At 66.7% G+C, this 57,048-nt stretch carries 52 protein-coding genes and 1 other RNA gene (1 of these 53 cut by a window edge); 28 read left to right on the top strand and 25 right to left on the bottom strand.

Going from position 1 to position 57,048, the window contains the following annotated elements; all coding sequences use genetic code 11:
* Positions 1-112: 112 nt before the first annotated feature.
* From NX784_RS21275 to NX784_RS21265, 3 genes are read left to right on the top strand one after another with little or no spacing between them, the layout of a single operon-like run.
* The gene (locus NX784_RS21275) at positions 113-877 is read left to right on the top strand and encodes an isocitrate lyase/PEP mutase family protein (RefSeq protein ID WP_258818697.1); all 765 of its coding nucleotides are present in this window, start codon (positions 113-115) and stop codon (positions 875-877) included.
* Positions 874-2,073 (top strand): DUF4331 family protein, encoded by a 1,200-nt coding sequence (locus tag NX784_RS21270; RefSeq protein WP_258818696.1) that lies wholly within the window; start codon positions 874-876, stop codon positions 2,071-2,073. The genes NX784_RS21275 and NX784_RS21270 overlap by 4 nt, the downstream gene beginning before the upstream one ends.
* Positions 2,070-2,864 (top strand): DUF4198 domain-containing protein, encoded by a 795-nt coding sequence (locus tag NX784_RS21265; protein WP_258818695.1) that lies wholly within the window; start codon positions 2,070-2,072, stop codon positions 2,862-2,864. The genes NX784_RS21270 and NX784_RS21265 overlap by 4 nt, the downstream gene beginning before the upstream one ends.
* A gap of 4 nt (positions 2,865-2,868) precedes the next feature.
* On the opposite strand, the gene NX784_RS21260 is transcribed toward NX784_RS21265, so the two are convergent.
* Complete coding sequence (locus tag NX784_RS21260; protein WP_258818694.1) at positions 2,869-3,834, bottom strand: alpha/beta fold hydrolase; 966 nt, start codon at positions 3,832-3,834, stop codon at positions 2,869-2,871.
* 118 nt (positions 3,835-3,952) lie between these two features.
* Between NX784_RS21260 and NX784_RS21255 the strand changes: the two genes are divergently transcribed.
* A complete protein-coding gene (locus tag NX784_RS21255) occupies positions 3,953-4,768 on the top strand; it encodes a helix-turn-helix domain-containing protein (RefSeq protein ID WP_258818693.1) in 816 nt (271 codons plus the stop codon).
* Positions 4,769-4,774: 6 nt separating this feature from the next.
* On the opposite strand, the gene NX784_RS21250 is transcribed toward NX784_RS21255, so the two are convergent.
* The 7 genes from NX784_RS21250 to NX784_RS21220 form a co-directional block, all read right to left on the bottom strand.
* The gene (locus NX784_RS21250) at positions 4,775-5,611 is read right to left on the bottom strand and encodes an HDOD domain-containing protein (protein ID WP_258818692.1); all 837 of its coding nucleotides are present in this window, start codon (positions 5,609-5,611) and stop codon (positions 4,775-4,777) included.
* 265 nt (positions 5,612-5,876) lie between these two features.
* On the bottom strand, positions 5,877-6,986 hold the full coding sequence (locus NX784_RS21245) for a BON domain-containing protein (RefSeq protein ID WP_258818691.1): 1,110 nt from the start codon (positions 6,984-6,986) through the stop codon (positions 5,877-5,879).
* Between the two features lie 135 nt (positions 6,987-7,121).
* Entirely contained in the window at positions 7,122-7,820 is a 699-nt protein-coding gene (locus NX784_RS21240) for an NUDIX hydrolase (RefSeq protein WP_258818690.1), read from the bottom strand.
* Between the two features lie 164 nt (positions 7,821-7,984).
* Positions 7,985-9,721, bottom strand: coding sequence for a DUF8614 domain-containing protein (locus tag NX784_RS21235; protein WP_258818689.1), 1,737 nt, complete (start codon positions 9,719-9,721; stop codon positions 7,985-7,987).
* Positions 9,722-9,811: 90 nt separating this feature from the next.
* Positions 9,812-11,293, bottom strand: a complete 1,482-nt coding sequence (locus NX784_RS21230; protein ID WP_258818688.1) for an efflux transporter outer membrane subunit — start codon at positions 11,291-11,293, stop codon at positions 9,812-9,814.
* A gap of 23 nt (positions 11,294-11,316) precedes the next feature.
* A complete protein-coding gene (locus NX784_RS21225) occupies positions 11,317-12,930 on the bottom strand; it encodes a DHA2 family efflux MFS transporter permease subunit (protein WP_370662958.1) in 1,614 nt (537 codons plus the stop codon).
* 13 nt (positions 12,931-12,943) lie between these two features.
* Positions 12,944-14,125 carry an HlyD family secretion protein gene (locus NX784_RS21220; protein ID WP_258818687.1) on the bottom strand — a complete coding sequence of 394 codons (1,182 nt, stop codon included), beginning with the start codon at positions 14,123-14,125 and terminating at the stop codon, positions 12,944-12,946.
* Between the two features lie 112 nt (positions 14,126-14,237).
* Between NX784_RS21220 and NX784_RS21215 the strand changes: the two genes are divergently transcribed.
* The 10 genes from NX784_RS21215 to aqpZ all read left to right on the top strand — a co-directional run bounded on the left by NX784_RS21215 (position 14,238) and on the right by aqpZ (position 23,998).
* Positions 14,238-14,903, top strand: a complete 666-nt coding sequence (locus tag NX784_RS21215) for a TetR/AcrR family transcriptional regulator (RefSeq protein ID WP_258818686.1) — start codon at positions 14,238-14,240, stop codon at positions 14,901-14,903.
* Positions 14,904-15,029: 126 nt separating this feature from the next.
* Complete coding sequence (locus NX784_RS21210) at positions 15,030-15,215, top strand: hypothetical protein (RefSeq protein WP_258818685.1); 186 nt, start codon at positions 15,030-15,032, stop codon at positions 15,213-15,215.
* A gap of 115 nt (positions 15,216-15,330) precedes the next feature.
* Complete coding sequence (locus NX784_RS21205; protein WP_258818684.1) at positions 15,331-16,083, top strand: ArsR/SmtB family transcription factor; 753 nt, start codon at positions 15,331-15,333, stop codon at positions 16,081-16,083.
* Positions 16,084-16,087: 4 nt separating this feature from the next.
* A complete protein-coding gene (locus NX784_RS21200; protein WP_258818683.1) occupies positions 16,088-16,585 on the top strand; it encodes a GFA family protein in 498 nt (165 codons plus the stop codon).
* Between the two features lie 151 nt (positions 16,586-16,736).
* Positions 16,737-17,147: a DUF2141 domain-containing protein gene (locus tag NX784_RS21195; protein ID WP_258818682.1), complete on the top strand. Its 411-nt coding sequence runs from the start codon at positions 16,737-16,739 to the stop codon at positions 17,145-17,147.
* 8 nt (positions 17,148-17,155) lie between these two features.
* Positions 17,156-18,655, top strand: coding sequence for a carotenoid oxygenase family protein (locus NX784_RS21190; protein WP_258818681.1), 1,500 nt, complete (start codon positions 17,156-17,158; stop codon positions 18,653-18,655).
* 7 nt (positions 18,656-18,662) lie between these two features.
* Positions 18,663-19,775 carry a sensor histidine kinase gene (locus NX784_RS21185; RefSeq protein ID WP_258818680.1) on the top strand — a complete coding sequence of 371 codons (1,113 nt, stop codon included), beginning with the start codon at positions 18,663-18,665 and terminating at the stop codon, positions 19,773-19,775.
* Between the two features lie 29 nt (positions 19,776-19,804).
* The gene (locus NX784_RS21180) at positions 19,805-20,596 is read left to right on the top strand and encodes a LytR/AlgR family response regulator transcription factor (RefSeq protein WP_258818715.1); all 792 of its coding nucleotides are present in this window, start codon (positions 19,805-19,807) and stop codon (positions 20,594-20,596) included.
* Between the two features lie 264 nt (positions 20,597-20,860).
* Positions 20,861-23,095, top strand: a complete 2,235-nt coding sequence (locus NX784_RS21175; RefSeq protein WP_258818679.1) for an NADP-dependent isocitrate dehydrogenase — start codon at positions 20,861-20,863, stop codon at positions 23,093-23,095.
* 174 nt (positions 23,096-23,269) lie between these two features.
* Positions 23,270-23,998: an aquaporin Z gene (aqpZ, locus tag NX784_RS21170; protein ID WP_258818678.1), complete on the top strand. Its 729-nt coding sequence runs from the start codon at positions 23,270-23,272 to the stop codon at positions 23,996-23,998.
* 15 nt (positions 23,999-24,013) lie between these two features.
* Here the strand turns inward: aqpZ and NX784_RS21165 are convergent, their stop codons facing one another.
* From NX784_RS21165 to NX784_RS21145, 5 genes are all read right to left on the bottom strand, one after another.
* Positions 24,014-25,918 (bottom strand): ABC transporter permease subunit, encoded by a 1,905-nt coding sequence (locus NX784_RS21165; protein ID WP_258818677.1) that lies wholly within the window; start codon positions 25,916-25,918, stop codon positions 24,014-24,016.
* A complete protein-coding gene (locus NX784_RS21160) occupies positions 25,915-27,735 on the bottom strand; it encodes an ABC transporter permease (RefSeq protein ID WP_258818676.1) in 1,821 nt (606 codons plus the stop codon). The genes NX784_RS21165 and NX784_RS21160 overlap by 4 nt, the downstream gene beginning before the upstream one ends.
* A complete protein-coding gene (locus NX784_RS21155; protein ID WP_258818675.1) occupies positions 27,732-28,586 on the bottom strand; it encodes an ABC transporter ATP-binding protein in 855 nt (284 codons plus the stop codon). Before NX784_RS21155 ends, NX784_RS21160 begins: the two co-directional genes overlap by 4 nt.
* Positions 28,587-28,775: 189 nt before the next feature.
* Entirely contained in the window at positions 28,776-29,426 is a 651-nt protein-coding gene (locus NX784_RS21150; protein ID WP_258818674.1) for a CCXG family PEP-CTERM protein, read from the bottom strand.
* Between the two features lie 134 nt (positions 29,427-29,560).
* Positions 29,561-30,439, bottom strand: a complete 879-nt coding sequence (locus NX784_RS21145; protein WP_258818673.1) for an NAD(P)-dependent oxidoreductase — start codon at positions 30,437-30,439, stop codon at positions 29,561-29,563.
* Between the two features lie 163 nt (positions 30,440-30,602).
* Here NX784_RS21145 and NX784_RS21140 point away from each other — a divergent pair, with 163 nt between their 5' ends.
* Positions 30,603-30,881: a hypothetical protein gene (locus NX784_RS21140; protein ID WP_258818672.1), complete on the top strand. Its 279-nt coding sequence runs from the start codon at positions 30,603-30,605 to the stop codon at positions 30,879-30,881.
* A 24-nt stretch (positions 30,882-30,905) separates the two neighbouring features.
* Here NX784_RS21140 and NX784_RS21135 read toward each other — a convergent pair whose 3' ends face one another.
* The gene (locus NX784_RS21135) at positions 30,906-31,460 is read right to left on the bottom strand and encodes a hypothetical protein (protein WP_258818671.1); all 555 of its coding nucleotides are present in this window, start codon (positions 31,458-31,460) and stop codon (positions 30,906-30,908) included.
* A 536-nt stretch (positions 31,461-31,996) separates the two neighbouring features.
* Here NX784_RS21135 and NX784_RS21130 point away from each other — a divergent pair.
* Positions 31,997-34,426 (top strand): discoidin domain-containing protein, encoded by a 2,430-nt coding sequence (locus tag NX784_RS21130; RefSeq protein ID WP_258818670.1) that lies wholly within the window; start codon positions 31,997-31,999, stop codon positions 34,424-34,426.
* A gap of 69 nt (positions 34,427-34,495) precedes the next feature.
* Here NX784_RS21130 and NX784_RS21125 read toward each other — a convergent pair whose 3' ends face one another.
* The gene (locus NX784_RS21125) at positions 34,496-35,299 is read right to left on the bottom strand and encodes a class I SAM-dependent methyltransferase (RefSeq protein ID WP_258818669.1); all 804 of its coding nucleotides are present in this window, start codon (positions 35,297-35,299) and stop codon (positions 34,496-34,498) included.
* A 231-nt stretch (positions 35,300-35,530) separates the two neighbouring features.
* Here NX784_RS21125 and NX784_RS21120 point away from each other — a divergent pair, with 231 nt between their 5' ends.
* Positions 35,531-36,565 (top strand): S41 family peptidase, encoded by a 1,035-nt coding sequence (locus tag NX784_RS21120; protein ID WP_258818668.1) that lies wholly within the window; start codon positions 35,531-35,533, stop codon positions 36,563-36,565.
* 1 nt (position 36,566) lies between these two features.
* Here NX784_RS21120 and NX784_RS21115 read toward each other — a convergent pair whose 3' ends face one another.
* The 4 genes from NX784_RS21115 to aceE form a co-directional block, all read right to left on the bottom strand.
* Positions 36,567-36,911: a DUF1840 family protein gene (locus NX784_RS21115; protein WP_258818667.1), complete on the bottom strand. Its 345-nt coding sequence runs from the start codon at positions 36,909-36,911 to the stop codon at positions 36,567-36,569.
* 133 nt (positions 36,912-37,044) lie between these two features.
* A complete protein-coding gene (lpdA, locus tag NX784_RS21110; RefSeq protein WP_258818666.1) occupies positions 37,045-38,859 on the bottom strand; it encodes a dihydrolipoyl dehydrogenase in 1,815 nt (604 codons plus the stop codon).
* A gap of 9 nt (positions 38,860-38,868) precedes the next feature.
* Entirely contained in the window at positions 38,869-40,197 is a 1,329-nt protein-coding gene (gene aceF, locus NX784_RS21105) for a dihydrolipoyllysine-residue acetyltransferase (RefSeq protein WP_258818665.1), read from the bottom strand.
* 87 nt (positions 40,198-40,284) lie between these two features.
* A complete protein-coding gene (gene aceE, locus NX784_RS21100) occupies positions 40,285-42,981 on the bottom strand; it encodes a pyruvate dehydrogenase (acetyl-transferring), homodimeric type (protein WP_258818664.1) in 2,697 nt (898 codons plus the stop codon).
* 307 nt (positions 42,982-43,288) lie between these two features.
* Here aceE and folD point away from each other — a divergent pair, with 307 nt between their 5' ends.
* From folD to NX784_RS21070, 6 genes are all read left to right on the top strand, one after another.
* Complete coding sequence (folD, locus tag NX784_RS21095) at positions 43,289-44,146, top strand: bifunctional methylenetetrahydrofolate dehydrogenase/methenyltetrahydrofolate cyclohydrolase FolD (protein ID WP_258818663.1); 858 nt, start codon at positions 43,289-43,291, stop codon at positions 44,144-44,146.
* A gap of 62 nt (positions 44,147-44,208) precedes the next feature.
* Positions 44,209-46,311, top strand: a complete 2,103-nt coding sequence (locus NX784_RS21090; protein ID WP_258818662.1) for a M3 family metallopeptidase — start codon at positions 44,209-44,211, stop codon at positions 46,309-46,311.
* Positions 46,312-46,321: 10 nt separating this feature from the next.
* Positions 46,322-47,005: a glutaredoxin family protein gene (locus NX784_RS21085; protein ID WP_258818661.1), complete on the top strand. Its 684-nt coding sequence runs from the start codon at positions 46,322-46,324 to the stop codon at positions 47,003-47,005.
* Between the two features lie 13 nt (positions 47,006-47,018).
* Positions 47,019-47,444: a DNA polymerase III subunit chi gene (locus NX784_RS21080; protein ID WP_258818660.1), complete on the top strand. Its 426-nt coding sequence runs from the start codon at positions 47,019-47,021 to the stop codon at positions 47,442-47,444.
* Positions 47,441-47,812: a DUF2486 family protein gene (locus tag NX784_RS21075; protein ID WP_258818659.1), complete on the top strand. Its 372-nt coding sequence runs from the start codon at positions 47,441-47,443 to the stop codon at positions 47,810-47,812. Before NX784_RS21080 ends, NX784_RS21075 begins: the two co-directional genes overlap by 4 nt.
* A gap of 177 nt (positions 47,813-47,989) precedes the next feature.
* Positions 47,990-49,126 carry a branched-chain amino acid ABC transporter substrate-binding protein gene (locus NX784_RS21070; RefSeq protein WP_258818658.1) on the top strand — a complete coding sequence of 379 codons (1,137 nt, stop codon included), beginning with the start codon at positions 47,990-47,992 and terminating at the stop codon, positions 49,124-49,126.
* 162 nt (positions 49,127-49,288) lie between these two features.
* Here NX784_RS21070 and NX784_RS21065 read toward each other — a convergent pair whose 3' ends face one another.
* Positions 49,289-49,603, bottom strand: a complete 315-nt coding sequence (locus NX784_RS21065) for a c-type cytochrome (RefSeq protein WP_166858739.1) — start codon at positions 49,601-49,603, stop codon at positions 49,289-49,291.
* Between the two features lie 184 nt (positions 49,604-49,787).
* On the opposite strand from NX784_RS21065, the gene NX784_RS21060 reads away from it, so the two are divergent.
* Positions 49,788-50,012, top strand: a complete 225-nt coding sequence (locus tag NX784_RS21060) for a TIGR04438 family Trp-rich protein (RefSeq protein ID WP_258818657.1) — start codon at positions 49,788-49,790, stop codon at positions 50,010-50,012.
* An 85-nt stretch (positions 50,013-50,097) separates the two neighbouring features.
* On the opposite strand, the gene ilvD is transcribed toward NX784_RS21060, so the two are convergent.
* On the bottom strand, positions 50,098-51,783 hold the full coding sequence (gene ilvD, locus NX784_RS21055) for a dihydroxy-acid dehydratase (RefSeq protein ID WP_258818656.1): 1,686 nt from the start codon (positions 51,781-51,783) through the stop codon (positions 50,098-50,100).
* 128 nt (positions 51,784-51,911) lie between these two features.
* Here ilvD and NX784_RS21050 point away from each other — a divergent pair, with 128 nt between their 5' ends.
* Entirely contained in the window at positions 51,912-52,868 is a 957-nt protein-coding gene (locus NX784_RS21050) for a LysR family transcriptional regulator (RefSeq protein ID WP_258818655.1), read from the top strand.
* A 1-nt stretch (position 52,869) separates the two neighbouring features.
* A complete protein-coding gene (lgt, locus tag NX784_RS21045) occupies positions 52,870-53,685 on the top strand; it encodes a prolipoprotein diacylglyceryl transferase (RefSeq protein ID WP_258818654.1) in 816 nt (271 codons plus the stop codon).
* A gap of 117 nt (positions 53,686-53,802) precedes the next feature.
* On the opposite strand, the gene NX784_RS21040 is transcribed toward lgt, so the two are convergent.
* From NX784_RS21040 to NX784_RS21025, 4 genes are all read right to left on the bottom strand, one after another.
* A complete protein-coding gene (locus tag NX784_RS21040) occupies positions 53,803-54,264 on the bottom strand; it encodes an EVE domain-containing protein (RefSeq protein ID WP_258818653.1) in 462 nt (153 codons plus the stop codon).
* A gap of 63 nt (positions 54,265-54,327) precedes the next feature.
* Positions 54,328-54,508, bottom strand: a non-coding RNA gene (ssrS, locus tag NX784_RS21035) — 6S RNA.
* A gap of 50 nt (positions 54,509-54,558) precedes the next feature.
* Complete coding sequence (locus NX784_RS21030) at positions 54,559-54,864, bottom strand: cell division protein ZapA (protein WP_166858751.1); 306 nt, start codon at positions 54,862-54,864, stop codon at positions 54,559-54,561.
* Complete coding sequence (locus tag NX784_RS21025) at positions 54,861-55,088, bottom strand: DUF4403 family protein (protein ID WP_258818652.1); 228 nt, start codon at positions 55,086-55,088, stop codon at positions 54,861-54,863. The genes NX784_RS21030 and NX784_RS21025 overlap by 4 nt, the downstream gene beginning before the upstream one ends.
* Positions 55,089-55,471: 383 nt before the next feature.
* On the opposite strand from NX784_RS21025, the gene groES reads away from it, so the two are divergent.
* A complete protein-coding gene (gene groES, locus NX784_RS21020; protein WP_258818651.1) occupies positions 55,472-55,762 on the top strand; it encodes a co-chaperone GroES in 291 nt (96 codons plus the stop codon).
* Positions 55,763-55,798: 36 nt separating this feature from the next.
* Positions 55,799-57,048, top strand: the 5' portion of a protein-coding gene (groL, locus tag NX784_RS21015) for a chaperonin GroEL (protein ID WP_258818650.1). Its footprint extends 397 nt past the window's final position; 1,250 of the gene's 1,647 nt are visible here — the first part of the coding sequence; the start codon lies at positions 55,799-55,801; its stop codon lies off the right edge, out of view.

Raw genomic sequence — 57,048 nt, 5'->3', positions numbered from 1 at the left:
CCGGGGCATGAAATCCATGACCTCCCGGATCAATTCTTCATGACCTCGGGCGTGATTGAGCGGCGCCGGACTAACCGCGACACTGTGGGCTTCACCAACACGGGAGTCCACCATGTCCGAACATATCCGCAAGGCCCACGCCTTCCGCGCGCTGCATGCGCCGGGCGCGCCGCTCGTACTCTTCAACTGCTGGGATGCCGGCAGCGCGCAGGCCGTCGCGGCCGGCGGCGCGCCAGCCCTCGCCACGGCCAGCTGGGCCGTCGCTGCCGCCAACGGTTATGCCGACGGCGAACAGCTGCCCCGTGACCTCCTCATCGCCAACATCGGACGCATCGCGCGCGCCGTCGCGCTGCCCGTCACGGCCGACCTGGAACGCGGCTACGGCGTGACCGCGGACGACGTGGCCGACACCGTCACGCAAGCCGTCCGTGCCGGCGCCGTCGGCTGCAACCTGGAAGACGGCATCGATGGCGGCGGCCTGCGTCCCGCCGCCGAGCAAGCACTGCGCCTGCAGGCCGCGCGCGCGGCCGCCGACCGGCTCGACGTCCCGCTGTTCATCAACGCCCGCACGGATGCGTTCCTGCTCGCTGCGCCCGGCGAACACACGCCGGAACTGCTCGAGGCGACGCTCGCGCGCGCCCACGGGTATGCCGCGCATGGCGCCGACGGCCTGTTCGTCCCCGGCCTCGTCGATGCCGCGCTGATCGAACGGCTCGTGCGCGCATCCCCGCTGCCCGTCAACCTGATGGCCGCCGCCGGCACGCCGCCGCTGGCCACGTTGCGCGACCTCGGCGTCGCGCGCCTGAGCCACGGGCCCGGACCGTATCTGCTGGCGATGCGCGCGCTGGAAGCTGCCGCCCGCGGAGCCGCCGCGTGAAGGCCGTCCGACGCGCGCTCGCGGCGGCGCTGCTCACGGCCGCGGCCACGACGAACGCGTCCGACCACCTGGATTCGCCGAAGGTCATCGCCGACCCGCGCGTGGACATCGGCGACATCTATGCGTGGACGTCGGCCGACGGCCGGCGCCTGAACCTCGTGATGACGATCGTGGGCCACGTCTTCGACAAGGACGCCGAGTACGCATTCCACGTCGACAGCGGTTCCCGCTTTCCCGATACGACGGCGCGCACGGACATCGTCTGCCGCTTCGCCTCGATGACGCAGGCCGATTGCCTGATCGGGCGCGACGAGACCATCCAGGGCGACCCGCGCGCAACGGACGGATTGCAAAGCGCCAGCGGCAGGAGTCGCCTGTTCGCGGGCGTGCGCGACGACCCGTTCTTCAACAACGTCAGGGGGTCGCGTGCCGCCTTCGACCTCGCGGCGGCCGAACTGAAACAAGGGGTGCCGCGCGACGCGGCCGGCTGCCCCGCGTACACGCCGGCGCAGACGGCCGCCATCCTCGACCAGTGGCGCCACACGGATGGCGGCCCGGCCCGCAACTTCCTCGCCGGATGGACGCCGGCCGCGATCGTGCTGTCCGTCGACCTCGGCCTCGTGAACCGCGGCGGCCCCGTGCTCGCCGTGTGGGCCGACACGACGGTCGGCGACGAACGCATCGACCGCATGGGCCGGCCGCTGACGGGCAACGGCCTGCTCGCGCATCTGGGCAGCGACGAGGAAGCCGACGCGTACAAGCTCGCCTACAACGCGGCCACACCCGACACGGCGGACGTGTTCGTGCCCGTCATCGCCAGGTCGCTCGCGCTGTACGACGGCTACGACGGCCATTGCGGCAACCAGCTCATGGCCGACCAGGCCGCGCCGCCCGCGCAACGCTACCTGCCGCTCGCGAAGCTGCTGGCCGACGACCGGCTGTGGGTCGACAGCACGGCGCGCACGTGCACGCAGCTGTTCGCCGTGGAGCTGGCCGCGCTGCCGGGCGGCGCGCGGTTCCGCCACGACTGCGGCGGCCGCACCCTGCACTACGACGCCGTGAACGTCTACCGCTCGCTGCTCGCCAGCGGCACGAACGATTCGGTGACGGATGGCGTGCGCGCAGACGACCGGCAGCATTCCGACGCGGTGTTCCCGTTCCTCGCCGCGCCCGCCGGCGCGAAGGCCGACCGATGAGGGCGCGCTTGCTGCCGGTACTGGCGCTGTGCGTGGCCCTGTCGGCGGGCGCGCACGATTTCTGGGTCAATCCCGACCGCTTCATCGTGTCCGTCGGCGCCAGCACGCAACTCAGCATGCAGGTCGGCCATGGCGACGCGCGCCGCAGCTCGCCGATCCCGTCGCGCCGCATCGTGCGCTTCGCCGCATGGACGCCGGCCGGGGACGTGCTCGACCTGAAGAGCGACGGCAAGCTGGCGGCGACGGAAGCGGGCCTGCACCTGCTCGTGCTGGAGACGGACGCGAACGCGCAAAGCCATCTGCCGGCCGACCGCTTCAACGCGTACGTGCGCGACGAGGGATTGTGGCCGGCGGCCGCCGCGCGCGAGCAACAGGGCACGACGGATCGCGACGCCATCGAACGCTACCGGCGCGTGGCGAAGGCGCTCGTGCAGGCCGGCGCGCCGGGCGAAGGCAGCCAGGAGCTGGCGACGAGACGCCTCGGCCTGCCGCTGGAAATCGTGCTGGCGCGGCCGCCTGCCGATCCGGACGACGGCGACACGCTGGCCGCGCAGGTCCTGTTCCAGGGCCGTCCGCTGGCGCGTGCGCTCGTCAAGCTCACGGATCTCGACCACGACGCGGAGCCCGTCGCCGCGCGGGCGACGGACGGCGACGGCATCGTGCGCTTCCACCGGCCACCGCCAGGCAACTGGCTGTTGAACGTCGTGTGGACCACCCCGCTGTCCGGCGCCGACGGCATCGACTTCGACACGATCTTCTCGAGCCTGTGCTTCGCCGTGCCGGCGCCGTGACCGTTCACACGGCGGACGCGCCCCACAATGTCAACGCTTCCTCGACGACGACGTCGGGCCGCTCTTCCGGCCAGAACAGCTTGTAGCCGTCCAGCCGGCGCACGCCGCGGCCGTTGCCGAACGCCTGTTCCAGGTAGGCGGGCGTGCCGGTCGAGAAGATGCCGTCGGCCGTGCCCCAGACGACGCGCACGGGCTGGGGCGCCCGCCTCAGCGCCGGGCCGATCCCCTGCAGGATGTTGCGTTCCAGCGCGAGCGCGTACGCGTGCACGAAGGCCTTGCGTGCCGGCGACGCCGTCAGCGGCGCCAGGTAGGCGTCGATCGCATCGTCCGTGGGCGAGCCGGGATCGGCATAGCACTGGCCGCCCAGGCCGTCCTTCGTGCGCGCCTGGCGATGGTCCAGCACCGACGGCAGCAGCCACTCGTCGACGAAGCGGCCCTTGCGCGACAGCTCGATCACGGGCTTCAGCGCGGGCGGCGGGCAATCGGGCTCGGTGTCGCAGTTGGTCAGCAGCAGGGACCGCACGCGCTCGGGATGGCGCACCATCAGCAGTTGGGCGACGGCGCCGCCGCTGTCGTTGGCGATGACGTCGACCTGGCGCACGTGCAGGGTGTCGAGCAGGTGCGCGAGCATGGCCACCTGCGCGTCCGCGTCGACGGCCTGGCCCGGCGCGGGCTCCGTGAAGCCGAGGGCCATGAAGTCGGGTGCGATGCAGCGGCGGTGCGCGGACAGCGCGACGACGGCGTCGCGCCACTGGAAGCTGCTGAGCGGGAAACCGTGCAGGAACAGCGCCGCCGCGGGCCCGCTGCCCTGCTCGACGACGGCGATGCGGCCGAACGGCGTGGCGACGAAGCGCCGCATCTTCTGCCACCGTTCCAGCGACATCGCGCCCGCGGGCGCGCCGGCCAGCGCGGGCAGCGCGGCCACGCCCGCGGCCGCACCGGCAAACTGCATGAATGTTCTCCGCTTCATGTTCGCATCCTCCGTCGTCAGGCCACATGGCCGCAGGCATTGTCGCGAGCATGGCGCGGCATCTCAATGACCTCCGACGTCATGGATTTCAGGATCGCGGCCGCGTTATCATCGCAGCATGACACCTCTCGACCTCGCCCCTGTCCCCGTCGGCCTCCTCCTGCGCGAATGGCGGGCCGCGCGCCGCCTCAGCCAGCTCGACCTGGCGCTGGACGCGAACATCTCCGCGCGCCACCTGAGCTGCATCGAGACGGGCAAGTCGCAGCCCAGCAGGACCTTGCTGATGCGCCTCGCCGACGTGCTGGACATGCCGCTGCGCGAGCGCAACGCGCTGCTGCGGGCGGGCGGCTATGCGCCGAGCTATCCGGAAAGCGGCCTCGATACGCCGGCGCTGGGCCGGATCAACCAGGCCATCGCGTTCATCCTCGAACAGCAGGAACCGTATCCGGCCTTCCTGATGAACCGGCACTGGGACGTGCTGGCGGCGAACAAGGCGGCGCAGCGCGTCAGCGACTTCCTGCTCGACGGTCGGCCCGGCAAGCATACGAACATGCTGCGCACGGTGTTCGACCCGGACGACCTGCGCTGCCGCATGACGAACTGGGACGATGTGGGGAGCACCCTGATCGGGCACCTGCATGCGCTGGTCGCGGGGTCGCCGACGGACGCCAAGGCGCGCGCGCTGCTCGACGAGATCCTCGCCTACCCGGACGTGCCGTCGCGCTGGCGCCTGCGCGACCTGGACACGCCGCCCGCGCCCCTGCTGACGACGGAGTTCAGCCACCGCGGGGTGGCGCTGAGTTTCTTTTCGACGATCACGACGTTCGGCACGCCGCGCGACATCACCATCGACGAGCTGCACATCGAGTCGTGCTTCCCGATGGACGAGGCGACGGCGCAGTTCTGCCGCGACGCCTCTCGCGTCAACGAGTAAGGTCCGTCAGACGAGCATCGAGCCGCCCATCGACGCGCTGATCTCGGCCGCCTCGTCGATCATGCGGTGCAGGCTGTCCTCGTCGAGCAGGTAGTCGAGCGCGCTCTCGCTGTGTTCGGGCAGCGGCGGACGCACCGTGCCGAGCGGCGACGGCACGCTGACGTAGAGGTTGGCCAGCAATAGGGTGTCCAGCAACGTGGCGGGCGGCATGTGCAGCCAGGCGCCGCGCAGTTCGAAGATCGCATCGGCGACGGGTTCGGGCAGCGCCAGCTTGCGCGCCACCTCGCGCGTGACGACGTCTTCACACAGCTCCGCCCACTTTTCCGGATCCTCGTCCAGCAGGCCCGGGAAACCGTCGGCACGCGACAGCAGGTAGAAGCCGCCGACTTCGTGCACGATGCCGGCGAACATGGCGGTGTCCGGGTTGACGAACGTGACGCGGCGCGCGAACACATGGGCCAGCGCCGCGACCTGCACCGTGTGTTCCCACAGCTGCTCGGCCTTGTGGCGCAGGTCGGGGTCCTCGATGCGGGCGCCGAACTGGCGCACGACGAGGCTTGCGACGAGCATCTGCAGGTTGCGGTAGCCGATGCGCGTGACGGCCGAGCGCACGTTGGTGATCGGCTTGCCGCTCGAGTTGAACGTCGAGGAATTGGCGAGCGCTACCGTGCGCGCGGCCAGTTGCGGCTCGCCCAGCACGAGGCGGATCGCGTCCTCGAGGTGGCAATCGGGATCGTTCAACGCTTCCTGCAGGCGCAGGACGGCGTTCACGCTGGTCGGGAAGGAAATCTCACCGCGCGCGGCCTGGGCGGCGATGGTTCCGAAGGCTTCGATTCTGTTCACGGCGGCGATTATACCGTGACCCATCTGCTGTAAAAGTAAATCGCAACGGGTATGCAACAACTTGTGGTAGATCGGCAAAAAAAACCGCTGTGTTCGCGTTAGTTATGTGAACCCAGCGACGGCTGACCACACCGGCGCATCTGCTTCGCGTTGCTGTTCAGCTCGGCTAAACGGCCGAGTCACCGAATTAACGCGAACAGAGCCAAAAAAACGGCCAGCCAACAATGGCCGGCCGCAATGGGCAGATTGGTATTGCCGAGATCGCTTATTTGACCTTGATGGCGCTCTTGACGCTCGTGACGCCGTCGACGCCCTTCGCGACCTTCACGGCCTTGTCGGCCTCGTCCTTCGAATTCACGAAACCGCTGAGCATCACGACGCCTTTTTCCGTCTCGACGTGGATGCCGAGGGAATCCAGGTTCGGCTCCTTCACGAGGTCGGCCTTCACCTTCGTCGTGATCGCGGTGTCGGATGCGGCGAGGCGCGTCTTCGTGGCAGCGTCGTGGGTCTTGTCGGTCGTCGTGGAGGCGGCTTGACGGGTGTCGTCGCGGGTGTGGTCGCGAGCGCGGTCCATGGCGTTCTCGGTCTTCTGAGCAACAGTCGACGCGGCGTCCTTCGTCTTCTCGGCGGCCGCGTGTGCCACCTCTTTCGTCTTTTCAACAACTGTCGCGGCCGCGGCCTTCGTTTTGTCGGCTGCGGTCACGGCAGTGTCGTGCGTCTTTGATGCGGCGTGCTCGGTCGCATCGGCGGCGTTCTCGCGCACGGCCGACGGCTTCGTCTCGACGAGGCAGCTGGTCTTCGCGTCGCCGCTCATCTGCGCGCATTTGTCGACGGCCGCGGCCTTGGCCGGGTCGCGCGTGTCGGTGCCCGTCACGAGGCCGCCGGAGCTGGTGTTGCCGCCGCCGCTGGCGCCCGTCGCGCCGCCGCCGCTCGAGCCGACGGCCGTCGCGCGCTCGGGGCGCTCGGTGCGCTCGGCCTTGACGTCGGCCAGCGCGGCCGTGTGCACGGACTTCGCGTTGTCCATGCAGCTGTCTTTGTCGGCGCCGCTCTTGGCGTCGCACTTTGCTTTGGCGAGATCGTATTCGGCGTCGGCCACGTTGGCGCGGGCCTTGGCGTGGCTGGCGGCCGTGTGGTTGTACTTCGACAGCGCATCGGCTTCGGTGCGGGTACGCGTCAGGCGGGCGTCGGCCATGCACACGTCCTTGTCGTTGCCGCTCTTCGCATCGCATTTCGCTGTCGCAGCCCGGTATGCCGACTCCGCTTTCTGGGTGAGATTACGGTAGGTGGCCGGGTCGTGGTTCAGTGCCGCAGTGGGTGCGGCGGCAAAGCTCGCGCCTGCAGCCGTCGCGAGCAAGGTCGCAATCAGCGTTTTCATGGTCTTGTCCCTTGTGTTGTTTGTTGTGACAGCCAGATTTAACGCTCGGACGATACATACCTCTGTGCGGGAACGTACACTTGTCGAATAAACCATAATTCAGCCAGCCGGCATGCCCGCGCGGCCCGGGAGCGCTCAGTCGTCGCTCACCAAGCCTTCGCGCCACAGCGGCGCCACGTCCTCGAACGGCTTGCCGGCGGTGCCGAAGCGCGTGCCGTCGCGCGCGAGGCGCACCCACGCGCGGGTGTCGTGGCCGTTGTGCGCGACCGGCTGGTCGTGCCTCAGCTTTTCCAGCCAGGCGTAGATGCGGCCATAGTCGCCGGGATGGCGGTCGTGGACCCAGGCCAGCGCGACGAGGTCGGCATAGCCTTCCTCGCGGCGAGTCTCGCGCATCGCCTTCGACGCCGCGAGCAGGGAAGGATCGTCGGCCGTCTCCTCGCCCGCCTCGACGAAACCGGCCGGCAGCGCATGCCACGCGCCTTGCGCATAGCGCCAGCAATGGCCGATCTCGTGCGCGGCCATGGCCTCGATCAATTCGCCTTGCTCGGCAGCCGGCACGCCCTCGAGCTGGCGCTCCGCGTCGGGATTGCCTCGCAGCGACAGCACGAGCTTGCAGCGGCCGTCCGCGAAACCCATCGCCATCGGCACGTCGTTGGGGCCGGCCTGCGGCTGCACGACGATGTCGATCGGGAGCTTCAGGCCGCGCGAGTACGCGAGGACGGGCAACGCGGCGCCCAGCCAGCGCTGTTCCAGCGGAGTGAGGTCGGCGGCGGCTGCCGGGACGGCCTGGGAGGCTGCGCAGATCAGCGCGGCGGCGAGGACGGCTTTGGACATGATGGACTTCCCGTTGGATATACAAAATTCCTAACGGCAATTTTATATCCGGGTAAACCCTGGTTTTCAGCAATATTTTTGCGCGTGTCCAAAAGCGTAATATTGTCGGGAAAGCTCGCCGTTCCGGGCGGAATGGCGAGCTCGACCGATCAAGATGGAGACGATCAGTGCTGCGCAGGCACCAGCTTGGCAGCCGTCGTGAACGCGGGACGGATGTCGTTCGGCACCGATTTCATGTGGTCCAGCGCCTTCTGCACGTCCGGGCGGATGACGACGTAACGCTTCATCAGGTCCTGCGCGCGGGCGTAGTCGCCCGTCGCCTCGATCGTCAGGAATTCGCGGTCGAGGTCGGCCACGGCGCCCTTGATTTTCGCGAAGTCGACGGAGAACGTGCCGTCGCCGTGCGACACGAAGCCGCCCTTGTCGAGCAGGTAGTTCATCTGGATCGCCATGCCGCGCGCATGCGAGTCCGTCAGGCCGAAGTGCAAGGTACGGAAGCCCGACGCGAGGTACGTGTTGTACAGCTTGCGCTCGGCGGCGGGGCCCTGCCCCAGCGAATCCTTCAGTTGGCCCTTGTCCATCATGTACGCGAGCGCCCACAGGCCCGTGACGTCGGCCTTCGCTTCCTCGATGGTCGAATAGGTGTCCTTCAAGTCCTGGCGCGGCGTGGACGGCTGGCCGTTCTGCGTCGTCGCGTGCGGGCCCAGGCCGTGCATGATCTCGTGCGCGAGGATGTGCGTGAAGAACGAGTTGAAATCGAGGTCCTTCTGGTCGGCCGGCCGCAGCACGATCTTCGATATCGGGGTCAAGGTCGCCTCGAACTTCGCTTCCTGGACGTTCTTCAGCATCACGCGCTTGGAGCCGCGCTGGCGGATGATGCGCTCGTCGTTCGGCAGGTTGTAGGCGGCCGTCTGCACGCCCATATTGCCGTCGCCGGCGCCGTAGACCTGGTTCACGACGACCATCGGCGCGATCGCCCCGACCTTCGGACTGCGGTACTTGGCGTCGAGCGGCAGGTTGTTTTCCAGCTCCTGCATGTGCGTGCCGAAGAAGTTCAGCTTGTCCGTCTCCTTCTGGTCGCGCACGTTCACGTACGCCTCGAACGCGGCCTTGTAGCCGAACAGTTCGTCGTTATACGTCTCGTACGGGCCGATCGTCACGTCGACCGGCGAATCCAGGTCCATCCACGCGAAATCGGAGGCGAGGTAGTCGTTCGACAGGAACGCGTCGGCGCGCAGGTTCAGGAATTTTTTCAATGACGCGTTGTCGGTGGCGCTCGCCGCATCCTTCAGCAGCTTGGACAGCTTTTGCAACTCGGCGCGGTATTCGTCCGAGTACTTCACGATCGCGAATTTCTTCTCACCTTTACCCGCCTTGTCCAGGCGGATGACGGTGAAGAACCACTGCGCCTGTTCCTTGTCGGCCGCCGGCAGGCCGTTCATCCACGCCTCGAGTTCCTCCTTGCCCGCCCCTTCCGGATAAAAGTTCGCACCCGCCGGTTTCTCGGCCGGAATGGCGATGCCGGCATACGTCGCGGGCATGAACGAGTGGTTGCCGTCGATGATCGACCACGGCCCCTTGTTCAGCCAGAAGTAGTCGCGGCGCGCATGGCCCAGCGGCGTCTTGTCCTTCTGCAGCGCGGCCCACAAGGCTTCGTTGCCGGACCAGCGCTGACGCAGTTGCAGCGTGTCGACGATCTTGGCGGCTTCGATCAGCTTGGCGATGGCGACGCGGTCGCCGGCCGACAGCTTCGATGTGTCGGCCGTCAGGTCGACCGGCGCGAAGCGCTTGGCCATGGCCTGCAATTGAGTGACGGTGGCGGGTGCCGCGGCATCGGCGGCGTGGACGGTGGCGCACAGGGTGGCTGCGGCCAGGGCCAGGGGGGCGAGGAGTTGCTTCATTGAGGTCCCTTGTGAGGTTGCAATCCTGCGATTGTAATCCTGTTCAGGGACCGGGAGGCCGGTGCCGCGGCGGGCGGCACCGGGACCGGATCAGCGCGACGCCTGCGCGACCGTCGCTTCCGGCGCACCCTGCTGCCAGCCGCCGCCCAGCGCGCGCGCGACGGCGACGGTGGCCAGCAGCCGCTGCGTGCGGATCTGCGCGGCGGCGCGGTCGGACGCGAGGGCGGAACGCTGGGCGTCGGTGACGTCCAGGTACGTCGACACGCCGCGGTCGTAGCGCGCCTGCGCCACCTGCACGGCGCGCGCGGCGGCCTGCTGCGCCTGCGCCTGCACGTCGCCCTGCTGCTTGCGCTGCTGGACGTCCGACAGCGCGTCCTCGACTTCGCGCAGCGCCGTCAAGAGGCGTCCCTCGTGGTTCGCGACGGCTTCGTCGTAGCGCGCCTTGGCCAGCTTCGCGTTGGCGCGCAGGCGGCCGCCCTCGAACACGGGCAGCGACAGCGCCAGGGGCCCCACCGAGAACTGGCGCGCATTGCCTTGCGCCAGATTGCTCAGCGTTTCCGACGCAAAGCCGAAATTACCCGTCAGCGACACGCTCGGATAGAACGCGCCCTCGGCCACGCCCACCTGCGCATTGAAAGCCTTCAAGGTGGCGACGCTCGCGGCGAGGTCCGGACGCTGGCCCAGCAGGCTCGCCGGCAGGCCGACGGGAATCGCGGGCGGCTGCGGCAACGTGGCCGCCACGCCGCTGGCGGCCGGTGGCAGGATCGGCTGGCTCGGCGACGCGCCCACCAGCACCGCGAGCGCGTGTTCCAACGTGTTGCGCTGACGCTGGGCTTCCTGGATGTCGGCCTCCGCGTTCGCGCGCTCGATGCGGGTGCGCGACACGTCCAGCTCATTCGACAGGCCCGCATTGAAGCGTGCCTCGATCAGCTGCTGCGATTCGCGCCGGGTGGCCAGCGCATCGTTCAGGATGGCGATGTCGGCGTCGAGGCCGCGCAGCTGCCAGTACGTCGTCGCGACCTGGCCCGACAGCATCAGCATGACGCCGTCGCGGTCATCCTGCGCGGCGAGCGCCTGGGCGTCGGCCGATTCGATGGCGCGGCGCACGCGGCCCCACAGGTCGAGCTCATACGAGAAATTCGCGCCGACCGAGTACTCGGTGCCCTTGATCGACTTGTGGCCGAACGTGACGCCCATCGGGGTCTCCGCCGACGTGCGCGAGTTCGAGACGCCGGCGGACACGCCGACGGTCGGCAGCTCGCCGGCACGCGTGATGCCCAGCTGCGCCTGCGCCTGCACGAGGCGCTGCGCTGCCGCGCGCACGGTCGGGTTGTCGTGCAGCGCGCGCTGTTCCAGCTGGCTCAGCGTGGCATCGCCGAACACGGTCCACCAGTCGGCCGGCAGGCGCGCAGCCTGCTCTTGCGGCTCGGCCGCGGCGTGGCGGTACGCGGGCGTAGCGACGGCCTGCGGTGCGACGAAATCCTTGCCGACGGTGCCGCAGGCGGACAGCAGCGCGGCGACGGCGACAGCGACGGCGGTGTGAACGACAGGTTTCATATAAATAGTTTTCATCTTTTTATCCATGAATGCTTGGCTCAATGACCACCGCCACCGCCGCCGCTGGGCGACTTGACCTTGTCCGAGAACCACAGCGGGATGATCGCCGCCAGCAGGATGGCGCCGACGAGGAAGAAGCCATCGTTGTAGGCCATCACGAACGCCTCTCGCCGCACGATGCGGTCGATGGCGCCGATCGCCTGCTGCGCGGCCGTCGCCGGGTCGATGCCCTTGGCGATGAAGGCTTGCGTCAGCGTGTCCAGCCGGCTTTGCGTGGCGGCGGATGCGAGCGACACCGCTTCGCCGAGGCGCTCCGAGTGGAAGTGTTCGCGGTTCGTCAGCGCCGTCGCGAGCAGCGCGATGCCGACGGAGCCGCCCAGGTTACGGGTCATGTTGAACAGGCTCGACGCCGACGGCATGTCCTTCGGCTGGATGCCGGACATGGCGAAGTTCGACAACGTGAGCATCACGAACGGCTGGCCCAGCGCGCGGATGATCTGCGACAGCATCAGCTGGTCGTAGCCCGTGTTGGCGTCCATATGCGCGTTCATCAGGCACGACACGCCGAACAGCGCCAGGCCGAACGAGCACAGGAGGCGGTTGTCGATCTTCTGCGACATGCGTGCGACGAACGGCATCACGAACAGCTGCGGCAAGCCGACCCACGCGATCACTTCACCGATCTGCATCGGCGAATAGCCGGCGATCTGGCCCAGGAACAGCGGCAGCAGGAACGACGACCCGTACAAACCCATGCCGATCACGGCGGACAAGCCCGTCGCGACGAGGAAGTTGCGCTGCCCGTACAGCCCGAGATTGACGAACGGGTCGGCGCGCCAGAAGTTCGTCACGACCCAGCCCAGGATGCCGACGATCGCCAGCGCCGCGAACGTGATGATGAAGCTCGACTGGAACCAGTCCTTCGAATTGCCCTCTTCCAGGAAGATCGTCAGGCTCGCGAGACCCAGCGCCATGAACGCGATGCCGAGCCAGTCGGCCTTGACCAGCGCCTGCAGGTTCAAGGGTTCGCGGTCGATGCCCCAGTACATGCCGGCGATCAGCAGGACACCCGGCACCCAGTTGATGTAGAAGATCGACGGCCAGCCGTACAATTCCGTCAAGTAGCCGCCGAGCGTGGGCCCCATCGCGGGCGCCAGCGTGGCCGTGAGGCCGAACATGGCCATGCCGACGGCGCGCTTGGCCGGGGGCAGGCGCGTCATCACGAGGGTCATCGCCATCGGGATCAGGGCGCCGCCCGTAAAACCCTGCAGCATGCGGAACACGATCATGCTGGAGAGGTTCCACGCGGTGCCGCACAACGTCGAGAACGCGAGGAACGCCGCCGTCGTCAGCATCAGGTAGCGGCGCTGGCCGAAGGCGCGCACGAACAGCGCCGTCATCGGGATCACGACGATCTCGGCGCACAGGTACGCGGTCGAGATCCACGAGCCCTCTTCCTGCGTGGCCGACAGGGTGCCGAGGATGTCGCGCAGCGACGAGTTGGTGATCTGGATGTCGAGCACCGCCATGAAGGCGCCCAGCATGCCGGCCAGCACCGCGATCCAGGTGCGCGCGTCGATGCGGGCACCGTTGGCCGGGGCCCCGGCGGGCGCGTGGGGCGGCGCCATCGGTTTGGTGATCGTGGTGGACATGGTGCTTCCCTGTTCAGTGAGCAGCGGCTTGCTGTTGCGGGGCCGGGTTTTGCGTCACTTTTTGGCGCAGGTCGATTTCGACGACCGTCGACATGCCCGGCACGAGGCGGCCCGCGTACTTCTTGAGGTCTTCCGGTGCGAACGTGATCTTCACCGGCACGCGCTGGACGATCTTCGTGAAGTTACCGGTCGCGTTATCGGCCGGCAGCAGCGCGAACTGGTTGCCGGATGCGGGCGAGAAGCTGTCCACGCGGCCCACGAGTTCGTGCTTCGGCAGCGCGTCGATGTCGATCTTGACTTCCTGGCCCGGCACGATGCCCGGCAGCTGCGTTTCCTTGAAGTTCGCGACGACCCACACGTCGTCCTGCACGATGGCGGCAAGTTGCTGGCCCGGCTGCACGCGCGCGCCGACTTCCACGCTGCGCTTGCCGACGCGGCCGGACACCGGCGCGACGATGCGGTTGTAGCCGAGTTGCTGCTGCGCGTCCTTCAACTGCGCCTGCAGCACTTTCACTTGCGCCTTCAGCACGTCGCGCGCCGACATCGCGGCGGCGATCTGCGCCTTCGCGGCGCTGGCGTTGTCGCGGCGTGCCGTGACGTCGGCGGTGGCGCCTGCGCGCGCGGCCGTGGCGGCGTCCACCTCGGCCTTCGAGACGGCCTTCATCGTGCTGTTGTACAGTTGGCCGTAGCGCTCGGCGTCCTGCTTGGCGCGCACGAGGTTCGCTTGCGCCTGCACGACCTGCGCCGCAGCGGCCGAGGCCTGCGCCTTGGCCTGCTCGACGGCGGCGTCGCCCTGCAGGATCTGCTGCTGCACGCTGGTGATCTGGGCCTGGATCTGCTCGACCTTCACGCCCTGGTCGGCCGGGTCCAGCTCGGCCAGCACGTCGCCAGCCTTGACGGCCTGGTTATCGTCGAACATCACCTTCGTCACGACGCCGGGGATGCGCGACGACACGGGATGCACGTGGCCCGTGACGTACGCGTTTTCCGTCTCGACGAAGTAATGGCTGCGGTACCACATGCGGCCGCCCGCGGCCAGTGCGGCGGCGGCGATCAGGCCCACCACGATCAGCACGCGCTTCGGAGGCCCTTTCTTGGCGTTCGCGGGGACGGCGGGCGCGCCCGTGGCTGCCGGGGCACCTGGCGGGACGGCGGCGGCGGGCTTGTGGTCCACCGTGGTTTGGGTATCTGGCATGTGAGCTCCGGATGAGAAATGAAATTGGTCAATCGCATTATTGGACAACTTTTTGGCAAAGTCAAGAAATGAAACGGTTGCATTTCATTTGAGATTCCACTAGCATGGAGGCATGGACAAACATATGCATGACGCGGCCGAGTGCCCCGGCAAAGCCGCCGGCAGGCCGAAGGCCGCCGACGTCGAGGCGCGTACGCAGGAGCTGCTGCAGATCGCCGGCACCCTGTTTCTCAAGAACGGTTACACGAAGACGAGTCTGGAAGCGATCGCCCGTGCGGCCCACGTCGCCGTACGTACAATCTACGTGAAATTCGGCGGCAAGGCCGGCCTGCTGGCCGCCGTGCTCGCGGCCAAGCGCCACCGCTTCTTCCGCAGCCAGCCGATGGAGACGGACACCCGCCCCTTGCGCGAAATCATCGACGACTTCGCGCACCAGATGTACGCGCTGATCTCGTCGCAGGAAGCCATCGACCTGCAGCGGATCGTGCTGGCCGAGGCGCCGACGAACCCGGAGCTGGCCGAGGCGTTCTGGAACGGCGGCCCGCGCAAGACGCGCGAATTGCTGACGCGCTTCTTCTCGCGTCCGGACATCCAGGCCCAGATGCGGCCGGACGTCCGGATCGATCTGCTGCCCTGCCACCTGATGGCCACGATCACGGGCGAGCTGCTGATGAACCTCATGCGCCCGCACCACATCGTCGACCAGGACAAGGCGCTGCGCGACCTGGAAGGCCGGCTCGACCTGTTCTATCACAGCATCCTGCCGCCCCGGTCGTGATTCCATTTTGATAATGTGCGTCATCGCACCGACTCAATCCGAGGGAATCGGCATCCTGTGTTCTTTGAAGGAGGATGTCATGAATAACAAAAGCACAAAGACGGCAGTTCGCCGCAAGGAGGGTGCATGAGCAAATCGTCCCGTTACGAATGGCGTGACCAGCAGGCCGCGCTGCACGAGCGCATGAAAGGTTTCCTGGCCAACCCGAGCAATGAACAGTTCGAGGCGGTCGTGGCCGAGATGCGCGCCTACGCGGATGCCGCCCACAGCGGCAGTATCGAGATTCCGCAGCGCTGGACGGCCTACGCCTGACGCTCGTCCCGCATCACACCACGGCAGGAACACGCTTGCGCGGTTCCTGCCGTTTTCTTTGGCTCAATACGTGACCATGTTGACACGTGACCTTTAAGTCACATATAGTTCGCGCATGGACGCCATTTTCAAAGCCCTGAGCGACGAGACCCGCCGCTTGCTCCTCGACCGGCTGCGGGCCCGCGACGGCCAGACGTTGACGGAACTGGAAGCCGCGACGGGCCTCACCCGCTTCGGCGTGATGAAGCACTTGAAGGTGCTGGAAGCGGCAGGCCTCATCCTCACGCACAAGGCGGGGCGTTTCAAATACCACTACCTGAACGGGGCGCCGCTCCAGCAGCTCGTCGACCGCTGGCTGGAGCCGCTGACGCAGCAGCCGCTGGCGCGCGCCATGCTCGACCTGAAGACCGGACTCGAAAGGAACACGCACATGAGCAACGACACGAAGCCCTCTTTCATGCTGGAGACGTTCATCCGCGCCACGCCCGGGCAGGTCTGGGACGCGCTGACCAGCCCCGACGCGAGCCGCCAATACATGTTCAAGGGCGCCGCCTTCCACAGCACCTTGCGCGCGGGCGACCCGTACGAATACCGCGCCGAGGACGGCCGTGCGCTCGTCTTCGGCACGGTGCTCGACGCCATCCCCGCCCGCCGGCTGGAGCTCACGTACCAGGCCGCGTGGATGGGCCCGGATGTGAAGGCCTCGCGCGTCGTGCACGAGATCGCGCCCGTCGGCGACCTCGTCAAGCTGACGATCTCGCACTACGATCTGCCGGCCGGCCATGACGGCCTGAAGGAAGCGTGGGCCATGATCGCGGCGAGCCTGAAATCCCTGCTCGAGACGGGCACCGCGCTGAAGTTCGGGTGACGCCATGAATACCACCACCGCCCGGTGCGCGTGCGGCACCGTCGAGGTCCGCGCCAGCGGCGCACCGCTCGCCACCGCCGTCTGCTATTGCAAGGATTGCGCGGAAGGCTGGCGCCGCATCGAGGCCCTGCCCGGTGCGACATCCGTGCGTGAAGCCGACGGCGGCACCGCGTACCAGGTCTACCGCAAGGACCGGGTGCACTGCGTGGCCGGGCGCGAGCACCTGCGCCCGTTCAAGCTGCGCGACGGGTCCGCGACGAACCGCGTCGTGGCCACCTGCTGCAACACGCCGATGTACGTCGACTTCGACGACGGCAAGCATTGGGTGTCGATGTGCCGGCGCCGCTTCGGCGCGGACCAGGCCCCGCTCGACATGCGCGTCTGCACGGGCAAGCGCGGCCCGGGCGAGCTGCCGGACGACGTGCCCACGTACCGCGGCTATCCGCTGCGCTTCATCGGCACGCTGGTCGCGGCCCGGGTCGCGATGCTGTTCGGGCGCTGACCGTCGCCGCAGTTCTTCCGCCGCAGTCCTTCGTCATTTCGCGCCGCGCCACCGCATTTCGCGCCGCCAGGCTGCAGGTCGTCGCATCGCCCGCATCGCCGGGCCGCGCGTGGCTACAGTGTGCCCATCGACACCCACACTGGAGCCCATCATGATCCGCACCGCCCTCCTCACGCTGGCCGTCGCCGCCCCGTTCGTCGCGCACGCGGCCGACCTCGTCATCCACGTCGCCAACGTGAAGTCCGACCAGGGCCAGGTGCGGGTCGCCCTGTACGACAATGCGGACGCCTTCCTCAAGCGCCCGGCCCGCGCGGCCGAGGCCCGGGCGGACAAGGCCGGCACGACGCTCGTCTTCCACGACGTCGTGCCGGGAGAATATGGCTTCGCCGTCTACCACGACGCCAACGACAACGGCCGCATGGACCGCAACCTGCTGGGCATTCCGACCGAGCCGATCGCCTTCAGCAATGACGCGCAGGGCCGCATGGGGCCGCCGGCGTTCGACGCCGTCAAGGTGGCCGTGCCGGCCGCCGGTCTGGACACCACAGTCTCGCTGCGCTGAGGTCCGCCATGCAACGCCGCCATTTCCTCAAAGCGGGCATCGGCCTCGCCGCCCTCGGCGCCACCGGCTTCGCCCGCGCCGACGCGCACACGACGTATGAACGCTTCCACGCCGCCCTCGCCCGCGATCCGGAGCTTGGCGTGTACGCGAACCTGGAAGGCAACCAGCACGGGTTGGCCGTCGTCGAAGGCCGCATGCCGGCCGAGCTGCAAGGCACGTTCTTCCGCAACGGGCCGGGCCGCTTCGAACTGGGCGGCGAGCGCTACCACCACTGGTTCGACGGCGACGGCTACGCCCAGGCTTGGCGCATTGGCGCCGGCACCGTGGCGCACCAGGGCCGCTTCGTGGAGACCCGCAAATTCCTCGACGAGTCGGCGGCTGGCCAATTCCTGTATCCCGCGTTCGGCACGAACATCGCCCGCAAGGGCTTCCGCGACAACGACAGCCTGAACACGGCGAACACGAACCTGCTGCCGTTCAACGATCGTTTATACGCGCTGTGGGAAGGCGGGTCCGCGACGGAGATCGATCCGGACACGCTCGCCACCGTCGGCATCCACACGTGGCGCGACGACCTCGCCGCGATGCCGTTTTCCGCGCATCCGAAGATCGAGCCGGACGGCACCCTGTGGAATTTCGGCGCCCTGCCCGGCGGCGACAAGGTTGCGCTGTACCGTATCGGCGTACACGGCGACGTGCTGCAGGCGGGTGTCGCCGAGATACCGCAACTGGCGCTGTTGCACGATTTCGCCGTCAGCGCGCGTCACCTGATCTTCGTCGTCCCGCCGTACGACGTGTCCCTGGACGCGGACCTGAGCCTGGCCGAGCGTCACGTGTGGGCAGGCAGCACGCGCGGCGCGCGCGTCGTCGTCGTCGCGAAGGACACCTTGACGATCCGCCGCGTCTACGAACTGCCGCCGCATATGGTCTTCCACTTCGGGAATGCGTGGGACGACGCCGGCGGCGCCGTCACCCACTTCGACCTCGTGCTGCACGACGGCGACATGCTGGCCGCGACGAGCCGCGTGATGGAAGGCGAGCGCGAAGCGAACCGCCCGTCCGCGCATGCGGCCACGCGCATCACCCTCGACCACGCCACGGGCCGCGTGCGCACGACGCGATTGCTCGACGGCGCCGAGTTCCCCCGCGTGATGCCAAACGTCGTCGCCCGGCGCCACGGCCGGCTCGCCGTCCTCTCCAGCGATGCGCGCAACACGGCGCTCGCGCTGGACACCGTGAACGTCGTCGACACGGACACGGGCCGCGCGGACAGCTGGCGCTTCGGCGCGGGCTGGCGCGCGGAAGAACACGTGCTCGTGCCGCGCCGGGGCGCGCGCCGCGAGACGGACGGCTGGCTCGTCGGCGTCGCGCAGGACACGACGACCAACACGAGTGCGCTCACGGTGTTCGACGCCGCGCGCGTGCACGCGGGTCCCGTCGCGCTGGCGCGGCTGCCCTATCGCACACCGCATTGTTTCCATGGTAATTTCTTGGCTGCTCAATCGTAAGGACATCATGCCGCACGCTACCGACAGACCCTCGCTACACCCGCTGGAAATCTTTCCGCCGTTCCGGCGCTGGCCCAGATCGCCGCAGCGCGACATCGGCTTCACGCTCATCTGGGACGCCATCGTCGGCGTCGTGCTGGCCTGCATCCTCTACCTGTCCGGGAGCGGCAAGCCGTTCGGGTGGCTGCTGGTGGAGATGCTGGTGGCCTCGAACACCATCGGCTTCCTCATCCACGGCATGATGCACGTCCTGAGCCGCATCGCGCCGGGCCGCAACGGCCCGGCCATGCGCGCCGCCCGGTTGCTGCTGACGGGATGCTGCGCACTCCTCGGCCTGGTCATCACGGACGCCGTGCAGGGCGGGAGCGGCACGTTCGACGCGCTGCTGCACACGGGCGTGCTGGCCCGCTACCTGTCGGTCGCAGGCGTCGTCGCGCTGCTGATGGCGGCCGTGCTGGCGGCCGGCGAGCGCCGCATCGCGCGCGAGCTCGATGCCGCGCGCCAGCAGGAGCAAGTGGCGGAAGCCGCGCGCCTGCTGGCCGAAGCGCAGCTGCGCACCCTGCAGGCCCAGATCGAGCCGCACTTCCTGTACAACACGCTGGCCAACGTCGTGAGCCTGATCGGCCCCGACCCCGACCGGGCCCGCCACATGCTGGAGCGCCTGATCGATTTCCTGCGCGCGAGCCTGTCGGCCAGCCGCGCGGAACACGCGACGCTGGGCGCCGAGGTCGACCTCGCACGCGCCTATCTCGACCTGCTGACGGTACGCATGGGCGCGCGGCTGCGCTTTTGCATCGACGTCGAGCCGTCGTGCCGCGACGCCGTCATCGCGCCGATGCTGATCCAGCCGCTCGTCGAGAACGCCGTGATGCACGGCATCGAGCCGAAAGTCGAAGGCGGCACCGTCGTCGTGCGCGCGCGTCGCACGGACGCGGGCCTGTGCGTGGAAGTGCTCGACGACGGCGCCGGCCTCGTGCCGGCGGCGCCGCGGCCGGGCGGCGGCGTCGGATTGTCGAACCTGCGCGAGCGGCTGCGCACCTTGCATGGAAATAGTGCTCAAGTACAATTGCTCGAAAATCAAGACGGGGGCGTGACATCGCGCCTGATCCTGCCGATCTAATTTCATTTCGAGGTGCCGCCATCGAACCCATCCGCGCCCTGCTTGCCGACGACGAACCGCATTTGCTGGCCTACCTCGAGGAACAACTGGCGCTCGCGTGGCCGGACCTGCACATCGTGGGCCGCGCCGGCAACGGCATCGAGGCGCTGCGCCTCGTCGACGAGCTGGCGCCCGACGTCGTGTTCCTCGACATCCAGATGCCCGGCCTGAACGGCCTCGACCTCGCGGCCCGGCTGGCGGACGACGCGCGCGCGCCGCGGGTCGTGTTCACGACGGCGCACGAGGCGTACGCGCTGCAGGCGTTCGAGCACGCCGCCTTCGACTATCTGCTGAAGCCCATCCGGCTGGAGCGGCTGCAGCGCACGGTCGAGCGCCTGAAGGAAACGCTGGCCGCGCCGGCGCCGGCGGCCCCGTCCGCGGACCTGCTGGCCGGCCTGCTGCGCCAGCTGGGCGTCGCATCCGCACCGCCCGCCGCGCCCGCCCCTGCCGCTGCCGCGCCGCTGCAATGGATCCGCGCTGCGCAAGGCCAGGAGACGCGGCTGATCGCCATCGACGAAGTCATCTACTTCCAGAGCAACGACAAGTACACGAGCGTGTTCGTCGCCGACGGCGAGCATCTGATCCGCACGCCGATGCGCCAGCTGCGCGAACAGCTCGACGCGCAGCAGTTCTGGCAGATCCACCGCAGCGTGATCGTCGCGGCGCGCCACGTGGCCGGCACGCGCACGGATTTCCGCGGCCGCCTGCTGGTCACATTGAAGGGCCGCGCCGAGCAGCTCGTCGTCAGCCGCAACTACGCCGACCTGTTCCGCCAGATGTAGCGCCCACGCTGCGCCGCGTCACCCGTTCCGCATTGCGGAAGGGTTTACCACTATCCGATCCGCCAAGGTCGTGCAATAATAGCGGCTGTCCTATGTCTTATATAAGACTTAGTCTTGTGGCAACACATGTTCGAGGCTGCCGGATCGACGTTTGACGGAGTATGATCCCCCGATCTGTTCACCGCGCTGGCACAGTGGCCTGGACAGCCGATGTTTTTTTAGTACTAGTATTCGAAACCTTCCCGCACATCGAGGAACAAGCGTATGAGCAGTGATCAGACCATCATCTACACCCTAACCGACGAGGCGCCCCTGCTGGCCACCCACGCCTTCCTGCCTGTCGTCGAGACGTTTGCCAAACCTGCCGGCATCCACATCGAAGAGAGCGACATCTCCGTCGCGGCGCGTATCCTCGCCCTCTTCCCCGAGTACCTGTCGGCGGACCAGCGCGTGCCGGACGCCCTGTCGGAACTCGGCCAGAAGACGCTGCAGCCGGACGCGAACATCATCAAGCTGCCGAACATCTCGGCCTCGGTGGGCCAACTGCAAGCGGCCATCAAGGAACTGCAGGGCAAGGGCTACGCCATCCCCGACTACCCGGCCGATCCGCAATCGGACAAGGACAAAGAGATCAAGGCCCGCTACGGCAAGTGCATCGGTTCCGCAGTGAACCCGGTGCTGCGCGAAGGTAACTCGGACCGCCGCGCGCCGAAGGCCGTCAAGGAATACGCACGCAAGAACCCGCACTCGATGGGCGAATGGTCGCAGGCGTCGCGCACGCACGTGTCGCACATGACGCACGGCGACTTCTACCACGGCGAAAAGTCGATGACGCTCGACCGCGCGCGCGACGTCAAGATGGAACTGGTCACGAAGAGCGGCGAGACGATCGTCCTGAAGCCGAAGGTCTCCCTGCTGGAAGGCGAGATCATCGACTCGATGTTCATGAGCCGCAAGGCCCTGCTCGAGTTCTACGAACAGCAGATCGAAGACGCGCACAAGACCGGCGTGATGTTCTCGCTGCACGTGAAGGCGACGATGATGAAGGTGTCGCACCCGATCGTGTTCGGCCACTGCGTCCGCACCTTCTACAAGGAAGCGTTCGAGAAGCACGGCGCCCTGCTGGACAGCCTCGGCGTGAACGTCAACAACGGCATGGCCGACCTGTACAACAAGATCGCCAAGCTGCCGGATTCGCAGCGCGAAGAAATCATCCGCGACATCCACGCCTGCCAGGAACACCGCCCGGCGCTGGCGATGGTCGACTCGGCCAAGGGCATCACCAACTTCCACTCGCCGAACGACGTGATCGTCGACGCATCGATGCCGGCAATGATCCGCGCCGGCGGCAAGATGTACGGCGCCGACGGCCGCCTGAAGGAAGTCAAGGCCGTGATCCCGGAATCGACGTTCGCCCGCATCTACCAGGAGATCATCAACTTCTGCAAATGGCATGGCGCCTTCGACCCGCGCACGATGGGCACCGTCCCGAACGTCGGCCTGATGGCCCAGCAGGCCGAGGAATACGGCTCGCACGACAAGACCTTCGAAGTGCAGCATGACGGCGTCGCCAACATCACCGACCTGGCGACGGGTGAAGTGCTGCTGTCGCAGAACGTCGAGAAGGGCGACATCTGGCGCATGTGCCAGGTGAAGGACGCGCCGATCCGCGACTGGGTCAAGCTGGCCGTCACGCGCGCGCGCAACTCGGGCATGCCGGCCGTGTTCTGGCTCGACCCGTACCGTCCGCACGAGAATGAACTGATCAAGAAGGTCAAGACGTACCTGAAGGATCACGACACGATGGGCCTGGACATCCAGATCATGTCGCAGGTGCGCGCGATGCGCTTCAGCCTGGAGCGCGCATGGCGCGGCCTGGACACCATCTCCGTGACCGGCAACATCCTGCGCGACTACCTGACCGACCTGTTCCCGATCCTGGAACTGGGCACCAGCGCCAAGATGCTGTCGATCGTCCCGCTGATGGCCGGCGGCGGCATGTACGAGACGGGCGCCGGCGGTTCGGCACCGAAGCACGTGCAGCAGCTGACCGAGGAAAACCACCTGCGCTGGGACTCGCTGGGCGAATTCCTCGCGCTGGCCGTGAGCTTCGAAGACCTCGGCCTCAAGACCGGCAACGCGAAAGCCAAGCTGCTGGCCAGGACGCTGGACGCCGCCACCGGCAAGCTGCTGGACAACCGCAAGTCGCCGTCGCCGAAGACCGGTGAACTCGACAACCGCGGCAGCCAGTTCTACCTGTCGATGTACTGGGCCCAGGAACTGGCCGCGCAAACGGAAGACGCCGAACTGGCCGCCTACTTCGCGCCGCTCGCCAAGCAACTGGCCGAGAACGAGCAGAAGATCGTGTCGGAACTGCTCGAGATCCAGGGCCGCCCGGCCGACATCGGCGGCTACTACAAGCCGGACAACGCCAAGGTCAAGGCCGTGATGCGTCCGAGCGCCACCTTCAACCAGGCACTGGCCAGCGTCGGCGCCTGATTGGGGACGGCGCCCCACGGCGCCATCCTTCGCATAACCCGGTACCGCGCAAGCGGACCGGGTTTTTTTGCGCCTATATGATCAACATAATATTGAAAAAGATATACAGTTATGCAATATTGACGTTTCCGCAAATTCAACGTCGTTTGCATGCGCCTGCGACAGGAGAACACCATGTACCGTAAATGCATCGCCGAATTCATCGGCACTTTCTGGCTCGTGCTGGGCGGCTGCGGCAGCGCCGTGCTGGCCGCCGCGTTCCCCGGCGTCGGCATCGGCCTCGCCGGCGTGTCGCTGGCCTTCGGCCTGACCGTCCTCACGGGCGCGTATGCGCTGGGCCCGATCTCGGGCGGCCACTTCAACCCGGCCGTCACCGTCGGGCTGTGGGCCGGCGGCCGCTTCCCTGCCCGCGACATCGTCCCGTACGTGGTCGTGCAGGTGCTGGGCGCCATCGCGGCGGCGGGCGTGCTGTACCTGATCGCCAGCGGCAAGCCCGGCTTCGACCTCGCGGGCGGCTTCGCCTCGAACGGCTACGGCGAACACTCGCCAGGCAATTATTCGCTGACATCGGCCGTCGTGACGGAACTGGTCATGACGTTCATGTTCGTGCTGATCATCCTCGGCGCCACGCACACCCGCGCGCCCGTGGGCTTCGCCGGCCTCGCGATCGGCCTCGCGCTGACGCTCGTCCACCTGGTCAGCATCCCCGTCACCAACACGTCGGTGAATCCGGCCCGCAGCACGGGCCCGGCGCTGTTCGTCGGCGGCTGGGCGCTCGCGCAATTGTGGCTGTTCTGGATCGCGCCGATCGTCGGCGGCCTGCTGGCGGGCTGGCTGTACCGCGGCCTGCTGGACCGCGACGTGACGGAGCCCGCGGTGACGGGCCGCCCGACCCGCAACTAAGGCGCCGGCAACGGCTCAGCGGGCGGCGTCACGCAGCGGCAGGCAGCTCCACGGCTCGTACATGACGGCGTAGCCCGTCGCCACGCCGACCTGGTAGCACAGCTTGCCGTCCACGACCTGGTCCGCGGGTGCCCATGCGACCGGGCGGCCGGCGCGTACGTCGAACCTGTCGACGACGACCAGTTCGTGCATCGCGCTGTCGTCGCGGGGCCGGAACCGTACCCGCAACGACGGTGCCTGGCCGGCCGGGCGGTCGAACTGCACGGCGATGCCGGCGCGTCCGCCATCGCGCACGAGCAGGCCGCGCGGCCGCGGCAGCGCGTCGATGGCCTGTCCGTACCTGGCGTCGAGACGGCGCAGCGCCAGTGCATAGTCGTTGAGCACGAGGTTGATGTCGAATCCGGCCAGCTGGAACGCGCTGCGATACAGCTCGTAGCCCTTCAGGTCGCGCGGGAACGCGGAACCGGCGATCACCGCCAGCACGCGCATGGGCGCGTCGTCGCCGTAGCGCGCAACGAGTGCCTCGACCAGCCGGGCGCCGAGCGGATACACGAGTTCCCAATCGAAGTCGCGCGCCAGGGCGTCGCCGTCGAGCAGATTGTCCTGGTTCAGCTGGCGCCGCCGGAACACGGTCGCCACGGCCAGCTCCTCCTCGCCACGCCACTGCGCCGATGCGCGCCGCGTCGGTTCCGCCCAGCGCGCCAGACCTTCGTTGAACACTCGCATCCGGTCGAGCTCTTGCCGGTGCGCCTGGCCGACGACGCGGTCGGCGAGCGCGTGCACGGTCTCGTGGACGAGCGTGTTTTCCCAGCCGGGATGAACGTTGACGCGGATGCGGTCGTGCGCGGCCAGCCCGTCCGTGTTGGCCACGCTGCCCGACAGGTCGACGTCGATGCGCTCCATGCCACGCACGGTCAGCCCCAGCGCCTTGCACGCGGTGTCGAATGCCCCGTCGGCCGCCTTCAGGTCGGCGTCCGTGACGTCCATGCCGGCCGGTACGTTGAAGACGTAGTGCGCGGTGGCGACCTTGTGCGCGCCGCTGCGCGCCCCCGCGCGCGTGGGCGCGTGCGTGGGGACCGCCGCGGCGCCAGGTCCCGTGCCGGTGCCCCCCTTCGACGCGTCGCGCTGCGTGGACGCGGCGATGGCCAGCAGCACGATCGCGCAGGCATACGCGACGGGCACGACGCCGCGACGCGCCGCGAACCGGGCGAGGCGCGCCAGCGCGGCCCCGCCGGCGTACGCGAACAACGCATACGCGAGCGCGAGACAGGCCAAGGTCAGGGCCAGCACCGTCCACGCCGCCTCGCCGCCGAAACCGTGCGTGGCCCAGCCGTCCGCGACGAGCCCCGTCGGATCGATGGCCGCGGCGACGCGCGGCCACGCGCTGCGCAGCATCACGACAAGCGCGAACGCCATCGCGAACAATGCCCACGCCAGATTGCGCACGAAGCCGCACAGCAGGCCGAGAGCAAGCCCGGCGCCCACCAGCACGACGTTGCGCAACGCGAGCGCACCCAGCGTCCCCGCCGTCACGGCCTCCGCGACGGAATGGCGCAATGCCACGTGCAGCAGCCATCCGGCCACGGGTTCGACGAGCGCGAACACGGACAGGCAACCTCCGGCCACGGCCAGCTTCGCGAGGAACACGTCGCGCCGGCGCAGCGGCAGGCCGTCCAGGAAAGCCAGCGTGCTGTCCTCGAGTTCGCGCGCGATCAGGCTGGCGCCGAGCGTGAACGCCAGCAGCAGCACCAGCAGCGCGTCGGCCGCCCAGTGCCTGCCTTCGTACAGCGTGTGCTCGCGATGCAGGGCATACAGCGTGCCCGTGGCGATGTCGGCCAGCGAGACGAGCGCGAGGCCGGCCAGCAGCCACACGAACGGCCGCATGCCGATCCATTCCTTGGCGATCAGGACGCGTTTCATGGTACCTCCGCGCGCACGGCGCCCAAGCGGTAGCGGCAGCCCAGTGCCGGATCGGGGGCGTCGGCCGTCACGAAGACACGGGTGCCGGCGGCGAACGTCATCGGCAGCACGCCGTCCGGCGCCGCGCCGGCCCACGAGGTGGTCGCCGAATCGATGGTGCCCATCATCGGGCGCAGCACGGCGTAGCGTACGGCCAGGCCCGCCGGCGCGGAACCCGCGACGCGGTAGCGCAGCGCGGCCAGCGCGCCCGCCTGCGGCACGGCGTCGACCCGCAGTGCGGCGGGCGCAGGCCCGGCAGGCAGCGGCGCCAGAGCCGCGTCGACGGCGCGGGCCAGGTCGGACAGGGGCACGCCGGCCTCGTCGAGCAGCCGGGCCGTGGCACGCGTCTCGATGAGCGCGCGCGCGTCGTCGGCGCCGGGCCCGGACAGTGCCGCGCGCATCAGGCTGCGGAAGCGTTCGGGGCCGAGCCGGTCGCGCAGCGTCTGCACGGCGCGCCAGGACAGGGCGACGGCGAGGCAATCGCCCAGCTGCTCGTCCATCGCGTCGGGCACGGCCAGCGCCGTGCGGACGTCCATGCCGCGCGCCGCCAGCAGCCGGGCCGCGGCGGCGGCACGGCGCTGCAGCAGCACGCGGCGTGCGCCGTCCTGCTCCGAGCCCCACCAGCTCGCGAAGCCCCACACGAGCCAGCTGCGGTCCTCGCGCCAGCCCTGCACGGGCGACTGGTCGACGATGTGCGCTCCACGGGCCACTTCCTGCAGCTGCGGCAGGGACAGGTCCGGGGCGCCCAGTGCGGCGCGGATCACGAGGTGGTGCGCGCCGCCGTGTTCGAACGTGATCTCGTCGGGTTCGCGCCATGCGTCGGGCACGAGGGACAGCTGGGCCAGCGGGGCCAGTCCCAGCCAGGTCCGCAAGGCAGACAGGTCGGACGCGAGGCGTTCGGCCAGTTGCGCCGCCGGCACGCCGGCGACGGTCCCCTGCCAGCCGACGTGCACCGCGGTCTCGCCGCGGCTGGACACGGCCTGCTGCAGCCGGAACGGCGGCGCCGCCGCACGGTGTTCGACCAGCGTCGACAGGCCGGCCGACCCGACGAGCACGAACGCCACCAGCGTGCGTGCGCGCGCCGACAGGGGCCGCGCCAGCACGACGGGCAACGCGCCGCGCGCCGCGAGCGCCAGCAGCAGCGCCACGGCGGCCAGCGCGGCGGTCAGCGTCCCGGTGATCGCCAGCGCGCGCCAGGGCACGTGCGGCACCACCACCATGTCGAGCTGGACGAGGGCGAACGGTGGCCATGTGCGCAGCGGCATCTGCGCCTGCTGGTCGAACAGGGCGACACCGAAGAACAGGACGCCCCACACGACGAAACGCAGGCGCAAGGTGAGCGCGACGGCGAACGCCCCCGTGTACACGAACAGCAGGAACACGCCGCTGCGCAGCGCGATCGCGCCCGGCAGGCCACCACCCAGGTACACGTGCTCGCGCGCGCCCCACAGCACCAGCCCGAACGCGGGCGCGAAGAACGACAGCAGCGCGCCCCACCCGGCCAGCCATTTCGTCGCCAGCACCGTGCCGCGGCCGACCGGCAGCGCTTCGAGGAAAAGCTGGGTGCCGGCGCCGTATTCGCGCATCACGAGGCGGTTGGCCAGCAGGACGGACATCAACGCCCCGTACGCTGCGACCAGCGTGCTCCAGGCGCGCAACGGCGTGACGCCGTCACGCGCCACGATCCAGGCCATGAACAGCACGACGGCGCCGCCGAGATAGAGCCCGAGGAGGAACAGGCGGTGTTCGATCCACTCCTTGCGCAACAGCGCCCTCACGTCGCACGCACCTCGTCCGTGCGCGCGAACGCGAGGAAGATGTCTTCCAGGCCGAGCCGCTCGGCGACGGCGCCCGGCGGCAGCACGTTGGCGCGCCACGCCGCCTCGTCGGCCCGGAACACGTCGCCGCGCACGCGCTCGAGCCACGATGCTTCCGTCGCCTCGTCCAGGCCGACGACGCGCCGCACCTGCGCGCGCAGGCTGTCGACCGTGCCTTCGAACCGTGCGCTGCCCGCCTGGATGATGCCGACCGCGTGCGCCACCTGCTCGACCTCGCCGACCAGGTGCGAGGAAAACATCACGGTCGTGCCCTGCTCGCGCTGCAGCTCGATCAGCTGGTCGTTGAATTCGCGCCGCGCGACCGGGTCGAGGCCCGTCGTCGGCTCGTCCAGCAGCAGCAAGGGGGGACGCGGCGCGAACGCCAGCGCCAGCGACAGCTTGGTGCGCGTCCCGCCCGACATGGCCGAGGCCTTGCGGTCCGTCGGGATGTCGAGGCGGCGCAGCAGGCGCCGGTATTCGGCGTCGTCCCAGGTCGGGTAGAAATCGCCGACGAAGCGGCCCAGCTGGACGGCCGTCATCCACGGATAGAAATGCGGTTCCTGCGGCACGAACCCGATGTGTCGCTTCAGGCGCACGGGCACGGCGCGGATCTCCTCGCCGAACAATTCGATACGCCCCGCGTCGGGCGGCGTAAGGCCCATCAGCACGCGCAGCGTCGTGGTCTTGCCCGCGCCATTGCGGCCGAGGAAGCCGTAGATGGCACCCTCCGGCACGGACAGGCTGAGCCCGTCCAGCGCGAGGACCTTGCCGAAGCGGTGGGTAACGTCGTGCAGGCGCAGCAGACAAGTCATGGCGGGCAGTTGTCGTTGAAATCCGGACATTGTACGGGGCCGCCCGCCGTGAAAATCTTTCCAAAATACACGAGATGGTTAAAATCGCGTGAATTCGGGCGCGTCAGTGCGCCGCCGGGTCAGCCCAGCTTGCCCTGTCGCGCGACGTGCCTGCCCGGCGCCGCCAGGCCGAGGTCGGCCGTTCCCGAATCAAGCCGACTTGCGGCGACGGCGGCGGATGAGGGCCATGGCGCCGGCGCCCAGGCCGAACGTCGCGATGCTGATCGGTTCCGGCACGGCGTTCAGCGTGTCGTTGCCGGCGAACGTCTTGAACGCGGCGGCGTTCGCCGCCTTGAACTGCGCCTGCTGGTTGCCGTCGCAGCACGCTTCCATCCCGTAGATCTTGAACTCGTGGTTGCCGGCCGCCAGGACGGCCGAACCGGTCAGGCTGCCGTTCACCGTGCCATAGTTATTGGCCCACCACATGTCGTGCGAATTGTAGCCAAGCGCGACGCCGTCGATGAACAGCGCGCCGCCGTAGCCGAAATCGACGCCGGTACGGAAATTCCAGGTGCCGGCCTGCGCGGACGTGACGCCGAAATCGATCGTCGCCTCGAACGCGTAGTTGCTTAGCGCGCCGAAATAATTCTTGACCGTCACGTTGTCGTAGGTTGCCACGGCCTTGCTGCCTTTGTAGCCGGCAGGGTTGGCAATGTCGGCATCGACCGCCGCCTTGTACGCGGCGGCACTCGTCTGCGTGCCCACGGGGCCGGTCGCGACCTGCAGGGTGATGACGCTGGCGTTGGCGTCGAGGGTGAGGCAGGCGAGCAGCGCTGCGCAGGCTGTGGAGCGGACTTTCATGCTGGGTTCCTTGAAATGTTTGATATATGTCAATATACCATTCCATAAAGAACTTTTTCATTACAAAAATGAATGTTTGTTGCAATTATTTTATTTACCGTCAATACGGCACAACACTCGACGATACTGGCGCCTTACCCGAGCCTGCCCTGCCGCGCGACATGCTTGCCCAGCGCCGCCAGGTCGAGGTCGGCGTCACCCTGTGCGACGGCATCCTGCAACGTCGCCTGCAACGTGGAACCGAACGCGAGCGGCAGCCCCCTGTCCCGGCCCGCCTCCACCGCGAGGCGTACGTCTTTCAGGCCCAGCGACAACTTGAAGCCGGCCGGCGAATAACGCTCTTCGGCGATCATCCCGCCGTAGCCCTTGTAGACGGGCGAGCCGGCGAACAGCGTGCTCGTGACGAGGTCGATGAAATCCGCGGCCGGCACGCCGTGCGAGCGTGCGAGCGCGGTGCCCTCGCCCGTCGCCTCGATCGCGCATGCGAGCATCAGGTTGCACGCGAGCTTGACGGCGTTCGCCTGCGCCGGTTCGCTGCCGAAGCGCCACGTCTTTTGTCCCATCAGGTTGAACAGCGGCTGCACGCGCGCGATCAATTCGTCGCTGCCGCCTGCGAGGATGTTCAGCTTGCCCGCTGCCGCCACGTCGACGCGGCCCAGCACGGGCGCGGCAACGTAGCCGATGCCGCGTTCGACGTGCAGCGCCGCCATCTCGCGCGCGAACGCAACGGAGACGGTGGCCATGTTGACGTGGATGCTGCCGGGCGCCATCGCGTCCAGCACGCCGCCGCCTTGCAGCACGGCGCGCGTCGCGTCGTCGTCCGCGAGCATGGTGAAGACGACGTCGGCGATGCCGCACTCGGCGGGCGTCGCAGCCGGCTTTGCGCCCAGCGCGGCCAGCGCCTGCACGGGTTCCGGGCTGCGGTTCCACACGTGCACGGGGTGGCCGGAGCGCAGCAGGTTGGCGGCCATGTGGTGGCCCATGCTGCCGAGGCCGATGAATGCGATGCTCATGGATTGGCTCCTTGGTCAAAAGGCTATTAGACCAGCAATTGCCGACGTTCGCCGCCACCCGTTCGGCTCACCTCTTTTTCGGACGGCTTGCCTATTTTCCATTGTGTTCAGGCCCAGGCGACCCATGTAGGGGGCACCGAAACCCAACCCATGGAGGGAAGCCATGAAACGCATCGTTGCATTGTGGCGCGTCGTCGCCGGCCAGGACCTGCGCCTGCTGTGGTTCGCCCTCCGGCACGAGAACCGGCCCGGGTGGTTGTTGCCCGGGCTGGCGGGGCTGGCGCTGTTCGCCGTCGAGCCGTTGAATTTCGCGTTGCCCGTCATCGGCGCCGTCGATGAGCTCGTGCTCGTGCCGCTCGTCCTGCACGGCATGGTCAAGATGCTGCCCGCGCACGTCCTCGACGGTTTTGCGCGCACCGGACGCATGCGGCGCCGGGCCTGATCGACGGCGATGCGGCGTGTCGGCTCAGGGCCGGCACGCCGGCAGCGTCGCCCGCAGCCGGTTGACGTTGCTCACGAATTCCTCGGCGCTCGCCTGCGGATACTTTAGTACCTGGTCATTGATCTTGACCTGGTTGAACACTTCTTTGCCCTTGCACGTGACGAACACGACCTCGCCATCGCGCACCAGCGCGGACCGCGTGTCGACCAGCGACAGCGCCAGGCCGTGGTCGAGGACCTGCTTCACGCCGCTGAGCGCCATCGTCTTCAGCACGCTGCCGAGGAAGCCCTCGTCCTTGTCGTGCGCGTCCTGCGGTTCCATGACCTGCTTCATGCCGTAGTCGGTCAGCTGCAGGTACACCGTCTCGTCCTTCAACATCATTTCCGACCATTGGTTCGTCGACACCAGGCGCGGCTTCCCGGAGGCCGGCCGCTGGCGCGCGACGACGCGCTCGGGGCCGTCCTTGTCATCGATCGTGATGCTCGCACCGTGACGGCTGTCATCGGGTGAACGGGCGTGGGTGCAGGTCGCGATCGCCAGAAGCGCGGTGGTGCACAGGATGGCGCGGATCATGTTCATGTCATTTCCAAAAAACCGGTCGAAGGTGGCGGACGTCGTTCGATCGTCCCGTGTTTGGTCAGCGGGATCACGATAGCGGAAGCCGTTCCCCGTCGGCTCGCGGTTTGCGACGGACGGCGCGATCCGGGTGCTGGACGGTGGCATCACGCGCATGGACGCGGCGTGTGCCGAAGGAAGACTGCCAGAGCCGCTCCCGTTAATGTCAAACGGAATGCGGCGTCATTTGCATTAATGCTAGATTAATTCTACTCAATATTTATGCATACGAAATCTATTGCCGTCCGGCAATATGACTGCCATAATTTAACAGTTTGATGCTCGAACAAATTCCTCGTTTCGAGACCAGGCTACGCGCAAGGCGACGGGGACGCCCGAACGCCCTTGAACGTGACGGTCCCGGCACGCGATGACGTATTGCCAAGAATGTTGTCGCGGCAGTCACAATTGACGTGCCGGCGAGTGATGTTTATTAACGAAGGGTACCGATGAAAACCAGTTCCAAAGATTCGTCCACGAAGATCCGAGCGAAGACCCGCATGTTCAAGCCAACCGGCGTCGCCGCTGCGCTGATGGCGTTGAGCACAGCCCTACTCCCGGGTTACGGCGCCGCGCAGACCACCGGCTTCGCGCATCCGGGCACGCCGCTGACCCTCTCCGATCTCCAGACGGTCAAGTCGTACGTCGACCAGGGCAGGCAGCCGTGGAAATCGGCCTACGATCAGTTGGCGAACGACGGCAAGGCCAAGCTCACCTACGGCATGGCGGGCCCGTACGCGACCGTGAGCCGCGCCCCCGACCTGAATCTCTGGCCATGGCGCAACGACATGGTCGCGATCTGGAACCTGGCGCGGATGTGGTATTTCACGGGCAACCGGGAGTACGCGAAGAAGGCGCACGACATCCTGATGGCGTGGGCCACCACGCAGACCCAGTTCTCGGGCCGCGAGTCGATGCTCGACCTGGGCGACTACGCTTACGCGTTCGTGGGCGGCGCGGACATCCTGCGCGGCACGTGGAACGAGTGGACGGATGCCGACACGGCCACCGTGAAAGCCTATTTCGCCAACGTGCTGATGCCGGCATCGAACCCCTACGGCGAGAACATGTTCGGCGCCGCCAACAAGGGCGCGCTCGCGCTGAACGCCCTCGGCTTGATGGCCATCTTCAACGACGACGCCGACACGCTGAACCGGGTCGTCGCCCAGACCCGCACGCTGGCCCACATCGGGCTGCGCAGCTCGAACGACATCGGCATGCTCGGCGACTCGCTGCGCGACCAGGGACACGCCCACGGCCAGCTCAAGTCGCTGACGATGCTCGCCGAGGCGCTGTGGAAGCAAGGCATCGACGTCTACTCCGATTTCGACAACCGCCTGCTGGCGGCCGGTGAGTACTTCGCGCGCGTGAACGAGCTCGCGCCCACGCCGTTCCTCCCGTTCGGCACGACCGATGCCTACTACACCGCCGACAATACGAACCGCGGATGGGGCGGATGGGGCGGCGGCAACGTCGTCCTCAACCAGATTTACGGCGCCTACGTCGTCCGCAAGGGCATGCAGGCCCCGTATATCGCGCAGCGGCGCCTCTGGATGCCGGTGGACAGTACCAGCTTCATGTTCCTGAAGGACGTCGACACCTCCACGGCAACGCCCCCGCCGGCACTCGCGATTCCCGCGACGGCCTCGATCACGTCGGGCTTGTCCGATACCGATATCGGCGGCGCGGCGCCGGCCGGCACGTCGTCGTACGCCAACGGCACGTGGACCGTCGTGGGCGCAGGTGCCGACAGCTGGGGCACGGCCGACAGCGGCCACTTCGCCTACCAGGCGCTCACCGGCGACGGCGCCATCATCGCGAAGGTCGAGTCCATCCAGAATACGAGCCCGTACGCCAAGGCGGGCGTGATGATGCGCACCAGCCTGGCCCAGGGCGCCCCGCGCGCCACGATGCTGGTGACGAACCAGGTCAAGGTCGAGCAGAACATGCCGAATCTCGCGGTGTACGGCGGCACGAACTACGGCAACAAGGCCCTTTCCATCGCGAACACCGTGCCCTCGTATTGGGTGAAGCTCGAGCGCATCGGGAACATGATCACGGGTTACGTGTCGCCCGATGGCACCAACTGGGCCGCGACCGACGTCGGACGCATCGACGGTCCGCTTCCCGACACGATCTATGCAGGCCTGGCGGTCGTCTCGCATGCCAACGGCACGCTGAATACGTCCATCTTCAGCAACGTCCAGATCACGGGCGGCGATGGCGGCGCGCCGGCGGCCATCCCCGCCGCCCCCGCGACGCTGCTGGCCGAGCCGGGCGACGGCGCCGTCCCGCTGCGCTGGCAGCAGTCATCCGGCGCCACCAGCTACGCGGTCCTGCGCGCCACGTCCAGCGGCGGCCCGTACACGACCGTCGCATCGAACGTCACGGGCGGCAGCTACATCGACACGACGGTGGCCAACGGCACGACCTACTACTACACCGTCACGGCGACGAACGCCGCCGGCACGAGCGGCAACGCGACCGAAGCAAGCGCCACGCCGCTGCATCCGCTGGTGAACGTCGCCACCGGCGGCACCCCGAACGACAGTGCCAACAACCCGGCCAACGCCAAGTACGTCTTCGACCAGAACTCGGGGTCGTACTGGTTCTACAAGGGCGTGATGGGCTGGCTGCAGTATGACCTCGGCCACACGGAGACCGTGCAGCGCTACACGGTCATCAGCTCCACCGACCTGATCGGGCGCGATCCGAAGGACTGGCAGTTCCAGGGCTCGAACGACGGCGTCAACTGGACCACGCTCGACACGCAAAGCGGCCAGGCGTTCCCGTACCGCATCCAGATGCACAGCTACACGGTCGCGAATCCGGGCGCGTATCGCTGGTACCGGCTCAACATCACGTCCAATAACGGCGACAGCACCTTCACGACGCTGGCCGAGCTCGGGTTGTACGCGGCGAAGCCGTGACGATGCGATCGGCATAAAAAAACCAGGACACGCGTGTCCTGGTTTTTACGACGCAGCGAGCACCGTCGTTCATGGCTTCACGAACTTGAGCGTCATGCGGTCGCTCTCGCCGATCGCCAGGTATTTGTCGCGGTCCTCGTCGCGGTTGGTCAAAGTCGGCGGCAGCGCCCACACGCCGCCCTTGTGGTCGGCCTTGTCCTTCGGGTTGGCGTTGACGTCGGATATCGCGGCCAGCTTGAAGCCGACGCTTTCCGCCATCCTGATCACGTAGGACTCGTGCACATAACCGCTCGAGGCCTTCGCGTCCTGCGGCATCGCTTCCGGCAGGCGATGTTCTTCGACGCCCAGCACGCCGCCCGGCTTCAGGCTCGTGTAGACGGCCTTGAACACGCCCTTGAGCTCCTCGTCGCCGCCCTCCTCGATCCAGTTGTGCAGGTTGCGGAAGGTGACCACCATGTCGACGCTGCCCGGCGCCGCGAAGTGGTAGGTCGACGGCGGCTCGAATACGCCCTGCACGACCTTGCCGAAGACCGCCGGGTTGGCGTCCAGCTTCTTCTTGAAAGCCACGATGGGGCCGCGCGACGGGTCGTATGCCGCATCGGCAGCGATCAGCTTGCCGTTGTCGCGCAGATAGGGTGCGAGGATATCGGTGTACCAGCCGCCACCGGGCGTCAGCTCGACCACGGTCATGTTCGGCTTGATGCCGAAGAACGTCAGGGTTTCATACGGATGGCGCCACTGGTCGCGCGCCACGTTTTTGCTGCTCCGATGGCTGCCGGCGATTGCCGCACGCAGCTGGGCATCATCGGCCTTCTCGGCGGCCTGCGCGAGGCCGGCCGCCAGCAGGCCAGCGGCCAGGATGGATCGTTTCATTGTGTCGTCTCCAAGTCGATGGCAGCGGCGTCATGCCGTGCCGGCCGGCAATCATCAGCCACCCCCTAGTTGTCGTCAAGTCAATATCGGCAAGCCGTGCAGCGCCGTAATGCAGGCCGGTTGATTGTCAAAGAGATTACCAATAATTAGAAATATTTATGCTACCCTGATTCCACCTCATTACTGATGTGATGAAGTAATCACTTCCTTCCAACCGCCAAAGGAAAAAAAATGAACAAGAAATGGATCGTCGTACCGTGTTTGCTGCTCGCCGTGCTCGGCGCCCATGCCGCCGCGCCCGAACCCGAACCGCAGCCCAAGGTTGCCGTCGACAGCGCGATGCGCGCGCAGGCGATCGATACGCTCGTGGCAAGACTAAACGAGCACTATGTCTTTCCCGACAAGGCCAAACAGGTCGAAGCGGTCCTGCGCCAGCGCCAGCGCGAGGGCAAGTACGATGGAATCACGGGTGGCGAACAGCTGGCGAGCCAGCTCACGGAAGATGTCGCCGGCGTCGTTCATGACAAGCACCTGATGGTAGGGTTCGACCCCGGGCTCGTGCCGCCCGACCGTGAAGTCGGGCCGCGACCCACGACGCTGGCCGAGTGGGAACGCCTCGCGCCGCCTGACATACGCAAGCGTATCCTCGCGTCCAGTCTCGGCGTGGAAAAAGTCGATCACCTGGCCCCCAGGATCGGCTACCTCGACCTTTCCGGCTTCCCGCCGCCCTTCCTCGTGGCCGCAAAATACGCGGCAGCGATGGACAAGCTCGCCGACACCGATGGCCTCATCGTCGACCTGCGCAACAACCACGGCGGCACACCGGACGGCGTGGCTCTGCTGGTCAGCTATTTCGTCGACGAGCGTACGCGCCTCAACGACATCTGGGAGCGCGATACCGGCGTCTCCACGCCGCACTGGACGGCCGATCGGCTGGACGGCAAGCGCTATGGCGGCAAGAAGCCGGTCCTGATCCTGACGGGCCCCGGCACGATGTCGGCCGGCGAAGACTTCGCGTACACGATGCAGACATTGAAACGCGCCACGCTGATCGGCGAGCGGACCTGGGGCGGCGCCCACCCCACCCGTCCCTTCCGTCTTGGCGACCACTTCTTCGCCGCGATCCCCAGTGCGCGCACCATCAGTCCCATCACCCACACCAACTGGGAGGGCGTGGGTGTCATACCCGATATCGCAGCGACGCCAGACCAGGCGCTTGCGGTGGCGAAGGACATGCTGCAACGCCGGCTCAAGGGCACGAACTGAATCAGATATTCCAAGTGACGACGCTGGCCGTGCGTCGCGCCGCCCGCATCATTTCCAGCAGCGGAAACAAATGCGCCCCGAAATCGACAGCTTCCTGGACCTGGGGAAAATGACTGACGCCTTCGGTGGCGTGGTGCAATTCGACGTCCTGCGCCAGGGCTTGTGTCGGCGCATGCTGTTTGCTGTCCACCGTCGTCGCTTCAAGAACGCCGATCACGTCGTCCAGTTCGCCGGCAGAAAAATAGCCGTTGGCAGTGCTCTTGCCGAACGGCGCAAGCACCTTTTGCGCATGACGGTCGAGCATCAGGACATCGGCAGCGGCTTTCGATTTGAATTTTACGAGCATGGCATCACCTCTTGAATGGCGTTTTCAGACAGGACCAGTCTAGTGAGATACCTGCAAAAAATTCGTAAAAATTGAGCCGTCGTAAACAAAAAAACCGGGACACGCGGTCCCGGTTTTTTGCAGCACGCAGAGATCAGCGCTTGCGCGGCGGCGGCAAGTCGGTGCAGACGCCTTCGTAGGCCTCCGCCGCCATGCCGATCGATTCGCCCAGCGTCGGGTGCGGGTGGATCGTCTTGCCGATGTCCACGCCATCCGCGCCCATCTCGATGGCCAGCGCGACTTCGCCGATCATGTCGCCGGCGCTCGTGCCGACGATCGTGCCGCCAATGATGCGGTGCGTCTCGGCGTCGAACAGCAGCTTCGTGAAGCCTTCCGAACGGCCGTTGGCGACGGCGCGGCCCGAGGCGGCCCACGGGAAGTGGCCCTTCTCGATCTTGATGCCCTTCGCTTTCGCTTCGTCTTCCGTCAGGCCGACCCATGCCACTTCCGGGTCGGTGTACGCGACCGACGGGATCACCTTCGCATCGAAGAAGGCCTTCTCGCCGTGCGCGGCTTCCGCGGCGACGTGGGCTTCATGCACGGCCTTGTGCGCCAGCATCGGCTGGCCCACGAGGTCGCCGATGGCGAAGATGTGCGGCACGTTCGTGCGCATCTGGCTATCGACCGGGATGAAGCCGCGGTCGGTGACCGACACGCCGGCAGCTTCCGCGCCGATCTTCTTGCCGTTCGGGCTGCGGCCCACGGCCACCAGCACGAGGTCGTAGACCTGCGCTTCCGGTGCCGGCTGGCCCGCCTCAGCGGCTTCGAACGTGACCTTGATCCCTTCCGGCAGCGCTTCCACGCCGACGGTCTTCGTCTTCAACATGATGTTGTCGAAGCGGTGCGCGTTGAATTTCTGCCAGACCTTGACGGCCTCGCGGTCCGCGCCCTGCATCAGGCCATCCATCATCTCGACGACGTCGATACGCGCACCCAACGTGGAGTACACGGTCGCCATCTCGAGGCCGATGATGCCGCCGCCGATGACGAGCATGCGCTTCGGCACCTGGCGCAGTTCCAGCGCGCCGGTGGAGTCGACGATGCGCGGATCTTCCGGCACGAACGGCAGTTTCACCACGGCCGAACCGGCCGCGATGATCGCCTTCTGGAACGCGACGACCTTCTTCGCGCCATCGGCACCCGTCACCTCGATGTGGTTCGGGCTCAGGAATTTACCCACGCCCTGCACGACGTTGACCTTGCGCGACTTGGCCATGCCGGCCAGGCCACCCGTCATCGTCTTGATGACCTTGTCCTTGTACGCGCGCAGCTTGTCGATGTCGACGTCCGGCTTCGCGAACGACACGCCGATGTCGGCCATGTGCGCCGTCTCGTCCATGATGTGCGCCACGTGCAGCAGTGCCTTGGACGGAATGCAGCCCACGTTCAGGCACACGCCGCCCAACGTCGCGTACTTCTCGACGAGGACGGTGTTCATGCCCAGGTCGGCCGAGCGGAACGCGGCCGAGTAGCCGCCGGGGCCGGCGCCCAGCACCATCATCTCGCATTCGATGTCGACGGGGCCGCTGTAGCTGGCCGCGTTCGGGATCGGTGCTGCCGGTGCTGCCGGTGCGGCGGGTGCTGCGGCAGGCGCCGGAGCGGCTGCTGCCGGAGCAGCGGGTGCCGCGGCAGGTGCAGGTGCGGCAGCCGGCGCCGCGCCGGCGCCCGCGCCGGCCTCGTCGAGGGTCAGCAGCAGCGAGCCTTCGCTCACCTTGTCGCCGACCTTGACCTTCAGTTCCTGCACGACGCCCGCATGCGTCGACGGGATCTCCATGCTGGCCTTGTCCGATTCAACGGTGACGAGCGACTGGTCGACCTTGATCGTGTCGCCGGGTTTGACCATCAGCTCGATGATTTCGACTTCCTTGAAATCGCCGATATTCGGGACTTTGACTTCAACGGTGCTCATGGGCTCTCCTTACAGCAGCGTCTTGCGCAGGTCGGCCAGGACATCGGCCAGGTAGGTCGTGAAGCGGGCGCCGGCGGCACCGTCGATCACGCGGTGATCGAACGACAGCGACAGCGGCAGCATCAGGCGCGGCTGGAAGGCCTTGCCGTCCCATACCGGTTTCATCGAGGACTTGGAGAGACCCAGGATCGCGACTTCCGGTGCGTTGATGATCGGCGTGAACGCCGTACCACCCAGGCCGCCCAGCGACGAGATCGTGAAGGTCGCGCCCTGCATGTTCGCCGGCGACAGCTTGCCTTCGCGCGCCTGGGCGGACAGCTCGCCCATCTCGGTGGCGATCTGCGACACGGACTTCTTGTCGGCGTCCTTGATGACGGGGACCACGAGGCCGTTCGGCGTGTCGGCCGCGAAGCCGATGTTGTAGTACTTCTTGAGGATCAGCTGGCCGTTGGCTTCGTCGAGCGACGCGTTAAAGTTCGGGAACTTCTTCAGCGCGGCGACGGACGCCTTGATCACGAACGCGAGCATCGTCAGTTTGACCGGCGACTTGGCTTTCGCGTACGCGGCGTTCGATTCGACGCGCAGGTCTTCCAGGTCGGTGACGTCGGCTTCTTCGAACTGCGTCACGTGCGGGATCATGACCCAGTTGCGGTGCAGGTTCGGGCCGGAGATCTTCTTGATGCGCGACAGCGGCAGCGCTTCCGTCTCGCCGAACTTGGAGAAGTCCAGCGACGGCCATGGCAGCAGGTTCAGGCCTGCGCCGCCACCCGCACCTGCCGGTGCTGCGGTCGGGCCGGCGGCCAGCGCCGACTTCACGAAGCCCTGCACGTCCTGCTGGGTGATGCGGCCCTTCGGACCGGAACCCTTCACCTTGTTCAGGTCGACGCCCAGTTCGCGCGCGAACTTGCGCACGGACGGCGACGCGTGGGCCGTCGCGAAGCTCGCGGCGGGTGCAGCGGCGGCGGCCGGTGCAGCGGCTGGAGCCGGGGCCGCAGCCGGTGCGGCGGCAGGTGCCGGAGCAGGTGCCGGCGCTGCGGCCGGCGCCGGTGCCGGTGCCGGTGCGGCGGCGGCCGGAGCAGGCGCAGCTTCCGCGCCGCCGGCAGCTTCCTCGAGCAGCAGCACGAGCGAACCTTCGGCAACCTTGTCGCCGACCTTGACCTTCAATTCCTTCACGACGCCCGCATGGCTCGACGGGATCTCCATGCTGGCCTTGTCCGATTCGACCGTGATCAGCGACTGGTCGACCTTGATCGAGTCACCCGGCTTGACCATCAGTTCGATGACTTCGACTTCCTTGAAGTCGCCGATATCGGGGACTTTGACTTCCACAATGCTCATAGTGTGTTAGCTCCGTATTATTGTCAGCTCAATCATACGTTGCCCCCGCCCGGAAGACGATCCGGCGGGGGCAACGGGCTTAGAGCATTACTGGGTCACAGGATTCGGCTTGTTCGGATCGATGCCGTACTTGGCGATCGCGTCCGCCACCACCTTCGCGTCGATCTTGCCTTCTTCGGCCAGCGATTTCAGCGCGGCGACCGTGATGTAGTGACGGTTCACCTCGAAGAACTCGCGCAGCTTGGCGCGGGTGTCCGAGCGGCCGAAGCCGTCGGTACCCAGCACCTTGTACGTGCGGCCGCTCGGGATGTACGCGCGGATCTGCTCGGCGAACAGGCGCATGTAGTCGGTCGTCGCGACGATCGGGCCTTCGGAACCCTGCAGCAGCTGGGTCACGTACGGCACACGCGGTGCTTCGGTCGGATGCACGAGGTTCCAGCGGTCGGCGTCCTGGCCGTCGCGGGCCAGCAGCGTGAGCGACGGGCACGACCACACGTCGGCGGCGACGCCCCAGTCGTTCTTCAGCAGCTCGGCGGCGAACACGGACTCGCGCAGGATCGTGCCGGAGCCCATCAGCTGCACGCGCAGCTTGGCATCCTTGTCGCCCGGCTGGAGCAGGTACATGCCCTTGATGATGCCCTCTTCCTGGCCTTCCTTCAGGCCCGGCTGCTCGTAGTTCTCGTTCATGATGGTGATGTAGTAGAACACATCCTCCTGCTTCTCCACCATGCGGTGCAGGCCGTTCTGGATGATCACCGCCACTTCGTGCGCATACGTCGGGTCGTACGGGACGCAGGTCGGGATGGTCGCCGCGAACACGTGGCTGTGGCCATCTTCGTGCTGCAGGCCTTCGCCGTTCAGCGTCGTGCGGCCGGCCGTACCGGCCATCAGGAAGCCGCGGGCACGGATGTCGCCGGCCAGCCAGGCCAGGTCACCGACGCGCTGCAGGCCGAACATCGAGTAGTACGTGTAGAACGGGATCATCACGCGGTTGTTCGTCGAGTACGACGTCGCCGCGGCAATCCACGAGCACATGCCGCCCGCTTCGTTGATACCCTCTTGCAGGATCTGGCCCGCCTTGTCTTCGCGGTAGTACATCACCTGGTCCTTGTCGACCGGTTCGTACAGCTGGCCTTCCTGGTTGAAGATGCCGATCTGGCGGAACAGGCCTTCCATGCCGAACGTACGCGATTCGTCGACGAGGATCGGGACGATGCGCTGGCCCAGGTTCTGGTCCTTCAGCAGCGTGGTCAAGGTACGGACATACGCTTGCGTCGTCGAGATCTCGCGGCCGGCCGCGGTCGGGTCGGTGACGGCCTTGAAGGTCGACAGCGGCGGGACCGGCAGCTTCTCGTCGGCCTGCTGGCGACGCTGCGGCAGGTAGCCGCCCAGGGCCTTGCGGCGCTCGTGCAGGTATTTCATTTCAGGCGCGTCGTCGGACGGCTTGAAGAACGGGATCTCGGCCAGCTTGTCGTCCGGGATCGGGATGGCGAAGCGGTCGCGCATTTCGCGGATGGCCTCGTCGTCCAGCTTCTTGGTCTGGTGCGCCGTGTTGCGCGCCTCGCCCGACTTGCCCATGCCGAAGCCCTTGACGGTCTTCACGAGCAGCACGGTCGGCGTGCCCTTGTTTTCCTGGGCGTTCTTGAAGGCCGCGTAGATCTTGTGCGGGTCGTGGCCGCCGCGGGTCAGGCGCCAGATGTCGTCGTCGGTCATGTTCGCGACCATCTTCAGCAGCTCGGGGTGCTTGCCGAAGAAGTGCTTGCGCACGTACGCGCCGTCCTTCGCCTTGTAGTTCTGGTATTCGCCGTCGACGGTTTCCATCATCACGCGCTGCAGGATGCCGTCCTTGTCCTTGGCCAGCAGGTCGTCCCAGCCCGGGCCCCAGATGACCTTGACGACGTTCCAGCCGGCGCCGCGGAAGTCCGCTTCGAGTTCCTGGATGATCTTGCCGTTGCCGCGCACCGGACCGTCCAGGCGCTGCAGGTTGCAGTTGACGACCATGACGAGGTTGTCGAGCTTTTCGCGCGCGGCCATGCCGATCGCGCCCATCGATTCCGGCTCGTCCATCTCGCCGTCGCCGCAGAAGACCCAGACCTTGCGGTTGTCGGTCTTGGCGATGCCGCGGGCTTCCAGGTACTTCAGGAAGCGCGCCTGGTAGATTGCCATGATCGGGCCCAGGCCCATCGACACGGTCGGGAACTGCCAGAAGTCCGGCATCAGTTTCGGGTGCGGATACGACGAGAGGCCCTTGCCGTCGACTTCCTGGCGGAAGTTCAGCAGCTGCTCTTCGGACAGGCGGCCTTCCAGGAACGCGCGGGCGTAGATGCCGGGCGACGAGTGGCCCTGGATGTACAGCAGGTCGCCGCCGTGGTCTTCGGACTCGGCGTGCCAGAAGTGGTTGAAGCCGATGCCCAGCATGTTCGCCAGCGAGGCGAACGACGAGATGTGGCCACCGAGGTCGCCATCCAGGCGGTTGGCCTTGACGACCATCGCCATCGCGTTCCAGCGCATCCACGAGCGCAGGCGCTCTTCGTATTCCAGGTTGCCGGGGCAGTGCGCTTCCAGGTGGGCCGGAATCGTGTTCACGTAGGCGGTGTTGCTCGAGAACGGAACGTGGGCGCCGCGGCGGCGCGCCAGATCGACCAGGCGCTCCAGCAGGTAGTGCGCGCGATCGGTACCTTCGAATTCGATGACCGCTTCAAGCGCGTCGAGCCATTCCTTGGTCTCGAGCGTATCCGGGTCGTTGGCGGCTTGTGCCGTCAACTGGTCGAGTTGAGCTGACATTGCTACGTCTCCTTGAGTGTGGTGCCCCACCCGATCCTGAAATTCGTCACGGACGTTTGGTGGCGAAAAGACTATCCCTTGAATAAAGCGTGTCGATTCTACCAGTGGAGCAGCCAATTTTCAAAATATGATATTCGATTTCATAATGCGGAAAGATCATATGCCGCGGGCATGACTTTGTTGCCGCTGCCCACTGCAGGCGCGTCTATAAATATGACAACGAACGCCGCCGAGCGGCGCGCGATACCCCGCTTGATACCTCGTGGCGCTTATAATTTCGTTTTTGTCCAGCACACGAGCCCCCGCCATGCCTGCCCAACTGATCGATGGAGTCAAACTTTCCCAACAACTGCGCGCCGACATCGCCGCCCGCACCGCCGCCCTCACGGCCGCCGGCCACAAGCCCGGCCTGGCCGTGATCATCGTCGGCGACGATCCTGCCAGCCACGTCTACGTGCGCAACAAGGTCAAGGCGTGCGGCGACGTGGGCTTCCATTCGGTGCTGGAAAAATACGAGGCCGATTTCTCCGAGCAGGCGCTGTTGGACCGCATCGCCGCGCTGAACGCGGACCCGGCCATCCACGGCATCCTCGTGCAGATGCCGCTGCCGAAGCACATCGACCCGTCGAAAGTCATCGAGGCGATCGCCACGACGAAGGACGTGGACGGCTACTCGGTGCTGTCCGCCGGCGAACTGATGACCGGCCTGGAAGGCTTCCGCCCGTGCACGCCGTACGGCTGCATGAAGCTGATCGAGACGACCGGCGTCAGCCTGCGCGGCAAGCACGCCGTCGTCATCGGCCGCAGCAACACGGTCGGCAAGCCGATGGCGCTGCTGCTCTTGCAACAGAACGCCACCGTCACCATCTGCCACAGCGGTACGCCGGACCTGGGCTACCACACGCGCCAGGCGGACGTCGTCGTCGCCGCCGTCGGCCGCCGCAACACGCTGACGGGCGACATGGTCAAACCGGGCGCCATCGTCATCGACGTGGGCATCAACCGCAACGACGAGGGCAAGCTGTGCGGCGACGTCGACTTCGACAGCGTCAAGGAAGTCGCCGGCCACATCACGCCGGTGCCGGGTGGCGTGGGTCCGATGACCATCACGATGCTGCTCATGAATACGCTGGAGTCGGCAGAGCGCGTGGCGAAGCATTCATAAATGCCCGAAATGGCCGGCCCGGGTAAGATGGCGGTGAGATTGAATACACAAGGAAGCGAACCATGACGACCGAAACGACCAATCCCCTCCTCGACTTTTCGGGCCTGCCCCGCTTCGACCTGATCCGTCCCGAGCACGTGACGCCCGCGATCGAGCAGCTGATCGCGGAAGCGCGCACCGCCGTGACGAAGGCCGAGGCACCGGCCGACGGCCCGGTCACGTGGGACAACTTCGTCGTCCCGCTCGAGGAAGCGACGGAACGCCTGGGCCGCGCCTGGGGCATCGTCAACCACCTGAACCACGTGATGGACACGCCCGAGCTCCGCGTTACCTACAACGAGAACCAGCCGAAGATCACCGAGTTCTGGACGGAGCTGGGCCAGAACGAGGCGCTGTTCGACAAATACAAGCAACTGCGCGCGAGCGCCGACTTCGCGAACCTGGCGCCGGCGCGCAAGCGCATCGTCGAGAACGCCCTGCGCGACTTCCGCCTGGGCGGCGCCGAGCTGCCGGAAAAGCAGAAGGAACGCTTCGCCGAGATCCAGGAAGAGCAGGCCAAGCTGTCCACGCGCTTCTCGGAAAACGTGCTCGACGCGACCAACGACTTTAAATTGCTCGTCGCCGACGAAGCCGACCTGGCCGGCCTGCCGGACGACGTGAAGGCCGCCGCCCGCGCGGCGGCGGAACGGGCCGGCACTGCCGGCCAAAGCAAGACGGGCTGGCAATTCAGCCTGCACTTCCCCTCGTACTTCCCGATCCTGCAATTCGCCGACAAGCGCGACCTGCGCGAACAGATCTACCGCGCCAACGCCACCAAGGCGTCCGAGATGGGCGCCGTGTTCTCCGAGCTGGAGAAATGGGACAACACGGGCAATATCGCCCAGCTCCTGAAACTGCGCGACGAGGAAGCGAAGCTGCTCGACTTCCAGAGCTTCGCGCACGTCTCGCTGGAACCGAAGATGGCCGAGACGCCGGAACACGTGATCGAGTTCCTGGAAGACCTCGCGCGCCGCGCGCGCCCGTACGCCGAGAAGGACCTCGCCGAGCTGCGCGCGTTCGCGATGGACGAACTGGGCATCGCCGACATGCAGGCGTGGGACGTCGCGTACGCATCGGAAAAACTGCGCGAAAAACGCTATGCGTTCTCCGCGCAGGAAGTCAAAGAGTACTTCCCGGAGCCGAAGGTCGTCGCAGGCCTGTTCGGCCTGATCTCCAAACTGTTCGACGTGACGATTTCGCCGGACGACGCGCCCGTCTGGCATCCGGACGTGCGCTTCTATCGCATCGAAAAGAACGGGCAACTGATCGGCCAGTTCTATCTGGACCTGTACGCGCGGCCGGGCAAAGGCCAGGGCGCGTGGATGGACGACGCGCGCGGCCGTCGCCTGACGACGGGCGGCATCGTCCAGACGCCGATCGCCTACCTCACCTGCAACTTCACGCCGCCGGCGGAAGTCGACGGCAAGCTGCAGCCGTCGCTGTTTACGCACGACGAAGTCACCACCCTCTTCCACGAATTCGGCCACGGCCTGCACCACATGCTGACGGAAGTGGACGAGCTGTCCGTCTCGGGCATTTCGGGCGTCGAATGGGATGCCGTCGAGCTGCCGTCGCAATTCATGGAAAACTTCTGCTGGGAGTGGGACGTCCTGCAAGGCATGACGGCGCACGTGAAGACGGGCGAGCCGCTGCCGCGCGCGCTGTACGACAAGATGCTCGCGGCGAAGAACTTCCAGTCCGGGATGCAGACGCTGCGCCAGGTCGAGTTCTCGCTGATCGACATGCACCTGCACTACGACTTCGACCCGACCAGCCAGAAGACCGTGCAGGACCTCGTCGACGAGGTGCGCACCAAGTTCTCCGTGCTGATCCCGCCGTCGTTCAACCGCTTCCAGCATTCGTTCGGCCACATCTTCGCGGGCGGTTACGCGGCCGGCTACTACAGCTACAAATGGGCCGAGGTGCTGTCGGCGGACGCGTATGCCGCGTTCGAGGAAGCCGTCGAAGCGGGCGGCGGATCGCTGCTCGACGAGACGGGCAAGCGCTTCCACCGCGAGATCCTGGCCGTGGGCGGTTCGCGCCCGGCGCTCGAATCGTTCAAGGCCTTCCGCGGCCGCGAGCCCAAGATCGACGCGCTGCTCCGTCACAACGGGATGCAGTCCTGAGCACGACGGCATGGAACGGATGAACGCAGCGGGCGGACGACGACGGCGCGCCGGTGCGCGCCTGTGCGCCGCGCTGCTCGTCCTCGCCGCCGGCGCCGCCGCCGCGCAGGGGCAGATGTACAAGTGGAAGGATGCCGCCGGCGTCATCCACTACAGCGACAGGCCGCCGCCGACGGGCCAGGCCAAGGCGCTGCGCCCGGACAACCAGCCGGACGTGGCGCCCGCGCTGCCGTACGAACTCGCGCGCGCCGTGCGCAGCCATCCCGTCACGTTGTACACGACGACGCGCTGCGGCGCCTGCGACCAGGGCCGCGCCCTGCTGCGCGCGCGCGGCATCCCGTTCGCGGAAAAGACCGTGACGACGGCCGAAGACCAGCAGCAGCTGCACCGCATCGGCGGCAAGGACGAGCTGCCGCTGCTCGTCGTCGGCAGCCGCCAGGTGACGGGCTTTGCGGCCGACACGTGGAACGAAGCGCTCGATTCCGCGTCATACCCCCGCAAGACGATGCTGCCGCCCGGCTACCAGACCGGGACCGCCGAAGCAGCCGCACCAGCCGCCCTGCCGGCACCGCCGCCCCATGAGCCACCGGCGCCCGCGCCCGATGCGGCCGCGGCGCAAGCGGAGCGGCAACAGCCGCGCCAGCCGCCCACGCCGCCGGCGCCGAAGCCGTCCAAGCCGGATTTCCAGTTCTGATGACCCGACCGCCATGACCCGGATCGACTTCCATACCAACATCCCCGACAAGCTCAGCTACGTGTGCCGTCTCGCGCGCAAGGCGTACGCGGCGCGCGCGAAGCTCGTCCTGCTGGCCGACAGCCCGGCCCAGGCCGAAGCCCTGAACGAGGCGCTGTGGACCTTGTCCGGCACCGACTTCATCCCGCACGTGATGGCCGGCGATCCGCTCGCGCCGGAAACGCCCGTCATCGTCACGGTCGACGAGAACGCCGAGCTGCCGCACCGCGACATGCTCGTGAACCTCACGCGCCGCACGCCGGCCGGCTTCGAGCGGTTCGCGCGCGTGTTCGAGATCATCTCGACGGATGAGGAAGACGCCGCCGCCGGCCGCGCGCGCTACGTCGCGTACAAGAAGCAGTCCTATCAATTGACCCACTTCGTGGCGGGCCAGTCATGAGCGACATTCCCTTCAACGACGCAAGCATTCCCGTCCTGACCGAGGTCGTGGCCGAGACCGCGCCGGCGCCCGAAGCGCCCGCCCCGCAGGCCGAAGCCAAGGTCGAAGACGGCACCGCGCCGCGCGAACTCGACGACGAGGCCTGGCGCGCGCTCGAGGAACGTCTCGTCGCGCGCGTGCTCGACCGCCTGCAGGACCGCGTGGAACTGGTGCTTGAAGACCAGGTCCGTACGGGCATGGCGCCCGTGCTGGACGCCGTCGTGACGCGGCTGGCGACGGAACTGCGCGACGGGTTGCAGGTGACGGTCGAACAGGTCGTCGCGCGCGCCGTCGCGCAGGAACTGGCGCACCTGCGCACGCGCGACTGAGCGCACCGTTCGGCGCATCATTCGTAAACCTGCCGCGCCATCGGCGTGCAATGCCGTGTCTCTCGTCCGGAACACTTTGCGCCGGCGGCAATTTCAGGTAACTTTGCCTTGCGCACACAACACGCGGCAACAAGCTGCCCTATTCCGCAAGCTGCCCTATTCCATCTTGGAGAGAACATGCAGGTCACTACGAAACTCATCCCCTTCGCCATCGCCCTCGCCTTCGCGGGCACGGCCGGCGCGCAGCAAGTCGTCAAGATCGGCCACGTCGCGCCGATTTCCGGCCCCAGCGCCCACCTCGGCAAGGACAACGAGAACGCCGCGCGCATGGCGATCGACGAGCTCAACGCGAAAGGCTTCACGCTGAACGGCAAGAAGGCCACGTTGCAGCTGATTTCCGAGGACGACGGCGCCGATCCCAAGCAGGGCACTGCGGTCGCACAGAAACTCGTCGACGCGAAGGTGAACGGCGTCATCGGCCACCTGAATTCCGGCACGACGGTGCCCGCGTCGAGGATCTACAACGACGCCGGCATCGTGCAGATCTCGCCCGCCACGACGGCGCCCGTCTACACAACCCAGCACTTCCCCGGCGCGTTCCGCGTCGTCGCCAGCGACGCCAAGCTGGGCAAGACGCTGAGCAAGTATGCGATCGACACGCTGCACGCGAAGAACATCGCCATCATCGACGACCGCACCACCTACGGCCAGGGCGTGGCGGACGAATTCGCGAAGGGCCTGAAAAAGCCGGGCATCAAGGTCGTGGGCCGCGAATTCACGAGCGCGACGGCCACCGACTACACGGCGATCCTCACGTCGATCAAAGGGAAGAAGCCGGACCTGATCTTCTTCGGCGGCATGGACTCCGTCGCGGGCCCGATGCTCAAGCAGATGAAAGCCCTCGGCATCAACGCCGTGTTCATGGGCGGCGACGGCATGTGCACGGACGCGCTGGGCGGCCTGGCCGGCGACGGCCTCGGCGAGAACCACGTGTATTGCGCGGAAGCGGGCGGCGTCAAGGGTCCGCAGGAAAAGGTCATGGACGACTTCCGCGCGCGCTACAAGCAGAAGTTCAACATGAACGTGCAGCTGTACGCGCCGTACGTCTACGACTCCGTGATGGTGATGGCGAAGGCCATGCACGACGCCGGCTCGGCCGATCCCGCGAAGTACCTGCCGGTCCTCAAGAACATCCGCTACGAGGGCGTGACCGGCACGATCCAGTTCGATGCCAACGGCGACATCAAGGACGGCGCGCTGACCTTGTTCACGTACCGGGGCGGCAAGCGCACGAAGCTGGACGTCATCCGCTGAGCGACGTAGGGTGGACGGCTCCGCCGTCCACGCGGCGATTGTTGGTGGCTCCGATCACGTGCACGGCATCGGCGCCGCTGCGTATCACCGCGTGGGCGGCAAGCAGCCCACCCTACAAAAAACGCGCCACGAGTGGCGCGTTTTTTTTGCATCGGTCGCAGATTACTTCTGCGCCAGCACCCACTTCACGAGCGTATGGGCTTCCGCTTCGCTGACCTGCGGGTTGGCCGGCATCGGCACCGGACCCCAGACGCCCGAGCCGCCCTTCATGACCTTCTGGACCAGCTTGCCTTCGGCATCCTTCTGGCCTGCGTATTTGGCGGCGACGTCCTTGTACGCCGGGCCCACCAGCTTGGTCTGCACGGCGTGGCACGCCAGGCAGTTCTTCGATTTCGCCAGGGCGGCGGCGTCCTGCGCGAACGCGCTGGTCGATGCGACGGCAGCGACAGCAACAAACAACATCAGGGAACGTTTCATCAGCTAATCTCCAGTTGGGGGCGTTTCTAATAATCCGATTCTATCGTGTTTCCCCGCCTGTGGCGGCGTGGACATATTCGGTAACGGCTGATACATATTTCCGTTGACCGGATGGCAGGAATCCGTTGTTTCACAGCATCATTGTTGTAACATGGTCCGGGAAAGCAATACACATAGGAATACCATGCCTCTCATCCTCCTGATCCTTGCCCTTGTGGCCCTGCGTTATTTCGAGGTCTGGCGCTTCGCCGAACTGTCCTGGTGGTGGATCGTCGGCCTGATGGCCGTCGCCTTCATCTGGTTCGAATTCATCGAAAAGATGCTGGGACTCGACAAGCGCAAGGCCCACGACCTCGACGAAAAACGCCGCAAGGACCGCGTGAAGCAGAGCTTCGGAAAGCGCAAGTGATGCGCCCGGCAGCTTAGCACGCCCGCTTCGTTATCGGACATGCCAGCTGCCGTATAGCGCCTGTTCCCCGCGCGTATGAAACCGTTCAGCAGGTGACGGCGCCCTTGCTGGCCGGCTGCGCCAGTGCCGCGAACTTGGCCAGCACGCCGCTGGTATAGCGCGGCGCCGGGCGCACCCAGGCTGCGCGGCGGCACGCGATCTCGTCGTCCGGGACGTTCAGCTGGATCAGCTGGCGGTGCGCGTCGATCGTGATCGAATCGCCTTCCTGCACGAGCGCGATCGTGCCGCCCTCGAACGCTTCCGGCGCCACGTGCCCGACGACCATGCCCCAGGTGCCGCCGGAAAACCGCCCGTCCGTGATCAGCCCGACGGATTCACCGAGGCCCTTGCCGATCAGCGCCGCCGTCGGCGCCAGCATTTCCGGCATGCCGGGGCCGCCGCGCGGTCCCAGGTAGCGCAGCACGAGCACGTCGCCCGGGTTGATCTGGTTGGCGAGGATCGTGTCCATCGCGCTGTACTCGTCGTCGAACACGCGCGCGGGCCCCGTGATCACGGGATTCTTCAGCCCCGAGATCTTCGCGACGCAGCCTTCCGGCGACAGATTGCCCTTCAAGATCGCGAGGTGGCCTTCCTTGTACAGCGCGCGGTCCAATGGCCGGATGACATCCTGCCCTACCGGCGGCGCGGACGGCACATGTTCCAGTTCCTCGGCCAGGGTGCGTCCGGTGATGGTGATGCAGTCGCCGTGCAGGAGGCCCGCATCCAGCAGCAACTTCATGACCTGCGGGATGCCACCCGCGCGGTGCAGGTCCGTCGCGACGTACTCGCCCGACGGCTTCAAATTGCAGATGACGGGGACCTTCCGGCGGATCGTCTCGAAATCGTCGATCGTCCACTCCACTTCCGCCGCGTGCGCGATGGCGAGGTAGTGCAGCACGGCGTTCGTCGAGCCGCCGGTCGCCATGATCACGGCGACAGCGTTCTCGATGGATCGTCGCGTGATGATGTCGCGCGGCTTCAGGTCGAGCTTGACGGCTTCCACGAGCACGCGCGCGGACTCCGCCGCCGACTCCGTTTTCTCGTCGTCAGGATTGGCCATCGTCGACGAGTACAGCAGCGACATGCCGAGCGCCTCGAACGACGACGACATCGTGTTCGCCGTGTACATGCCGCCGCACGAGCCGGACGACGGACAGGCGTTGCGCTCGATGCCGTCGAAATCTTCCTGGGTCATGCGCCCCGCCGTGAATTCGCCGACGGCTTCGAACGCGGAGACGATCGTCAGGTCCTTGCCCTTCCAGTGCCCGGGCTTGATCGTGCCGCCGTACACGTAGATGCCGGGGACGTTCGTGCGCGCCAGCGCGATCATCCCGCCCGGCATGTTCTTGTCGCAGCCGCCGATCACGACGACGCCATCCATCCACTGGCCGTTGACGCACGTCTCGATGCAGTCGGCGATCACCTCGCGCGAGATCAGCGAGAACTTCATGCCCTCCGTGCCCATCGACATGCCGTCCGAAATCGTCGGCGTACCGAACACCTGCGGATTCGCGCCCGCATCGCGGATCGTGGCGATGGCCGCATCGGCCAGTTTCTGCAGGCCGGCGTTGCACGGCGTGATCGTGGAATGGCCGTTGGCGACGCCGATCATCGGCTTGTCGAAGTCCGCCTTTTGATAACCCATCGCGTAGTACATCGAACGGTTCGGGCTGCGGGCGACGCCTTCGGTCACGTGGCGGGAACGGCGGTTGTAGCGCGCTGGGTCGGACATGGTCGGCTCCTGATGGGACGATTTTTCCAGCATGCCGCGCGGGCCGGTCCGCGTCAAATGGGCCGTCACGCGTGCTTCTGATATGCTGCGCGAATCACAGCCATGCCACTCATAGGAAGAACAACGCGATGAACCTCGAATTGCGCCAGCTGCGCTACTTCGTCACCGTGGCCGAGGAATTGCACTTCGGCCGCGCCGCCGCGCGCCTGCACATGACGCAACCGCCACTGTCGCAGGCGATCGCCGCGCTGGAAGATGGCCTCGGCACCGCGCTGTTCCTGCGCAACCGCCGCACGGTCGCGCTGACGCCGGCCGGCAGCGCCCTGCTCCCCGAAGCCCGCCGCATCCTGCTTGAAGCCGCGCTGCTGCCGGACCTGGCGCGGCGCGCCGCGAGCGGCGAGACGGGACGGCTGGCGCTCGCGTTCATCACGTCGGCCGACTACAGCGTGCTGCCGCCTTTCCTGCGCCGCTACAGCGAACGCTATCCGGGCGTGCAACTGTCGCTGCAGGAAGCGACGTCGGACGTGCAGGTGGACGAGCTGCTGCGCGGCCGTATCGATGCAGGTTTGTTGATTCCGCCGCTGCCCGAACGCGCGCGCGCGGCGCTCGACTACATGAAGGTCCTGGACGAGCCGCTGATCCTGTGCGCGCCCGCGGGCCTCGCGCTGGCGCCCGCGCGCGCGCGCGCGACGACCTCGCGCCGCGCCGCCGCTGCCGCGACGTCCGGCGGCCTCCACCCGGGCGCGCCCGTGCGGCTGCAGGATTTGCCGCCGCTACCGTTGATCATCTTCCCGCGCGAGATCTCGCCCGCGCTGCACGACGCCATCCTGTCGTGCTTCCGCGCGGCCGGCATCACGCCCGCGATCGGCCAGCAGGCGATCCAGATGCAGACCATCGTCAGCCTCGTCTCCGCGGGCATGGGCTTGGCACTTGTGCCACAATCCGTGTCGAACCTGATGCGCCCGGGCGTAGAATACCGTGCCCTCGCCGACGCGACCCCATTGGTCGAAACCGGCATCGCATGGCGCCGCGATAATGCTTCGCCGGTGCTCAAGGGCTTTTTGGAACTACTGAGGACAATTTAATATGCTTCATCACCCGCGACCGAACCCGATTGCCTTCAGCATCGGCCCCGTCGACATCCACTGGTACGGGATCATGTACGTGTTGGCCTTCGCCCTGTTCATCCTGCTGGGCCGCGCGCGCATCAAGACGCAGGCCCACGTGCAGGCGCAAGGCTGGACCTACACCGACCTCGACGACATGCTGTTCTACGGGATGCTGGGCGTGGTGATCGGCGGCCGCCTCGGCGAAGTGCTGTTCTACCAGCCCGCCTACTATTTCTCGCATCCGGCCGAAATCTTCATGACCTGGCACGGCGGCATGTCGTATCACGGCGGCTTCCTGGGCGTGCTGATCGCGATGGCGCTGTGGGCGCGCAAGCGCGGCCGCAACCTGCTGGACGTGTATGACTTCATCGCGCCGATGGTCCCCATCGGCTACGCGTGCGGGCGCCTGGGGAATTTCATCAACGCGGAGCTGCCGGGCCGCCTCGCCGACGCGAGCCTGCCATGGGCGATGGACGGCTGGCCGGGCGTCGAGGGCCTGCGCCATCCGTCGCCGCTGTACCAGATGCTGGTCGACGGCATCCTCGTGTTCGTGATCATGTGGCTGTTCGCGCGCAAGCCGCGCCCGCGCCTCGCGGTGGGTGCGCTGTACACGCTGCTGTATGGCTGCGCGCGCTTCTTCACGGAGTATTTCCGCGTGCCCGATTGGGAGACGCATGTGATGGGGTTGCCGATCACGTCGGGGCAGGTGCTGTCGCTGCCCATGATCGTGGCGGGCATCATCATGCTGGGGTGGGCCTACTCGGATGCTAACAAGCGCGCGGTGCACGCGTAACGCGGTCGCGCTTCGCGTAGGGTGGACGGCTCCGCCGTCCACGCGGTGATAGGCGCCATCAAATAAGCCGCGTCTGTGCCGAGATTCGTTGAACGCGTGGACGGCAAGCCATCCACCCTACAAACCCATTAGCTCCCGCACTTTATTCCACTGCCCCGGCGTCACCGGCGAAATGGACAACCGGCTCCCCTTCTGCAGCAGCACCATGTCTTCCAGTTCCGGCACGCCGCGCATGTCGGACAACGGCAGATAACGCCCTTCCTCCACCGCCGTCACGTCGACGGAAATCCAGCGCGGCTGCTCGCGCGTGGCCTTCGGATCGAAGTAATGGCTGGCTGGATCGAACTGCGACGCATCCGGATACGGGCCGCTGGCCACGCGCGCGATGCCCGCCACGCCGGGCACGGCGCAGCTGGAGTGATAGAACAGCACGCCGTCGCCGACCTGCATCTGGTCGCGCATGAAATTGCGGGCCTGGTAGTTGCGCACGCCGAACCAGGCGACCGTCTTGCCCGGCGCTTTCAACACGTCGGCGAAGCTCACTTCATCGGGTTCGGATTTCATCAGCCAGTAGCGCATGCGCGGCACTCCTTCGAATAAAAAAAAGCGGTTGCGACCTCATGGTCCGCAACCGCTCGTGTGTTTATCCCCGCCTGTGCCGTTTTTGCCGGCATCCCGAACCTGACGGCTCAAGGTGGTCGCGGTCAGTTCAGTTTCGGGTTCGTCGGACTAGCGACGATCGCGCCCACCAAACATGTTCCACAACCTATGCGAAAGAATGGTTCAAGGAATATATGGCAAATCTCGAACACCGCAGGGTAGACCGCAGTTTACTACGATAGGCGGGCATGTCAAACCCTTTTCGGCCTGGATTCAGTGTTCGCCGTCCGAGAGTGCGGCATCCAACACCGTGTGCATCGCCTCGAGTTTTTGCTTGACTTCGAGGATCGTCATCTCCGACAGCGGGCCTTGCGGCGCCTTCACGGACAGGAATTCGGCCGCCACCGACAGCGCCGCCATGACGGCGATGCGGTCCGTGCCCTTGACCTTGCCGGAGTCGCGCAGCGCGCACATTTTGCCATCGAGGTAGGCCACGGCCTCGCGCAGCGTCTTTTCTTCGCCGTCGCGGCAGGCCAGGCGATACGGCTGGCCCATGATGTTCACGTCGAGCTGGATCATTGCGCGGCTTCCGTGTCGTCGGAGGTTTCGGGAGCGGGTTCGAAATGGGCCAGCAGGCCCTCGACACGCTGCTGGGCCGCGAGCAGGCGGTTCTTGAAGTCGACGTTTTCCGCGCTGAGCAAGGCGTTTGCCTGGCGCAGCAGATAGTTCTCGCTGCGCAGTGCCTGGGTCAACTGGGCGAGCCGGTCGATCTTGTCTGATAGGTCTTGGAATTCGGAAATCATCCATAACTATAGGATCGAGTTGAATTTTTCGTCAACAGGCGCGCGTGCGCGTGCGCGCCGCGGCCGACCAGTCCGGCCGATCGTGCGCCCTTTCCGACCGAATCGGTGCTACGCTCGTCGGATTGTGTATTCACCAACCGCCGCGAATTCACGTCGCGGCGCGTCTGCGCATTGCCCCCGGACCGCCCTCCCGCTTGCGAAGCCGCAAAAAAGTCCGTTAAAACACGAACCCAGTGGCTTGAAATGCCACATTATCGTCCCTATAATTAGCACTCGTTAGTAGAGAGTGCTAACAAACCTTTCTACACCGCGGCGGGCCGATCCCGACGATGGCCCGGCGCGGTTACTGGATAGCCTGTCAAACCAACTACAAGGAGTTATGCATGAACCTTCGCCCATTGCACGATCGCGTGATCGTGAAGCGTCTCGACCAGGAAACCAAGACTGCGTCCGGCCTGATCATCCCCGATGCGGCGGCCGAGAAGCCGGACCAAGGTGAAGTGCTGGCCGTCGGCAACGGCAAAGTGCAAGAGAACGGCAACGTCCGCCCGCTGGAAGTGAAAGTCGGCGACCGCGTCCTGTTCGGCAAGTACTCGGGCCAATCCGTCAAGGTCAACGGCGAAGAGCTGCTGGTCATGCGCGAAGAAGACATCATGGCCGTCGTGGCCCTGTAATCGTCCAAACAACTTCCTGAATCTGGAGAATCAAATATGGCAGCTAAAGATGTAATTTTCGGCGACGTCGCACGCGCCAAGATGGTCGAGGGTGTGAACATCCTGGCCAACGCAGTCAAAGTCACCCTGGGTCCGAAAGGCCGCAACGTCGTGCTGGAACGTTCGTTCGGCGCCCCGACCGTCACCAAGGACGGTGTCTCGGTGGCCAAAGAGATCGAACTGAAAGACAAGCTCATGAACATGGGCGCGCAGATGGTCAAGGAAGTCGCTTCGAAGACCAGCGACAACGCCGGTGACGGCACCACCACCGCGACCGTGCTGGCACAAGCCATCGTCCGCGAAGGCATGAAGTTCGTTGCCGCCGGCATGAACCCGATGGACCTGAAGCGCGGCATCGACAAGGCCGTCGCCGCCACCGTCGAAGAACTGAAGAAGATCGCCAAGCCGACGACGACCTCGAAAGAGATCGCCCAGGTCGGTACCATCTCGGCCAACTCGGATTCGTCCGTCGGCGAGCGCATCGCCGAGGCGATGGAAAAAGTCGGCAAGGAAGGCGTCATCACCGTCGAAGACGGCAAGTCGCTGAACGACGAGCTGGACATCGTGGAAGGCATGCAGTTCGACCGCGGCTACCTGTCGCCGTACTTCATCAACAACCCGGACAAGCAGGTCGCCGTTCACGAGAACCCGTTCATCCTGCTGTGCGACAAGAAGATCTCCAACATCCGTGACCTGCTGCCGGTGCTGGAGCAAGTCGCCAAGGCCGGCCGTCCGCTGGTGATCGTCGCCGAAGACATCGAAGGCGAAGCGCTGGCGACCCTGGTCGTCAACAACATCCGCGGCATCCTGAAGACCGTCGCCGTCAAGGCACCGGGCTTCGGCGACCGTCGCAAGGCCATGCTGGAAGACATCGCCATCCTGACCGGTGGCCAGGTGATCGCCGAAGAAGTCGGCCTCACGCTGGAAAAGGTCACGCTGAACGAACTGGGCCAGGCCAAGCGCGTCGAAGTGGGCAAGGAAAACACCATCATCATCGATGGCGCCGGTGCCGCTGAATCGATCGAAGCTCGCGTCAAGATGGTCCGCGTCCAGATCGAAGAAGCGACCTCGGACTACGACCGCGAGAAGCTGCAGGAACGCGTGGCCAAGCTGGCCGGCGGCGTTGCCGTGATCCGCGTCGGTGCCGCGACCGAAGTCGAAATGAAAGAGAAGAAAGCACGCGTGGAAGACGCGCTGCACGCTACCCGCGCTGCCGTCGAAGAAGGCATCGTCCCGGGCGGCGGCGT

Source organism: Massilia pinisoli (genome assembly GCF_024753285.1).
Lineage (GTDB): Bacteria > Pseudomonadota > Gammaproteobacteria > Burkholderiales > Burkholderiaceae_D > Telluria > Telluria pinisoli.
This window is presented reverse-complemented; position numbering and strand designations above follow the sequence as displayed.

Coding starts and splice junctions, on each gene's coding strand:
- NX784_RS21200 (WP_258818683.1), top strand. CDS start 16,088: ATGAATACCACCACCGCCCGGTGCGCGTGCGGCACCGTCGAGGTCCGC.
- aceF (WP_258818665.1), bottom strand. CDS start 40,197: ATGAGCATTGTGGAAGTCAAAGTCCCCGATATCGGCGACTTCAAGGAA.
- NX784_RS21260 (WP_258818694.1), bottom strand. CDS start 3,834: ATGAAGCGGAGAACATTCATGCAGTTTGCCGGTGCGGCCGCGGGCGTG.
- NX784_RS21040 (WP_258818653.1), bottom strand. CDS start 54,264: ATGCGCTACTGGCTGATGAAATCCGAACCCGATGAAGTGAGCTTCGCC.
- NX784_RS21215 (WP_258818686.1), top strand. CDS start 14,238: ATGGACAAACATATGCATGACGCGGCCGAGTGCCCCGGCAAAGCCGCC.
- NX784_RS21130 (WP_258818670.1), top strand. CDS start 31,997: ATGTTCAAGCCAACCGGCGTCGCCGCTGCGCTGATGGCGTTGAGCACA.
- NX784_RS21125 (WP_258818669.1), bottom strand. CDS start 35,299: ATGAAACGATCCATCCTGGCCGCTGGCCTGCTGGCGGCCGGCCTCGCG.
- NX784_RS21240 (WP_258818690.1), bottom strand. CDS start 7,820: ATGTCCAAAGCCGTCCTCGCCGCCGCGCTGATCTGCGCAGCCTCCCAG.
- NX784_RS21185 (WP_258818680.1), top strand. CDS start 18,663: ATGCCGCACGCTACCGACAGACCCTCGCTACACCCGCTGGAAATCTTT.
- NX784_RS21075 (WP_258818659.1), top strand. CDS start 47,441: ATGAGCGACATTCCCTTCAACGACGCAAGCATTCCCGTCCTGACCGAG.
- NX784_RS21255 (WP_258818693.1), top strand. CDS start 3,953: ATGACACCTCTCGACCTCGCCCCTGTCCCCGTCGGCCTCCTCCTGCGC.
- NX784_RS21275 (WP_258818697.1), top strand. CDS start 113: ATGTCCGAACATATCCGCAAGGCCCACGCCTTCCGCGCGCTGCATGCG.
- NX784_RS21065 (WP_166858739.1), bottom strand. CDS start 49,603: ATGAAACGTTCCCTGATGTTGTTTGTTGCTGTCGCTGCCGTCGCATCG.
- NX784_RS21085 (WP_258818661.1), top strand. CDS start 46,322: ATGGAACGGATGAACGCAGCGGGCGGACGACGACGGCGCGCCGGTGCG.
- NX784_RS21175 (WP_258818679.1), top strand. CDS start 20,861: ATGAGCAGTGATCAGACCATCATCTACACCCTAACCGACGAGGCGCCC.
- NX784_RS21115 (WP_258818667.1), bottom strand. CDS start 36,911: ATGCTCGTAAAATTCAAATCGAAAGCCGCTGCCGATGTCCTGATGCTC.
- NX784_RS21145 (WP_258818673.1), bottom strand. CDS start 30,439: ATGAGCATCGCATTCATCGGCCTCGGCAGCATGGGCCACCACATGGCC.
- NX784_RS21195 (WP_258818682.1), top strand. CDS start 16,737: ATGATCCGCACCGCCCTCCTCACGCTGGCCGTCGCCGCCCCGTTCGTC.
- NX784_RS21070 (WP_258818658.1), top strand. CDS start 47,990: ATGCAGGTCACTACGAAACTCATCCCCTTCGCCATCGCCCTCGCCTTC.
- NX784_RS21140 (WP_258818672.1), top strand. CDS start 30,603: ATGAAACGCATCGTTGCATTGTGGCGCGTCGTCGCCGGCCAGGACCTG.
- aqpZ (WP_258818678.1), top strand. CDS start 23,270: ATGTACCGTAAATGCATCGCCGAATTCATCGGCACTTTCTGGCTCGTG.
- NX784_RS21025 (WP_258818652.1), bottom strand. CDS start 55,088: ATGATTTCCGAATTCCAAGACCTATCAGACAAGATCGACCGGCTCGCC.
- folD (WP_258818663.1), top strand. CDS start 43,289: ATGCCTGCCCAACTGATCGATGGAGTCAAACTTTCCCAACAACTGCGC.
- NX784_RS21235 (WP_258818689.1), bottom strand. CDS start 9,721: ATGAAGCAACTCCTCGCCCCCCTGGCCCTGGCCGCAGCCACCCTGTGC.
- NX784_RS21220 (WP_258818687.1), bottom strand. CDS start 14,125: ATGCCAGATACCCAAACCACGGTGGACCACAAGCCCGCCGCCGCCGTC.
- NX784_RS21225 (WP_370662958.1), bottom strand. CDS start 12,930: ATGTCCACCACGATCACCAAACCGATGGCGCCGCCCCACGCGCCCGCC.
- NX784_RS21245 (WP_258818691.1), bottom strand. CDS start 6,986: ATGAAAACGCTGATTGCGACCTTGCTCGCGACGGCTGCAGGCGCGAGC.
- NX784_RS21190 (WP_258818681.1), top strand. CDS start 17,156: ATGCAACGCCGCCATTTCCTCAAAGCGGGCATCGGCCTCGCCGCCCTC.
- NX784_RS21030 (WP_166858751.1), bottom strand. CDS start 54,864: ATGATCCAGCTCGACGTGAACATCATGGGCCAGCCGTATCGCCTGGCC.
- ilvD (WP_258818656.1), bottom strand. CDS start 51,783: ATGTCCGACCCAGCGCGCTACAACCGCCGTTCCCGCCACGTGACCGAA.
- groES (WP_258818651.1), top strand. CDS start 55,472: ATGAACCTTCGCCCATTGCACGATCGCGTGATCGTGAAGCGTCTCGAC.
- NX784_RS21165 (WP_258818677.1), bottom strand. CDS start 25,918: ATGAAACGCGTCCTGATCGCCAAGGAATGGATCGGCATGCGGCCGTTC.
- NX784_RS21120 (WP_258818668.1), top strand. CDS start 35,531: ATGAACAAGAAATGGATCGTCGTACCGTGTTTGCTGCTCGCCGTGCTC.
- NX784_RS21155 (WP_258818675.1), bottom strand. CDS start 28,586: ATGACTTGTCTGCTGCGCCTGCACGACGTTACCCACCGCTTCGGCAAG.
- NX784_RS21090 (WP_258818662.1), top strand. CDS start 44,209: ATGACGACCGAAACGACCAATCCCCTCCTCGACTTTTCGGGCCTGCCC.
- NX784_RS21135 (WP_258818671.1), bottom strand. CDS start 31,460: ATGAACATGATCCGCGCCATCCTGTGCACCACCGCGCTTCTGGCGATC.
- NX784_RS21265 (WP_258818695.1), top strand. CDS start 2,070: ATGAGGGCGCGCTTGCTGCCGGTACTGGCGCTGTGCGTGGCCCTGTCG.
- NX784_RS21080 (WP_258818660.1), top strand. CDS start 47,019: ATGACCCGGATCGACTTCCATACCAACATCCCCGACAAGCTCAGCTAC.
- NX784_RS21205 (WP_258818684.1), top strand. CDS start 15,331: ATGGACGCCATTTTCAAAGCCCTGAGCGACGAGACCCGCCGCTTGCTC.
- lpdA (WP_258818666.1), bottom strand. CDS start 38,859: ATGAGCACCGTTGAAGTCAAAGTCCCGAATATCGGCGATTTCAAGGAA.
- NX784_RS21150 (WP_258818674.1), bottom strand. CDS start 29,426: ATGAAAGTCCGCTCCACAGCCTGCGCAGCGCTGCTCGCCTGCCTCACC.
- NX784_RS21060 (WP_258818657.1), top strand. CDS start 49,788: ATGCCTCTCATCCTCCTGATCCTTGCCCTTGTGGCCCTGCGTTATTTC.
- aceE (WP_258818664.1), bottom strand. CDS start 42,981: ATGTCAGCTCAACTCGACCAGTTGACGGCACAAGCCGCCAACGACCCG.
- NX784_RS21210 (WP_258818685.1), top strand. CDS start 15,030: ATGAGCAAATCGTCCCGTTACGAATGGCGTGACCAGCAGGCCGCGCTG.
- NX784_RS21050 (WP_258818655.1), top strand. CDS start 51,912: ATGAACCTCGAATTGCGCCAGCTGCGCTACTTCGTCACCGTGGCCGAG.
- NX784_RS21230 (WP_258818688.1), bottom strand. CDS start 11,293: ATGAAAACTATTTATATGAAACCTGTCGTTCACACCGCCGTCGCTGTC.
- lgt (WP_258818654.1), top strand. CDS start 52,870: ATGCTTCATCACCCGCGACCGAACCCGATTGCCTTCAGCATCGGCCCC.